The organism is Mesorhizobium sp. GbtcB19 (genome assembly GCF_019091085.1).
Classification (GTDB): Bacteria; Pseudomonadota; Alphaproteobacteria; order Rhizobiales; family Rhizobiaceae; genus Mesorhizobium.
Genome location: NZ_JAGXJY010000002.1, coordinates 370,801 through 425,549 on the forward strand (window position 1 = coordinate 370,801; position 54,749 = coordinate 425,549).

At 63.2% G+C, this 54,749-nt stretch carries 60 protein-coding genes (2 of these 60 only partly in view); 48 read left to right on the forward strand and 12 right to left on the reverse strand.

Annotated features, from left to right (window positions below; translation table 11 throughout):
- The 32 genes from rplV to KVT37_RS05990 all read left to right on the forward strand — a co-directional run.
- Positions 1 to 167 carry the end of a 50S ribosomal protein L22 gene (gene rplV, locus KVT37_RS05835; RefSeq protein WP_010909277.1) on the forward strand. 223 nt of this gene lie to the left of the window's left edge, so the window shows 167 of its 390 coding nt (coding positions 224-390); its start codon lies off the left edge, out of view; its stop codon occupies positions 165 to 167.
- Entirely contained in the window at positions 167 to 895 is a 729-nt protein-coding gene (gene rpsC, locus KVT37_RS05840) for a 30S ribosomal protein S3 (protein WP_095818137.1), read from the forward strand. The genes rplV and rpsC overlap by 1 nt, the downstream gene beginning before the upstream one ends.
- Positions 896 to 922: 27 nt before the next feature.
- Positions 923 to 1,336 carry a 50S ribosomal protein L16 gene (gene rplP / locus KVT37_RS05845; RefSeq protein WP_027170364.1) on the forward strand — a complete coding sequence of 138 codons (414 nt, stop codon included), beginning with the start codon at positions 923 to 925 and terminating at the stop codon, positions 1,334 to 1,336.
- Between the two features lie 12 nt (positions 1,337 to 1,348).
- A complete protein-coding gene (gene rpmC / locus KVT37_RS05850) occupies positions 1,349 to 1,549 on the forward strand; it encodes a 50S ribosomal protein L29 (RefSeq protein WP_137934271.1) in 201 nt (66 codons plus the stop codon).
- 11 nt (positions 1,550 to 1,560) lie between these two features.
- Positions 1,561 to 1,800: a 30S ribosomal protein S17 gene (gene rpsQ, locus KVT37_RS05855; protein ID WP_023675136.1), complete on the forward strand. Its 240-nt coding sequence runs from the start codon at positions 1,561 to 1,563 to the stop codon at positions 1,798 to 1,800.
- Positions 1,801 to 1,883: 83 nt separating this feature from the next.
- A complete protein-coding gene (rplN, locus tag KVT37_RS05860; protein WP_006205457.1) occupies positions 1,884 to 2,252 on the forward strand; it encodes a 50S ribosomal protein L14 in 369 nt (122 codons plus the stop codon).
- A 12-nt stretch (positions 2,253 to 2,264) separates the two neighbouring features.
- Positions 2,265 to 2,579: a 50S ribosomal protein L24 gene (gene rplX, locus KVT37_RS05865; protein ID WP_042642195.1), complete on the forward strand. Its 315-nt coding sequence runs from the start codon at positions 2,265 to 2,267 to the stop codon at positions 2,577 to 2,579.
- Positions 2,572 to 3,150 carry a 50S ribosomal protein L5 gene (rplE, locus tag KVT37_RS05870; RefSeq protein ID WP_112099606.1) on the forward strand — a complete coding sequence of 193 codons (579 nt, stop codon included), beginning with the start codon at positions 2,572 to 2,574 and terminating at the stop codon, positions 3,148 to 3,150. Before rplX ends, rplE begins: the two co-directional genes overlap by 8 nt.
- Before the next feature lie 26 nt (positions 3,151 to 3,176).
- Positions 3,177 to 3,482 (forward strand): 30S ribosomal protein S14, encoded by a 306-nt coding sequence (gene rpsN, locus KVT37_RS05875; protein ID WP_042642199.1) that lies wholly within the window; start codon positions 3,177 to 3,179, stop codon positions 3,480 to 3,482.
- 12 nt (positions 3,483 to 3,494) lie between these two features.
- Positions 3,495 to 3,893 carry a 30S ribosomal protein S8 gene (gene rpsH / locus KVT37_RS05880; protein ID WP_042642201.1) on the forward strand — a complete coding sequence of 133 codons (399 nt, stop codon included), beginning with the start codon at positions 3,495 to 3,497 and terminating at the stop codon, positions 3,891 to 3,893.
- A gap of 90 nt (positions 3,894 to 3,983) precedes the next feature.
- Positions 3,984 to 4,517: a 50S ribosomal protein L6 gene (rplF, locus tag KVT37_RS05885; RefSeq protein ID WP_217570551.1), complete on the forward strand. Its 534-nt coding sequence runs from the start codon at positions 3,984 to 3,986 to the stop codon at positions 4,515 to 4,517.
- A 137-nt stretch (positions 4,518 to 4,654) separates the two neighbouring features.
- Complete coding sequence (gene rplR / locus KVT37_RS05890; RefSeq protein WP_042642205.1) at positions 4,655 to 5,017, forward strand: 50S ribosomal protein L18; 363 nt, start codon at positions 4,655 to 4,657, stop codon at positions 5,015 to 5,017.
- Positions 5,018 to 5,146: 129 nt separating this feature from the next.
- Positions 5,147 to 5,716, forward strand: coding sequence for a 30S ribosomal protein S5 (gene rpsE / locus KVT37_RS05895; RefSeq protein WP_027046810.1), 570 nt, complete (start codon positions 5,147 to 5,149; stop codon positions 5,714 to 5,716).
- 25 nt (positions 5,717 to 5,741) lie between these two features.
- Complete coding sequence (gene rpmD, locus KVT37_RS05900) at positions 5,742 to 5,939, forward strand: 50S ribosomal protein L30 (protein WP_027170355.1); 198 nt, start codon at positions 5,742 to 5,744, stop codon at positions 5,937 to 5,939.
- A 22-nt stretch (positions 5,940 to 5,961) separates the two neighbouring features.
- The gene (rplO, locus tag KVT37_RS05905) at positions 5,962 to 6,435 is read left to right on the forward strand and encodes a 50S ribosomal protein L15 (RefSeq protein ID WP_217570553.1); all 474 of its coding nucleotides are present in this window, start codon (positions 5,962 to 5,964) and stop codon (positions 6,433 to 6,435) included.
- Between the two features lie 256 nt (positions 6,436 to 6,691).
- Positions 6,692 to 8,032 (forward strand): preprotein translocase subunit SecY, encoded by a 1,341-nt coding sequence (gene secY / locus KVT37_RS05910; protein WP_217570555.1) that lies wholly within the window; start codon positions 6,692 to 6,694, stop codon positions 8,030 to 8,032.
- Entirely contained in the window at positions 8,029 to 8,619 is a 591-nt protein-coding gene (locus KVT37_RS05915; RefSeq protein ID WP_217570557.1) for an adenylate kinase, read from the forward strand. Before secY ends, KVT37_RS05915 begins: the two co-directional genes overlap by 4 nt.
- Positions 8,620 to 8,851: 232 nt before the next feature.
- Positions 8,852 to 9,220 carry a 30S ribosomal protein S13 gene (gene rpsM, locus KVT37_RS05920; RefSeq protein WP_027170351.1) on the forward strand — a complete coding sequence of 123 codons (369 nt, stop codon included), beginning with the start codon at positions 8,852 to 8,854 and terminating at the stop codon, positions 9,218 to 9,220.
- A gap of 159 nt (positions 9,221 to 9,379) precedes the next feature.
- Positions 9,380 to 9,769, forward strand: a complete 390-nt coding sequence (rpsK, locus tag KVT37_RS05925; RefSeq protein ID WP_006205444.1) for a 30S ribosomal protein S11 — start codon at positions 9,380 to 9,382, stop codon at positions 9,767 to 9,769.
- A gap of 97 nt (positions 9,770 to 9,866) precedes the next feature.
- Positions 9,867 to 10,877, forward strand: a complete 1,011-nt coding sequence (locus tag KVT37_RS05930; RefSeq protein WP_040983001.1) for a DNA-directed RNA polymerase subunit alpha — start codon at positions 9,867 to 9,869, stop codon at positions 10,875 to 10,877.
- Between the two features lie 104 nt (positions 10,878 to 10,981).
- On the forward strand, positions 10,982 to 11,413 hold the full coding sequence (rplQ, locus tag KVT37_RS05935; protein WP_217570559.1) for a 50S ribosomal protein L17: 432 nt from the start codon (positions 10,982 to 10,984) through the stop codon (positions 11,411 to 11,413).
- A 192-nt stretch (positions 11,414 to 11,605) separates the two neighbouring features.
- Positions 11,606 to 13,093 carry a DegQ family serine endoprotease gene (locus KVT37_RS05940; protein WP_217570561.1) on the forward strand — a complete coding sequence of 496 codons (1,488 nt, stop codon included), beginning with the start codon at positions 11,606 to 11,608 and terminating at the stop codon, positions 13,091 to 13,093.
- Between the two features lie 87 nt (positions 13,094 to 13,180).
- Entirely contained in the window at positions 13,181 to 14,491 is a 1,311-nt protein-coding gene (locus tag KVT37_RS05945; protein WP_217570563.1) for a replication-associated recombination protein A, read from the forward strand.
- Between the two features lie 216 nt (positions 14,492 to 14,707).
- Positions 14,708 to 15,532 carry an aspartyl/asparaginyl beta-hydroxylase domain-containing protein gene (locus KVT37_RS05950; RefSeq protein ID WP_217570565.1) on the forward strand — a complete coding sequence of 275 codons (825 nt, stop codon included), beginning with the start codon at positions 14,708 to 14,710 and terminating at the stop codon, positions 15,530 to 15,532.
- Between the two features lie 180 nt (positions 15,533 to 15,712).
- Positions 15,713 to 16,681 carry a helix-turn-helix domain-containing protein gene (locus KVT37_RS05955; RefSeq protein ID WP_217570568.1) on the forward strand — a complete coding sequence of 323 codons (969 nt, stop codon included), beginning with the start codon at positions 15,713 to 15,715 and terminating at the stop codon, positions 16,679 to 16,681.
- 160 nt (positions 16,682 to 16,841) lie between these two features.
- On the forward strand, positions 16,842 to 18,359 hold the full coding sequence (gene adh, locus KVT37_RS05960; RefSeq protein WP_217570570.1) for an aldehyde dehydrogenase: 1,518 nt from the start codon (positions 16,842 to 16,844) through the stop codon (positions 18,357 to 18,359).
- Between the two features lie 65 nt (positions 18,360 to 18,424).
- Positions 18,425 to 18,787, forward strand: a complete 363-nt coding sequence (locus tag KVT37_RS05965) for a DUF779 domain-containing protein (protein ID WP_217570573.1) — start codon at positions 18,425 to 18,427, stop codon at positions 18,785 to 18,787.
- 108 nt (positions 18,788 to 18,895) lie between these two features.
- On the forward strand, positions 18,896 to 19,876 hold the full coding sequence (locus KVT37_RS05970) for an RluA family pseudouridine synthase (protein ID WP_217570575.1): 981 nt from the start codon (positions 18,896 to 18,898) through the stop codon (positions 19,874 to 19,876).
- A 14-nt stretch (positions 19,877 to 19,890) separates the two neighbouring features.
- Positions 19,891 to 20,097 carry a hypothetical protein gene (locus KVT37_RS05975; RefSeq protein ID WP_217570577.1) on the forward strand — a complete coding sequence of 69 codons (207 nt, stop codon included), beginning with the start codon at positions 19,891 to 19,893 and terminating at the stop codon, positions 20,095 to 20,097.
- Positions 20,094 to 21,011 (forward strand): DMT family transporter, encoded by a 918-nt coding sequence (locus KVT37_RS05980; protein ID WP_217570579.1) that lies wholly within the window; start codon positions 20,094 to 20,096, stop codon positions 21,009 to 21,011. Before KVT37_RS05975 ends, KVT37_RS05980 begins: the two co-directional genes overlap by 4 nt.
- Positions 21,012 to 21,022: 11 nt before the next feature.
- Positions 21,023 to 21,814 (forward strand): ATP12 family chaperone protein, encoded by a 792-nt coding sequence (locus KVT37_RS05985; RefSeq protein WP_217570581.1) that lies wholly within the window; start codon positions 21,023 to 21,025, stop codon positions 21,812 to 21,814.
- A 310-nt stretch (positions 21,815 to 22,124) separates the two neighbouring features.
- Positions 22,125 to 24,014 (forward strand): MFS transporter, encoded by a 1,890-nt coding sequence (locus KVT37_RS05990; RefSeq protein ID WP_217570583.1) that lies wholly within the window; start codon positions 22,125 to 22,127, stop codon positions 24,012 to 24,014.
- A gap of 73 nt (positions 24,015 to 24,087) precedes the next feature.
- On the opposite strand, the gene KVT37_RS05995 is transcribed toward KVT37_RS05990, so the two are convergent.
- Positions 24,088 to 24,282, reverse strand: a complete 195-nt coding sequence (locus tag KVT37_RS05995) for a DUF2735 domain-containing protein (protein WP_217570585.1) — start codon at positions 24,280 to 24,282, stop codon at positions 24,088 to 24,090.
- Between the two features lie 308 nt (positions 24,283 to 24,590).
- On the opposite strand from KVT37_RS05995, the gene KVT37_RS06000 reads away from it, so the two are divergent.
- Complete coding sequence (locus tag KVT37_RS06000) at positions 24,591 to 25,628, forward strand: glutamine synthetase beta-grasp domain-containing protein (RefSeq protein WP_217570587.1); 1,038 nt, start codon at positions 24,591 to 24,593, stop codon at positions 25,626 to 25,628.
- 118 nt (positions 25,629 to 25,746) lie between these two features.
- Here KVT37_RS06000 and KVT37_RS06005 read toward each other — a convergent pair whose 3' ends face one another.
- Together KVT37_RS06005 and KVT37_RS06010 are read right to left on the reverse strand one after the other, a co-directional pair.
- Entirely contained in the window at positions 25,747 to 26,910 is a 1,164-nt protein-coding gene (locus KVT37_RS06005; RefSeq protein ID WP_217570590.1) for a P1 family peptidase, read from the reverse strand.
- 31 nt (positions 26,911 to 26,941) lie between these two features.
- Positions 26,942 to 27,544: a TetR/AcrR family transcriptional regulator gene (locus tag KVT37_RS06010; RefSeq protein WP_217570592.1), complete on the reverse strand. Its 603-nt coding sequence runs from the start codon at positions 27,542 to 27,544 to the stop codon at positions 26,942 to 26,944.
- 145 nt (positions 27,545 to 27,689) lie between these two features.
- On the opposite strand from KVT37_RS06010, the gene KVT37_RS06015 reads away from it, so the two are divergent.
- Together KVT37_RS06015 and KVT37_RS06020 are read left to right on the forward strand one after the other, a co-directional pair.
- Positions 27,690 to 29,114: an APC family permease gene (locus KVT37_RS06015; RefSeq protein ID WP_217570593.1), complete on the forward strand. Its 1,425-nt coding sequence runs from the start codon at positions 27,690 to 27,692 to the stop codon at positions 29,112 to 29,114.
- Positions 29,115 to 29,321: 207 nt separating this feature from the next.
- On the forward strand, positions 29,322 to 30,413 hold the full coding sequence (locus tag KVT37_RS06020) for a hypothetical protein (protein ID WP_217570595.1): 1,092 nt from the start codon (positions 29,322 to 29,324) through the stop codon (positions 30,411 to 30,413).
- 75 nt (positions 30,414 to 30,488) lie between these two features.
- On the opposite strand, the gene glnA is transcribed toward KVT37_RS06020, so the two are convergent.
- Positions 30,489 to 31,898, reverse strand: coding sequence for a type I glutamate--ammonia ligase (gene glnA, locus KVT37_RS06025; RefSeq protein ID WP_217570597.1), 1,410 nt, complete (start codon positions 31,896 to 31,898; stop codon positions 30,489 to 30,491).
- Positions 31,899 to 31,958: 60 nt separating this feature from the next.
- On the reverse strand, positions 31,959 to 32,297 hold the full coding sequence (locus KVT37_RS06030; RefSeq protein WP_018428041.1) for a P-II family nitrogen regulator: 339 nt from the start codon (positions 32,295 to 32,297) through the stop codon (positions 31,959 to 31,961).
- Between the two features lie 348 nt (positions 32,298 to 32,645).
- Between KVT37_RS06030 and KVT37_RS06035 the strand changes: the two genes are divergently transcribed.
- Both KVT37_RS06035 and KVT37_RS06040 read left to right on the forward strand, forming a co-directional pair.
- The gene (locus KVT37_RS06035) at positions 32,646 to 34,184 is read left to right on the forward strand and encodes an NAD(P)H-hydrate dehydratase (RefSeq protein WP_217570927.1); all 1,539 of its coding nucleotides are present in this window, start codon (positions 32,646 to 32,648) and stop codon (positions 34,182 to 34,184) included.
- Positions 34,181 to 36,187 (forward strand): hypothetical protein, encoded by a 2,007-nt coding sequence (locus tag KVT37_RS06040; protein ID WP_217570599.1) that lies wholly within the window; start codon positions 34,181 to 34,183, stop codon positions 36,185 to 36,187. Before KVT37_RS06035 ends, KVT37_RS06040 begins: the two co-directional genes overlap by 4 nt.
- Here the strand turns inward: KVT37_RS06040 and waaF are convergent, their stop codons facing one another.
- The 3 genes from waaF to KVT37_RS06055 are packed head-to-tail and all read right to left on the reverse strand — an operon-like array spanning position 36,188 to position 39,763.
- The gene (waaF, locus tag KVT37_RS06045; protein ID WP_217570600.1) at positions 36,188 to 37,210 is read right to left on the reverse strand and encodes a lipopolysaccharide heptosyltransferase II; all 1,023 of its coding nucleotides are present in this window, start codon (positions 37,208 to 37,210) and stop codon (positions 36,188 to 36,190) included. It lies immediately after the preceding gene.
- A 59-nt stretch (positions 37,211 to 37,269) separates the two neighbouring features.
- Positions 37,270 to 38,211, reverse strand: a complete 942-nt coding sequence (locus KVT37_RS06050; RefSeq protein ID WP_217570602.1) for a glycosyltransferase — start codon at positions 38,209 to 38,211, stop codon at positions 37,270 to 37,272.
- A gap of 19 nt (positions 38,212 to 38,230) precedes the next feature.
- Positions 38,231 to 39,763, reverse strand: coding sequence for an acyl-CoA carboxylase subunit beta (locus tag KVT37_RS06055; RefSeq protein WP_217570604.1), 1,533 nt, complete (start codon positions 39,761 to 39,763; stop codon positions 38,231 to 38,233).
- A 395-nt stretch (positions 39,764 to 40,158) separates the two neighbouring features.
- Here KVT37_RS06055 and KVT37_RS06060 point away from each other — a divergent pair, with 395 nt between their 5' ends.
- Positions 40,159 to 41,616, forward strand: coding sequence for a DEAD/DEAH box helicase (locus tag KVT37_RS06060; RefSeq protein ID WP_217570607.1), 1,458 nt, complete (start codon positions 40,159 to 40,161; stop codon positions 41,614 to 41,616).
- Between the two features lie 58 nt (positions 41,617 to 41,674).
- Here the strand turns inward: KVT37_RS06060 and KVT37_RS06065 are convergent, their stop codons facing one another.
- A complete protein-coding gene (locus KVT37_RS06065) occupies positions 41,675 to 42,664 on the reverse strand; it encodes a carboxylesterase (protein WP_217570609.1) in 990 nt (329 codons plus the stop codon).
- Between the two features lie 67 nt (positions 42,665 to 42,731).
- Positions 42,732 to 43,580, reverse strand: coding sequence for an SDR family NAD(P)-dependent oxidoreductase (locus tag KVT37_RS06070; RefSeq protein ID WP_217570610.1), 849 nt, complete (start codon positions 43,578 to 43,580; stop codon positions 42,732 to 42,734).
- A 193-nt stretch (positions 43,581 to 43,773) separates the two neighbouring features.
- Here KVT37_RS06070 and KVT37_RS06075 point away from each other — a divergent pair, with 193 nt between their 5' ends.
- The 6 genes from KVT37_RS06075 (at position 43,774) to KVT37_RS06100 (ending at position 48,269) form a co-directional block, all read left to right on the forward strand.
- Positions 43,774 to 44,808 (forward strand): cysteine synthase A, encoded by a 1,035-nt coding sequence (locus KVT37_RS06075; protein ID WP_217570612.1) that lies wholly within the window; start codon positions 43,774 to 43,776, stop codon positions 44,806 to 44,808.
- Positions 44,808 to 45,551 (forward strand): alanyl-tRNA editing protein, encoded by a 744-nt coding sequence (locus KVT37_RS06080; RefSeq protein WP_217570929.1) that lies wholly within the window; start codon positions 44,808 to 44,810, stop codon positions 45,549 to 45,551. Before KVT37_RS06075 ends, KVT37_RS06080 begins: the two co-directional genes overlap by 1 nt.
- A gap of 30 nt (positions 45,552 to 45,581) precedes the next feature.
- A complete protein-coding gene (gene sseA, locus KVT37_RS06085) occupies positions 45,582 to 46,433 on the forward strand; it encodes a 3-mercaptopyruvate sulfurtransferase (RefSeq protein ID WP_217570614.1) in 852 nt (283 codons plus the stop codon).
- A complete protein-coding gene (locus KVT37_RS06090; RefSeq protein WP_217570931.1) occupies positions 46,433 to 46,996 on the forward strand; it encodes a GNAT family N-acetyltransferase in 564 nt (187 codons plus the stop codon). Before sseA ends, KVT37_RS06090 begins: the two co-directional genes overlap by 1 nt.
- A gap of 103 nt (positions 46,997 to 47,099) precedes the next feature.
- Complete coding sequence (locus tag KVT37_RS06095) at positions 47,100 to 47,657, forward strand: OmpA family protein (protein WP_217570616.1); 558 nt, start codon at positions 47,100 to 47,102, stop codon at positions 47,655 to 47,657.
- Between the two features lie 144 nt (positions 47,658 to 47,801).
- A complete protein-coding gene (locus tag KVT37_RS06100) occupies positions 47,802 to 48,269 on the forward strand; it encodes a DUF1203 domain-containing protein (protein ID WP_217570618.1) in 468 nt (155 codons plus the stop codon).
- A 445-nt stretch (positions 48,270 to 48,714) separates the two neighbouring features.
- On the opposite strand, the gene ald is transcribed toward KVT37_RS06100, so the two are convergent.
- Positions 48,715 to 49,830 carry an alanine dehydrogenase gene (gene ald, locus KVT37_RS06105; protein ID WP_217570620.1) on the reverse strand — a complete coding sequence of 372 codons (1,116 nt, stop codon included), beginning with the start codon at positions 49,828 to 49,830 and terminating at the stop codon, positions 48,715 to 48,717.
- Positions 49,831 to 50,029: 199 nt separating this feature from the next.
- Here ald and KVT37_RS06110 point away from each other — a divergent pair, with 199 nt between their 5' ends.
- Together KVT37_RS06110 and KVT37_RS06115 are read left to right on the forward strand one after the other, a co-directional pair.
- On the forward strand, positions 50,030 to 50,503 hold the full coding sequence (locus KVT37_RS06110) for an Lrp/AsnC family transcriptional regulator (RefSeq protein WP_040994689.1): 474 nt from the start codon (positions 50,030 to 50,032) through the stop codon (positions 50,501 to 50,503).
- A 31-nt stretch (positions 50,504 to 50,534) separates the two neighbouring features.
- A complete protein-coding gene (locus tag KVT37_RS06115) occupies positions 50,535 to 50,885 on the forward strand; it encodes a hypothetical protein (protein WP_217570622.1) in 351 nt (116 codons plus the stop codon).
- Here KVT37_RS06115 and KVT37_RS06120 read toward each other — a convergent pair.
- Positions 50,882 to 51,541 (reverse strand): 5-formyltetrahydrofolate cyclo-ligase, encoded by a 660-nt coding sequence (locus KVT37_RS06120; protein WP_217570624.1) that lies wholly within the window; start codon positions 51,539 to 51,541, stop codon positions 50,882 to 50,884. The two genes, KVT37_RS06115 and KVT37_RS06120, sit on opposite strands and share 4 nt — an antisense overlap.
- 175 nt (positions 51,542 to 51,716) lie before the next feature.
- Between KVT37_RS06120 and KVT37_RS06125 the strand changes: the two genes are divergently transcribed.
- Entirely contained in the window at positions 51,717 to 52,982 is a 1,266-nt protein-coding gene (locus KVT37_RS06125) for an NAD(P)/FAD-dependent oxidoreductase (protein ID WP_217570626.1), read from the forward strand.
- A 160-nt stretch (positions 52,983 to 53,142) separates the two neighbouring features.
- On the forward strand, positions 53,143 to 54,749 hold the 5' portion of the coding sequence (locus tag KVT37_RS06130) for a bifunctional 2',3'-cyclic-nucleotide 2'-phosphodiesterase/3'-nucleotidase (RefSeq protein ID WP_217570628.1). Its footprint extends 382 nt past the window's final position; 1,607 of the gene's 1,989 nt are visible here — the first part of the coding sequence; the start codon lies at positions 53,143 to 53,145; its stop codon lies off the right edge, out of view.

Here is a 54,749-nt window from a genome sequence, read left to right on the forward strand (position 1 = left end):
ACCTCGACGTCGATGCGCTGGTCGTGGCGGAAGCCTATGTCGGCAAGTCGATCGTCATGAAGCGTTTCCACGCTCGTGGCCGCGGTCGCGCCAGCCGTATCGAAAAGCCGTTCTCGCACCTCACGATCGTCGTTCGTGAAGTCGAGGAAAAAGGGGAGGCCGCATAATGGGCCAGAAAGTCAATCCGATCGGGCTGCGTCTCGGCATCAACCGTACCTGGGATTCGCGTTGGTTCGCGAACACCGGCGAGTACGGCCAGCTGCTGCACGAGGACCTCAAGATCCGCAAGTATCTCGAGAAGGAACTCAAGCAGGCCGCGATCTCCAAGGTCGTGATCGAGCGTCCGCACAAGAAGTGCCGCGTCACCATCCACGCCGCGCGCCCAGGCCTGATCATCGGCAAGAAGGGCGCCGACATCGAGAAGCTGCGCAAGAAGCTGACCGAGATGACGAAGTCCGAAACGCACCTCAACATCGTTGAAGTGCGCAAGCCGGAAATCGACGCCACGCTGATCGCCCAGTCGATCGCTCAGCAGCTCGAGCGCCGCATCGCGTTCCGCCGCGCCATGAAGCGTGCCGTTCAGTCGGCCATGCGGCTCGGCGCCGAAGGCATCCGCATCAACTGCTCCGGCCGTCTCGGCGGCGCCGAAATCGCGCGCATGGAGTGGTACCGCGAAGGCCGCGTGCCGCTGCATACGCTGCGCGCCGATGTCGACTACGGCACGGCAGAGGCGAACACGGCTTACGGCATCTGCGGCGTCAAGGTGTGGGTGTTCAAGGGCGAGATCCTCGAGCACGACCCGATGGCCTCCGAGCGTCGCGCCACCGAAGGTGATGCAGCGCATGGCGGCGGTGGTGGTGAGCGCGAACGCGGCCGTCGTCGCGAGAACGCCTGAGACATTTGAGAATTTGGAGTTAGAACGATGCTGCAGCCAAAGCGCACAAAGTTCCGTAAGCAGTTCAAGGGCCGTATCCACGGTACCGCCAAGGGCGGCACCAATCTGGATTTCGGCGGTTTCGGACTGAAGGCGCTTGAGCCGAACCGCGTCACCGCGCGTGAGATCGAGGCGGCCCGCCGCGCGATCACCCGCGAGATGAAGCGCGCCGGCCGCGTCTGGATCCGGGTGTTCCCGGATCTGCCGGTCACCTCGAAGCCGACCGAAGTCCGCATGGGTAAGGGCAAGGGCGCAGTCGACTACTGGGCGGCGCGCGTCAAGCCCGGCCGCATCATGTTCGAGATCGATGGCGTCAGCGAGGAGACCGCGCGTGAGGCGCTGCGTCTCGGCGCCGCCAAGCTCTCGGTCAAGACGCGCTTCGTGCAGCGCATCGCAGAATAAGGACAGGCGATCATGAAAGCCGAAGACATCCGGACCAAGACCCAGGATCAGCTGACCGACGACCTGGCAGCCCTCAAGAAGGAGCAGTTCAACCTGCGCTTTCAGAAGGCCACCGGCCAGCTCGAAAAGACCGCGCGCGTGAAGCAGGTCCGCAAGGACATCGCGCGCATCAAGACCATCGCCGCGGAAAAATCCGCGGCCAAGAAGGCTTAAGGACGAGAACCATGCCAAAGCGCATCCTGCAGGGCACCGTCGTCAGCGACAAGAACGAGAAGACGGTCGTGGTCAAGGTCGAGCGTCGCTTCACCCACCCGGTGATGAAGAAGACCGTGCGTATGACCAAGAAGTACAAGGCGCACGACGAGAACAACGCCCACAAGGTCGGCGACCAGGTGTTCATCCAGGAATCGAAGCCGATTTCGAAGGATAAGCGCTGGGTTGTCGTCTCTTCGGATCAGGCTTGATCCGGGCGAACGAACCGAATTTTGGACAGACCGGGGAGGGGTGAAAGCACCCGTCCCGTTAGAAAAGAAGAAGGCGGCCAGTCATGATTCAGATGCAAACAAACCTCGACGTCGCGGACAATTCCGGCGCCCGTCGTGTCATGTGCATCAAGGTGCTGGGCGGCTCGAAGCGGAAATATGCCTCCGTCGGCGACATCATCGTGGTGTCGATCAAGGAAGCCATTCCGCGCGGCCGCGTTAAGAAGGGCGATGTGATGAAGGCGGTCGTGGTTCGCACGGCCAAGGACATCCGCCGCCCGGACGGCAGCGTGATCCGTTTCGACAAGAACGCGGCCGTTCTCGTCGACAATAAGAAAGAGCCGATCGGCACCCGTATCTTCGGACCGGTTCCGCGCGAGCTGCGCGCCAAGAACCACATGAAGATCATCTCGCTCGCGCCTGAAGTGCTGTAAGGAGCCGGACCAATGCAAAAGATCAAAAAAGGCGACAAGGTCGTCGTGCTTGCCGGCAAGGACAAGGGCCGTTCGGGCGAAGTCCTGTCGGTGCAGCCGAAGGAAGACACCGCGGTCGTCCGCGGCGTGAACCTCATTCGCCGTCACCAGAAGCAGACCCAGTCCCAAGAGGGCGGGATCATCACCAAGGAAGCGCCGATCCACCTGTCGAATATCGCGCTCGCCGACCCCAAGGATGGCAAGCCGACCCGCGTCGGCTTCACCATCCAGAAGGATGGCAAGAAGGTGCGCGTCGCCAAGCGTTCGGGAGAAGTCATCAATGGCTAAGTCTGAAACCAAGCAGGCAGCTGCCAAGAACGAGCCGCGCCTCAAGAAGGTCTATAACGAGACCATCCGCAAGGCGATGCAGGAGCAGTTCGGCTACGACAACGACATGCAGGTTCCGCGCATCGACAAGATCGTGCTGAACATGGGTGTCGGCGAAGCGACGGGCGACTCCAAGAAGCCCTCGGTCGCGGCCGAGGATCTCGCGATGATCGCCGGCCAGAAGGCCGTCGTCACCCGTGCCCGCAACTCGATTGCCGGCTTCAAGGTGCGCGAGAACATGCCGATCGGCGCCAAGGTCACGCTGCGCAAGGAACGCATGTACGAGTTCCTCGACCGCCTCGTGAACATCGCACTGCCGCGCGTTCGCGACTTCCGCGGACTGAACCCGAAGAGCTTTGACGGCCGTGGCAACTATGCCATGGGCATCAAGGAACACATCGTGTTCCCGGAGATCAACTACGACAAGGTTGATCAGGTCTGGGGCATGGACGTCATCGTTTGTACGACGGCGAAGACGGACGACGAGGCCAGAGCTCTGCTCAAGGCCTTCAACTTCCCCTTCCGCCAGTAACGGCAGCGAAAAAGGAAAAATCTGAAATGGCAAAGACCAGCTCAGTCGAGAAGAACAACCGGCGCCGCAAGCTCGCCGACCAGTACGCCGCCAAGCGCACGGCGCTCAAGGCCATCATCATGGATCAGTCCAAGCCGATGGAAGAGCGTTTCCGCGCCCAGTTGAAGCTTTCGGCGCTGCCGCGCAACTCGGCCAAGATCCGCATCCGTAACCGCTGCGAAGTCACGGGCCGTCCGCGCGCCTACTACCGCAAGCTGAAGCTTTCGCGTATCGCGCTTCGCGATCTGGGCAATACCGGCCAGATCCCGGGCCTGGTCAAGTCGAGCTGGTAAGGAGACACTGAGATGTCATTGAGCGATCCTCTCGGCGATATGCTGACCCGCATCCGCAACGCCTATGGCCGCAAGAAGTCGAGCGTCTCGACGCCGGCCTCGCGTCTGCGCGCCCGCGTCCTCGAAGTGCTGAAGTCGGAAGGCTATATCCGCGACTACAGCCAGACCGACTTTGAAAACGGCAAGTCGGAAATCGAGATCGAGTTGAAGTATTTCGACGGCGCTCCGGTCGTGCGCGAAATCGAGCGCGTGTCGAAGCCTGGCCGCCGCGTCTATGTCTCGGCCAAGTCGATCCCGCAGGTCGCCAACGGCCTCGGCATCGCCATCCTCTCGACGCCGAAGGGCGTCATGGCCGACCATGAAGCGCGTGAGCAGAACGTCGGCGGCGAGATCCTCTGCCAGATCTTCTGATCGGCCAAGAGATTGATGAATGGGCTTCGGTTCTCGGGATCGCGCCCGGGAACTGGAACCTGAAACCAAAGAAGTGACGAGGACAACAAAATGTCTCGTATCGGAAAGAAACCCGTTTCGCTGCCGCAGGGCGTGACCGCTTCCGTCAACGGCCAGACCGTGACGGCGAAGGGCCCGAAGGGCGAGCTGAAGTTCGTGGTGAACGACGAAGTGCTGGTCAAGATGGAAGGCGCTGAGATCTCGGTCGAACCGCGCGACCAGACCAAGGCGGCCCGCTCCAAGTGGGGCATGTCGCGCACGCAGATCGTCAACATCCTGCAGGGCGTGAAGGACGGCTTCGAGAAGAAGCTCGAGATCACCGGCGTCGGCTATCGTGCCGCGCTGCAGGGCAAGAACCTGCAGCTGGCGCTCGGCTTCAGCCACGATGTGGTCTATGAGACGCCCCAGGGCATCACCATCACCGTGCCGAAGCCGACCGAAATCACGGTTTCGGGCATCGACAAGCAGCAGGTCGGCCAGGTCGCCGCCGAGATCCGCGAATATCGTGGTCCGGAGCCGTACAAGGGCAAGGGCGTGCGCTATGCCGACGAGCGCATCGTGCGCAAGGAAGGCAAGAAGAAGTAATAGGCTTGGCCGCGAAAAGTTCGGACTTTTCGCAAAGGGTTAAGTTTGAGAAGTGTAACGCCGCGGGGAGCGGCCGCGGGAGGCCTGGCCTACCGCACAGGGTTGCCCCCGTTTTCTGAAGGCAAGGAACTGACATTATGGCAAGCCCCAAAGAAACCATCCAGCGCCGCGCGCAGCGCGTTCGCCGCCAGTTGAAGAAGGTCGCCGGCGCGCGTCCGCGGCTTTCGGTGCACCGCACCTCGAAGAACATCTACGTCCAGGTCATCGACGATGCCAACGGCCATACGCTGGCCGCCGCCTCGACACTCGAGAAGGACCTCAAGGGTTCGCTCAAGACCGGCGCCGACACGGCCGCGGCCGCGGCCGTCGGCAAGCTGATCGCCGAGCGCGCTTCGAAGGCCGGCGTCAAGGAAGTCGTCTTCGACCGCGGCCCGTACATCTACCACGGCCGCGTCAAGGCGCTGGCCGAGGCTGCCCGCGAAGGCGGTCTCAGCTTCTAATGCATGATCCCGAAAAGTTGCAGACTTTTCGGACAAGATCATGCAAAGGAGAAATTCACCGCCGGCGACCCGAAATGCGGCGTCGGCAAATAGCAACCCGTGCTTCCGGAAAAGAACAAGGAACAGGATATGGCACAGGAACGTAGAGAAGGCGGCCGCGGCCGCGAGCGTGAACGCGAAGAGCGTGACGACGGCATGGTGGACAAGCTCGTCCACATCAACCGCGTCGCCAAGGTGGTGAAGGGCGGCCGTCGTTTCGGCTTTGCCGCTCTCGTCGTCGTCGGCGACCAGAAGGGCCGCGTCGGCTTCGGCCACGGCAAGGCGCGCGAAGTGCCGGAAGCGATCCGCAAGGCGACCGAATCGGCCAAGCGCGACATGATCTTCGTGCCGCTGCGTTCGGGCCGCACGCTGCATCACGACGTCGAGGGCCGTTGGGGCGCCGGACGTGTTCTGCTGCGCGCCGCCAAGCAGGGTACCGGCATCATCGCCGGCGGTCCGATGCGCGCCGTCTTCGAGACGCTCGGCATGCATGACGTGGTCGCCAAGTCGATGGGTTCGTCGAACCCCTACAACATGGTTCGCGCCACCTTCGACGCGCTGAAGAGCCAGATGCATCCGAAGGATGTGGCTGCCGCGCGCGGCATCAAGTACTCGACCCTTCAGGCCCGCCGCGGCACCGCCGTTGCGGCTGAAGAATAGTCGACGCTGACCAGGGATTTCGACCATGGCCAAGAAAGCTACCAAGACCATCACCGTCGAGCAGATCGGCTCCCCGATCCGCCGGCCGAAGGAGCAGCGCGCGACGCTGGTCGGCCTCGGCTTGAACAAGATGCACAAGCGGCGCACGCTGGAAGATACCCCTTCCGTGCGCGGCATGATCGCTGCCGTCCAGCACCTCGTCCGCGTCGTGGACGAGGCCTGAACGGAAGCGCAGGAGAAGCAACATGAAACTCAACGATCTGCGTGACAAGGACGGCGCCACGCATTCCAGGAAGCGCCTCGGTCGCGGCATCGGCTCCGGTTCGGGCAAGACCGCCGGTCGCGGCGTCAAGGGCCAGAAGGCCCGCTCGGGCGTTGCCATCAACGGCTTCGAGGGCGGCCAGATGCCGCTCTACCGGCGTCTGCCGAAGCGTGGCTTCAACAACATTTTCGCCAAGAGCTTCACCGTCGTGTCGCTGGCCAAGATCCAGGCCGCGATCGACGCCAAGAAGCTGGACGCCAAGGAGACCGTGACGGCCGAGGCCCTGGTGGCCGCCGGCGTCATCCGCCGCGCCAAGGACGGCGTGCGCGTTCTCTCCGACGGCGAACTCAAGGCCAAGCTCTCCTTCGATGTCGCCGGCGCCTCCAAGGCCGCGATCGAGAAGATCGAGAAGGCCGGCGGTTCGGTGAAGCTGCCGGAAGCGGCCGCCGCCGAGTAACGGCGATTTGAAGCGCGGCCGGTAGAATGATTTCGCATTTTCCGTCGAACCGCGCTTTGACCAGATGAATTGAGCGGCCGCGTCAACGCGGCCGCTTGCATGTTTACGGTCCGGAGCTTATCTCGTGAGCTTCGGTGACACGCGCCGCCTGAGCTGCGGGCGTCGAGCGTGACACGGAAATCAATGAAGTAGAGCATGATGTTGTCCGAAAACCGCTCCACATTTTTCGGCGTCCTGCTCTAGCGGAGAATCAGGCATGGCTTCGGCTGCTGAACAACTAGCCTCCAATCTCAATTTTGCGGCCTTCGCCAAGGCCGAGGATTTGAAGAAGCGCATCTGGTTCACCATCGGCGCGCTGCTCGTCTACCGCCTCGGCACCTATATCCCGCTGCCCGGCATCAATCCCGACGCTTTCGCCCAGGCCTTCTCCTCACAGAGCAAGGGCGTGCTCGGCATGTTCAACATGTTTGCCGGCGGCGCCGTGCAGCGCATGGCGATCTTCGCGCTCGGCATCATGCCCTACATCTCCGCCTCCATCATCATGCAGCTGATGACCTCGGTCATCCCGACGCTGGAAGCGCTGAAGAAGGAAGGCGAGCAGGGCCGCAAGATCATCAACCAGTACACGCGCTACGGCACCGTGCTCCTGGCGCTGATCCAGGCCTACGGCATTTCGATCGGCCTCGAAGGCGGCAACGGCATCGTCAACGATCCGGGCATGTTCTTCCGCATCTCGACCGTCGTGACGCTGGTCGGCGGCACCATGTTCCTGATGTGGCTCGGCGAGCAGATCACCGCCCGCGGCATCGGCAACGGCATCTCGCTGATCATCTTCTCGGGCATCGTTGCCGGCCTGCCGCGCGCCATCTCCGGCACGCTGGAACTCGGCCGCACCGGCGCGCTGTCGACGAGCCTCATCCTCGCGATCATCGTACTGGCCATCATCGTCATCGCGCTCATCGTCTTCTTCGAGCGCGCGCAGCGCCGCCTGCTCATCCAATATCCGAAGCGCCAGGTCGGCAATCGCATGTTCCAGGGCGACACCTCGCATTTGCCGCTGAAGCTGAACACCTCGGGCGTCATCCCGCCGATCTTCGCGTCCTCGCTGCTTCTCTTGCCGGCGACGGTCGCGGGCTTCTCGCAGGCGACCAACCTGCCGGCCTGGGCAAGCACCATCCTGGCCTCGCTCGGCCACGGCCAGCCGCTCTACATGATCTTCTATGCGAGCATGATCGTCTTCTTCGCCTTCTTCTACACGGCGATCGTCTTCAATCCGAAGGACACGGCGGACCAGCTCAAGAAGCATTCCGGCTTCATTCCGGGCTATCGTCCGGGCGAGCGCACGGCCGAATATATCGACTATGTTCTGACGCGTATCACCGTCATCGGCGCCATCTACTTGGTGCTGGTCTGTTTGCTGCCGGAGTTCCTGATTTCGGCGACTGGCGTACCTTTCTACCTCGGTGGCACATCGCTTCTGATCGTGGTCAGTGTCACGCTCGACACGGTGGCGCAGATTCAGGGTCACCTGATCGCGCACCAGTATGAGGGCCTGATCAAGAAGTCGAAGTTGCGCGGGGGGAAGAGGAGCAGATGAGGCTGATATTGCTTGGGCCGCCAGGAGCGGGCAAGGGGACGCAAGCACAAAGACTGGTAGAAAAACATGGCATACCCCAGCTCTCGACGGGTGACATGCTGCGTGCCGCTGTCCAGGCCGGAACCGAGGTCGGCAAGCGCGCCAAGGCGGTGATGGATGCCGGTGAGCTGGTCTCCGATGCGATCGTCAACGCCATCGTCGCCGAGCGCATAGATCAGCCGGATTGCGCCAGGGGTTTCATCCTCGACGGCTATCCGCGCACGCTGGTCCAGGCCGACGCGGTCGAGGCCATGCTCGCCGAGCGCGGCATCGCGTTGGACAGCGTGATCGAGCTCGTCGTCGACGATAGGGCGCTGGTCGGGCGCATAGTCAAGCGTGCCGAGGACGCCAAGGCGTCGGGCCAGCCGGTGCGCAAGGACGACAATCCCGAGGTGTTCGAGGAGCGTCTGCGCGAGTACTACAAGAAGACGGCGCCGCTGACCGGCTATTACTACGCCAAAGGCAGGCTCAAGACCGTCGACGGAATGGCCAGTATCGATGCGGTGACCGCGGAGATCGGCAAGGTGCTCGCGGCGGCGGCGAAGTGAGCCGCACCGGCAATTGAAGATTGCGCTTGGCGACAATTGAAGATTGCGCTTGACTGGAGTGGGCCGTTGGGGTATGGCGGCCCGTCTTCCTATCAGGCATGGACTTTGCTTGCCCTTGCGGGCAAGGCAGTCGCTTTGAACCAGGAAACTCCCGCAAGGGCCGGCCTCCACCGGACGCGGGGCAACTTCGACAGCGCCGGCTCGTCCGGCCCAAATGGAGAAAGAGAAGAAGATGGCTCGTATAGCCGGCGTCAACATTCCGACCAACAAGCGCGTCGTCATTGCGCTTCAGTACATTCACGGCATCGGCAAGAAGTTTGCCCAGGAGATCGTCGACAAGGTCGGCATCCCGGCGGACCGCCGCGTCAACCAGCTGACCGACGCGGAAGTGCTGCAGATCCGCGAGACGATCGACCGCGACTATCAGGTCGAAGGCGACCTGCGCCGCGAAGTCTCGATGAACATCAAGCGGCTCATGGACCTCGGCTGCTACCGCGGCCTGCGTCACCGCCGCTCGCTGCCGGTCCGCGGCCAGCGCACGCACACCAATGCGCGCACCCGTAAGGGCCCGGCCAAGGCGATCGCCGGCAAGAAGAAGTAATTAGGGGAATAAGGGAGTAGGGGAGTAAGGCAGTAGGGAATAGTCCGAGAATCGGACCGCTAATTTCCCTACTCCCTTACTTCCCTATTCCCCCACTCCCTTACCTAAGGTGGAGCCGCTGGCATTACGGCGGTGTAGAGATCAACTGAAAGGACTACCATGGCCAAGGAAGCCGCTCGTGTTCGCCGTCGCGAACGCAAGAACATCTCGTCGGGCGTTGCCCACGTCAATTCGACCTTCAACAACACCATGATCACCATCACCGACGCGCAGGGCAATTCGATCGCCTGGTCGTCGGCCGGCGCGCAAGGCTTCAAGGGTTCGCGCAAGTCGACCCCGTTCGCCGCCCAGATGGCGGCTGAAGACGTCGCCAAGAAGGCGCAGGAACACGGCATGCGCATGCTCGAGGTCGAGGTCTGCGGACCCGGCTCCGGCCGTGAATCGGCCCTTCGCGCCCTGCAGGCCGCCGGCTTCACCATCACCTCGATCCGTGACGTGACGCCGATCCCGCACAATGGCTGCCGTCCGCGCAAGAAGCGCCGCGTCTGATTTTTAAGCGCCGCGCGAACGCCAAGGCGTTCCTCCGCGGCTTTCCGTGTCGCCCGCCACGATTGGATGGTGGCGGGGCAAAGGAAGGAAGACATTTATGATCCAGAAAAACTGGCAGGAACTGATCAAGCCGAACAAGATCGAGTTCTCGTCGAAGAAGAAGACGCTGACCACGCTGGTGGCCGAGCCGCTCGAACGCGGATTCGGCCTGACGCTGGGCAACGCGCTGCGGCGCGTGCTTCTGTCTTCGCTGCGCGGCGCGGCCGTCACCGCCGTGCAGATCGACGGCGTGCTGCATGAATTCTCGTCCATCGCCGGCGTGCGCGAGGACGTGACCGACATCGTGCTCAACATCAAGGAAATCGCCATCCGCATGGAAGGCGATGGTCCCAAGCGCATGGTCGTTCGCAAGCAAGGCCCGGGTGCGGTGCTCGCCGGCGACATCCAGACCGTGGGCGACGTCGAGATCCTCAACCCCGACCACGTCATCTGCACGCTGGACGAGGGCGCCGAGATCCGCATGGAGTTCACCGTCGACACCGGCAAGGGCTATGTGCCCGCCGAGCGTAACCGCGCCGAGGACGCGCCGATCGGCCTGATCCCGGTCGACAGCCTCTACTCGCCGGTCAAGAAGGTCTCCTACAAGGTCGAGAACACCCGCGAGGGCCAGGTTCTCGACTATGACAAGCTGACCATGACGATCGAGACCAACGGCTCGATCTCGGGCGAGGACGCGGTCGCTTTCGCCGCCCGCATCCTGCAGGACCAGCTTGCGCTGTTCGTCAACTTCGACGAGCCGCAGAAGGAAGTCGCGGCCGAGGCGGTCACCGAGCTCGCCTTCAACCCGGCGCTGCTCAAGAAGGTCGACGAGCTCGAGCTTTCGGTGCGTTCGGCCAACTGCCTCAAGAACGACAACATCGTCTATATCGGCGACCTGATCCAGAAGACCGAAGCCGAGATGCTGCGCACCCCGAACTTCGGCCGCAAGTCGCTGAACGAGATCAAGGAAGTGCTGGCGGCCATGGGCCTCCATCTCGGCATGGAAGTGCCGGACTGGCCGCCGGAAAACATCGAAGACCTCGCAAAACGTTACGAAGACCAATATTGAGCATGAATTCCAAGGATCGGCGGCGTGAGCCGCCCGATCCGACGGTCATGCGGAAAACCATCAGAGGCCGTGGCCTCTTGAACAACTGAAGAAGGAAAAGAGCCATGCGCCACGGTTTCAAAGGCCGTCGTTTCGCCCGCAGCATCAGCCACCGCAAGTCGATGTTCGCCAACCTCGCCGTGTCTCTGATCGAGCACGAGCAGATCGTCACCACCCTGCCGAAGGCGAAGGACCTGCGTCCGATCGTCGAGAAGCTGGTGACGCTCGGCAAGCGTGGCGACCTGCACGCCCGCCGCCAGGTGATCGCGCAGATCGGCAATGAAGGCGTCGTCAAGCGCCTGTTCGAAACCCTCGCCCCGCGCTACGCCACCCGCAACGGCGGCTACCTGCGCATCATGAAGGCAGGCTTCCGCAAGGGCGACAACGCCGCCATGGCGGTCATCGAGTTCGTCGACCGTGACACTTCGGCCAAGGGCGCCGGCGACCGCGCCCGCCTCGAGGCGGAAGGCGCCAATGAGGAAGCCGCGGCCGCCTGAGGCCAGCGTTTTCGTCAATGACTTCAAGGGGCCTACGGGCCCCTTTTTGCATTTTGGAAGAGGTTCGAGCCGGGTGAGCGGAATTTCGCGCCCAGGCTCACGCTTTTGCGCGACAAGTGGCGCATTTGTGTGCATTAGCCTTTCATTCTGCACAATCGTCGGGACAATGGCGCCCGATCTGGAGGATTCGGAATGCACCTCAAACGACTGTTTCTTGTTGCCGCGCTGGCCGTTTTCGCCGCGGCACCGGCCGCAAGACAGGCTTTTGCCGAGGATGCCGCCAAGCCGGCCGATCCGGGCCTCTCCGACGTGCTGACCGATCTGCTGCATGGCGTCGAAGGCGAGAACGGCACATCCGGCCCGGACAAGCGCGTGCCGTTCGGCCGCGAGGAGGTGCAGCTTTCCTTCGCGCCGCTGGTCAAGCAGACGGCGCCCGCCGTGGTCAACGTCTATGCCTCGCAGACTGCCAAGGTGACGTCGCCTTTCGAGGGCGATCCTTTCTTCGAGGAGTTCTTCGGCCGTGCCCAGCCGCGCGCGCAGTCTTCGCTGGGCTCCGGCGTGCTGGTCGATCCGAGCGGCGTCATCGTCACCAACTACCACGTCATCAAGGATGCCGACGAGGTCAAGGTCGCGACTGCCGATGGCCGCGAATTCACCTCCAAGGTCATGCTCAAGGACGAGACGCTCGATCTCGCCGTGCTCAAGATTTCTGCCGACAAGCCGTTTCCGGTTATCGCCATCGGCGATTCCGACGCACTCGAGGTCGGCGACCTGGTGCTGGCGATCGGCAATCCGTTCGGCGTCGGCCAGACCACCACCAGCGGCATTGTCTCCGCACTCGCCCGCAGCCATATCGGCGTTTCGGATTCAGGCTATTTCATCCAGACCGATGCCGCCATCAATCCCGGCAATTCCGGCGGCGCGCTGATCAACATGGGCGGCCAGCTGGTCGGCATCAATACGGCCATCTACAGCCGCAGCGGCGGCTCGATCGGCATCGGCTTCGCCATTCCCTCGAACATGGTGCGCGCCTTTGCCGACGCCGCCAAGGCCGGCCTCGACTTCTTCGAGCGGCCCTATATCGGCGCGGAGTTCGAACTGGTGACGCCGCAGATCGCCGAATCTCTCGGCATGGAGAAGCCGACCGGCGCATTGGTGTCGACCGTGGACCCCGCCGGGCCCGCCGGCAAGGCAGGGCTGAAGCCGGGCGATGTCATTCTGTCGCTCAACAACACACCGGTCGAAAGCATCGAAGCGCTCGACTACCGCATGGCGACGCTGTCGATCGGCACCAAGGCGACGTTCGCGGTGCTGAGCAAAGGCCAACAGGCGACAATGGAAATCCCGCTCGAACGCGCGCCGGAAGGCGCCAAGCCCAGCGAAGTCACCTTGCGTGGCCGCAGTCCCTTTTCCGGTGCCAAGGTAGCGGAACTGTCACCGAGGCTTGCCCAGCGGCTTGGCCTGCGCACGGATATCAAGGGCGTCACCGTCATCGATATCAGCCGCGATTCGCCCGCCGCCGATTTCGGCTTCCAACCCGGCGATATCGTGCGCGAGGTGAACGGAACCACCATCGACACCGCGGCGACGCTGGCCCAGATTGCCCAGCAGGACACGCGCTGGTGGCGCTTTACCGTCGAGCGCGGCGGGCAGATATTGCGCCAGGTGTTGCGTTACTAAGGCTGTCCTCCCATTTGGAGCATGATCCCGCAAAGATAAGATCATGCTCCAAAGAGGGATGGATCGCGGTTCAACCAAAAGACTTGCATGGCCGATCTGTTCAGTTCCGATGAGCCGGAAAAGGCGCCGCCCGGGCGGCCGCTGGCCGACCGGTTGCGCCCAAAAAACCTCGGCGAGGTCGTCGGCCAGGAGCATCTGACCGGCCCCGACGGAGCGCTGACCAGACTGATCGATTCCGGCTCGTTGGGCTCCATGATCTTCTGGGGACCGCCCGGCACCGGCAAGACGACGGTGGCGCGGCTGCTGGCCGGCGAGACCAATCTGGCCTTCGAGCAGATCTCCGCCGTGTTTTCCGGCGTCGCCGATCTCAAGAAAGTGTTCGAGGCGGCCAAGCTAAGACGCGCCAACGGTCGCCAGACGCTGCTCTTCGTCGACGAGATCCATCGCTTCAACCGCGCCCAGCAGGACGGTTTTCTCCCCGTGATGGAGGACGGCACGGTGGTGCTGGTCGGCGCCACGACGGAGAATCCGTCCTTCGAGCTGAATGCCGCGCTTCTGTCCCGCGCCCGCGTGCTGGTGTTCCGTTCGCTGGGCGAAGAAAGCATCGCCAAGCTTCTGGCGCGGGCGGAAGAAACCGAGGGCAGGGCGCTGCCGCTCGACGACGAGGCCCGCGCGATGCTGATCCGCATGGCAGACGGCGACGGCCGCGCCTCGCTGACGCTGGCCGAGGAAGTCTGGCGCGCCGCCAAAAAAGGCGAAGTGTTCGGTCCGGAAGGCCTGCAGCGCGTCATCCAGCGCCGCGCGCCGATCTATGACAAGGGCCAGGACGGCCACTACAACCTGATCTCGGCGCTGCACAAGTCGGTGCGCGGCTCCGATCCGGATGCCGCGCTTTACTACCTCGCCCGCATGTTCGATGCCGGCGAGGATCCGCTCTATCTCGGACGCAGGCTCGTGCGCATGGCGGTCGAGGATATCGGGCTCGCCGATCCTCAGGCCCTTGTCATCGCCAATGCCGCCAAGGACGCCTATGACTATCTGGGTTCCCCCGAGGGTGAGCTCGCCTTTGCTCAGGCCGCCGTCTATCTCGCTACGGCACCGAAATCGAATGCCGTCTATAACGCCTTCAAGGCCGCGACCGCGGCCGCCAAGGAGTTCGGCTCGCTACTGCCGCCCAAGCACATCCTCAATGCGCCGACCAAGCTGATGAAGCAGGAGGACTACGGGGCCGGCTACCGCTACGACCATGACGAGCCGGACGCGTTTTCAGGCCAGGATTACTTTCCGGAAAAGATGGGCCGGCACACTTTCTACGACCCGCCGGAACGCGGTTTCGAGCGCGATATCCGCAAGCGGCTGGAATACTGGGCAAAGCTGCGCAGCGAACGGAACAGCTGAGTTGCGCGACCTGGCGGTCGCGCTCCATCGCTCGGCCTGCCGGCTGGACATGGAGCTGAAGTGGAGTGGCGCACTCCAAATATTGCGCTGACAGGCCGCTCGGGCCCACGCACGGCATTGTGCCGGGAAACAAAAAATCTTATCAAGACGCACGGCTGGCGGGGGTCGCCGTGATTTTGGCTCATGGAACAGGATCGCGCTCCCGCGCGAAAGACAATGACAAAACAAACTGTCAAGACGCTCCGCAAGGCTGCTATCGCGGTCGTGGTGCTCGCGCTCGCCTTCTATTTCATCCCGATCCTGACCACGATCTGGGTCGTCTGCGGCCTGATCGACGTCATTCGCAACGACCAGAAGGACCGCAACCTGTTCGAGCGCTATTTCCTCGGCAACGGCCTCTTCACCTGGCTGCTGTCGCCGTTCAACCTGATCGTCGACCTTCTTTGCTACCGCAACCCTGGCGTCTGGAAGCCCGAGCAGTTTCCCGAGGACTATCAGCGCGAAATCAACGAAGTGCTGGGCGTGTTCAAGGCGCGCAAGGATGAGATCATCGCCGACATCGACGCCAATTTCGGCGCCGGCCGGCGCGGCATGTATGTCTACCAGTGGTATGGCAAGCACAAGATCGACAACGTTCCCGAATTCAACAAGGACTACAAATACATCAAGACGATCGCCGTCTCGGTTTTCAGCAAGCGCGAATCGACGTCCTGGCATTTCGGTCCGCTGCGGCTCAGCCTGCGCATTCTCTACAATCTGATCCCGGTGAAAGCGGAGATCTTCGTCCAGTGCGGCAGCAAGAAGAACTACTGGTTCGACAATCCGCTGTTCATCTTCGACGACACGCTGTTCCACCGCTCGGTCAACGAGTATGACGGCCGCCGCTATTGCGTCTTCGTCGACATCATTCGCCCGTCTCCTTTCCCGGGGGTGATCGCGGGGCTTCTCGCCATCGTCTCGGTCAGCGTCGAGCGCATCAATTCCGTCTTCTACAAGAACTGGAAGATGATCGGCTCGTCCAAGCCGAAAGCCGCCAACTGAATTCGCATTCGGTTGTTATCTGGTTCGGCCGACATCATTCGGCCGAACCATCGAAACCCGCTCTTCAACCAACGTCCTATAGCGCCGATCGGCTTTGGCTGTTAAAAGCTTTCCATCGGATATATCCATACGGATATAACGACGAGCGGGGGGAGGAACCCGCTCGCTGGGAGGATCGGGTTGAGCGGACGGCAAGCAGCCGGGCATGCGGATTTCGTCCAGGCCTCGATCGCCAGGAGCGATGCGGCCCATTCGGCGCTGGTCGCCTCGTGGCGGCGTTCCCTGCAACTGCATCATCTCGACCCGGCCGAGCGCAAGGCGCCCAGGCGCCTGACCGAAACCGAGTTGCGGCAGGCTCGTCAGCGCATGGAGCGGATGATCCGCGCCGCGGAGACAAGCCTCAACCGGCTCTATCAGGCGGTCGGCGGCGTCGGCTGCTGTGTCATGCTTGCCGATCGAGACGGCATCCCTGTCGAGCGCCGGGGTGCGGCCTCCGATGACGAAACCTTCGACGAATGGGGCCTCTGGACCGGCACGGTCTGGAGCGAGGACAGCGAGGGCACCAATGGCATCGGCACCTGTCTTGCCGATCAGCGGGCATTGACCGTTCATTGCGACCAGCATTTCTTCTCACGCAACACGCTGATGAGTTGCACCACGGCGCCGGTCTATGACCACGAAGGCAATCTGGCCGCCGCGCTCGACGTATCGTCCTGCCGCTCGGACCTGACGGAAGGCTTCGTCCAGCTCATCTCCGTCGCGGTGGGAGACGCGGCGCGGCGGATCGAGGCCGAGAATTTCCGCATGGTCTATTCCAATGCCCGCATCCTTTTGGCGTCTGTCGCGGAGCGCGGCGCCGGCGCGCTGATCGCGGTCGATCAGGACGACATGGTGATCGGCGCAACGCGTAACGCGCGGCTGGCTTTGGGCATAACGGGCGAGGTGTTGGCCAAGGGATTGCTGGCTGCCGACGTTCTTGGCGATCCCGCGAAGGGCGCCGAAGATTTCGACGACGCCGAACGCGGCGTGTTGCAGCGGGCGATGGCGCGCGCCGGCGGCAATGTCTCGGCGGCGGCCCAGAGCCTCGGCATCTCGCGCGCTACCCTGCATCGCAAGCTCGCCCGTTTTGGCATTCGCCGCGCGCACTGATTTTCCGGAAATGACCAGTCATTTTTCCAAAATGACCTGTCGCAGTTCTGCGACACTCGGTTCCTGCGATCGATCGGCCCTGGGCTGACAAGCCGGCGCCGATCCGCAACCCTTCCTCCCGACGCGCCGCATCCCGTGGCGTGGTTTTAGGGAGGATGCGATGAACAAGGTGGAATTCTCACGCACGGCCAAGGTTCCCTTCGCCAAGCGCTACGACAACTTTATCGGCGGCAAGTGGGTGGCGCCACTTTCCGGCAAATATTTCGAAAATATCTCGCCGGTCACCGGCCGCCCGCTGGGAGAGATCGCCCGCTCGGACGCCAAGGACATAGAGGCAGCGCTCGATGCCGCTCACAAAGCTAAGGATGCCTGGGGCAAGACCAGCCCGGCGGCTCGCGCGCTGATCCTCAACCGCATCGCCGACCGGATGGAAGACAATCTCGATCTGCTGGCGCTTGCCGAAACCTGGGACAACGGCAAGCCGATCCGCGAGACGACCGCGGCCGACCTGCCTCTGGCCATCGACCATTTCCGCTATTTCGCCGGGGTGCTGCGCAGCCAGGAAGGGTCCATCTCCGAGATCGACCATGACACCGTCGCCTATCATTTCCATGAGCCGCTCGGCGTCGTCGGCCAGATCATCCCGTGGAATTTCCCGCTGCTGATGGCGGTGTGGAAGTTGGCGCCCGCGCTTGCCGCCGGCAATTGCGTGGTGCTGAAGCCCGCGGAGCAGACCCCGGCCACGATCATGCTCTGGGCCGATCTCATCGGCGACCTGTTGCCCGAAGGCGTGCTCAACATCGTCAACGGCTTCGGCCTCGAGGCCGGCAAGCCGCTCGCTTCGTCGAACCGTATCGCCAAGATCGCCTTCACCGGGGAGACGACGACGGGTCGCTTGATCTCGCAATATGCCAGCCAGAACCTGATCCCGGTGACGCTCGAGCTCGGTGGCAAATCGCCCAACATCTTCTTCCAGGATGTCACCGCCGAAGACGACGATTTCTTCGACAAGGCGATCGAGGGCTTCGTCATGTTCGCGCTCAACCAGGGCGAGGTCTGCACCTGTCCCAGCCGTGCGCTGGTGCATGAGAAGATCTACGACAAGTTCATCGAACGCGCGCTGAAGCGCGTCGAGGCGATCGTCCAGGGCGATCCGCTCGACCCGGCCACCATGATCGGCGCGCAGGCGTCGAGCGAGCAGTTGCAGAAGATCCTGTCCTACTTCGACATCGGCCGCCAGGAAGGGGCGCAGGTGCTGACCGGCGGCGAGCAGAACCATCTGCCGGGTGATCTCGCCGGCGGCTACTACGTCAAGCCGACAGTGTTCAAGGGCAACAACAAGATGCGCATCTTCCAGGAGGAGATCTTTGGGCCGGTCGTGTCGGTCACGACCTTCAAGGACGATGATGAAGCTTTGTCGATCGCCAATGACACGCTCTACGGCCTCGGCGCCGGCATCTGGAGCAGGGATGCCAACCGCTGCTACCGCTTCGGCCGCGCCATCCAGGCCGGGCGTGTCTGGACCAACTGCTATCACGCCTATCCGGCGCATGCCGCCTTTGGCGGTTACAAGCAGTCCGGCATCGGCCGCGAGACGCACAAGATGATGCTCGACCACTATCAGCAGACGAAGAACATGCTGGTCAGCTACAGCCCGAAGAAGCTCGGCTTCTTCTGATCCTCCCAGGGCAGGGCGGCAGGGCGCGGTCAGCCGCGCCCTCCCGTGAGTTTCAGGAGGAGGCTATGGACAAGGCTTCATTGGGCAAAGTCTCCGCAACGCCGGAGGCAGAGGCGCTGCTGGCGGAGATCATCGCTGATCACGGGCCTGTGCTTTTCCATCAGTCCGGCGGCTGCTGCGACGGTTCCTCGCCGATGTGCTATCCGCGTGCCGAGTTCATGATCGGCGACAATGACGTCAGGCTCGGCGAGATCGGCGAGACGCCGGTCTATATCAGCGCCTCGCAATATGAGGCGTGGAAGCATACCGATCTGATCATCGACGTGGTGCCGGGCAGAGGCGGCATGTTCTCGCTCGACAATGGTCGCGAGAAGCGATTTCTGACGCGCTCGACGGTCTGCGCGGTGCCGACGTCTTCTGGCGGTTGATCGGAATGGCGCGACGATTGGGGTAATCGTCGCGCTTTATTGGGTCTTTGGCTCGCACAATGCCTGCCTTAGTGCTATGGCGCCGCTTTCAAACGGAAAAGCATATCCATGGCAGGTGTAGAACAGATCACGGTGGAGGCCGGCGAGGCGGGCATGCGGCTCGACCGCTGGTTCAAGGTCCATTTCCCGGGCCTCGGCTTCGGCCACCTGCAAAAGCTGCTGCGCTCCGGCCAGATCCGCGTCGACGGTGGACGCGTGAAGGCCGACACGCGCGTCGAGCCGGGCCAGACCGTTCGCATTCCGCCGCTCGACGTCGACAAGAAGGGCGATACGCCGCTTACCGGCCACTCGATCCGCAACCAGGGCGATGCCGATGTGCTCGCCAAGATGCTCCTGCACGAAGACCCGAAAGTCTTCGTCTTCAACAAGCCGGCGGGCCTGGCGGTGCAAGGCGGCTCGGGCGTCACCCGCAATGTCGACGACATGCTGGAGGCTTGGCGCAACCAGAAGGGCGAGAAGCCGCGCCTCGTCCATCGCCTCGACCGCGACACCTCCGGTGTGCTGGTCGTTGCCCGCACGCGCCTTGCCGCGATGAAGCTCTCGGAAGCGTTCCGGGCGCGCGAGACCAAGAAGACCTACTGGGCGCTGGTCAAGGGTGTGCCGGCGAAGCGCGAGGACAAGATCTCGACCTGGCTGATCAAGGAGCCGACCGAGGACGGCGACCGCGTGCGCGTGGCCAAGCATGGCGAGAAAGGCGCCGACCATGCGGTTTCCTACTATCGCGTGGTCGAGCAGGCGGCGCAGTCGCTGTCCTGGCTGGAGATGGAGCCCTATACCGGCCGCACGCATCAGCTGCGCGTCCACGCCGCCCATATCGGCTGTCCGATCATCGGCGACCCCAAATATTTCGAGGCCGACACCAATTGGGAGTTCCCGGGCGGCATCCAGAACCGTCTGCACCTCCACGCCCGCCGCATCGTCATCCCGCACCCCGACCAGGGCGTCATCGATGTGACGGCGCCGATGCCGCCGCACATGCGCCAGAGCTGGAACCTCATCGGTTTCGACGAACAGAGCGCGGAGGACTGAAGGGGCGCGCAACAATGGAAGGATCCACCGTCACCAGCCAGTTGATCGGATGGTTGCCGTTCATCCTGGTTTTCGCTGTGTGGTTCGCCTACACGCGGCGGATCGCGACGAAGCAGGGATCGATGGCCGAGATTGGACGTGAGAACACCGAGGCGGTCAGACAGAACACCGAGGCGTTGAAGGCGCTGCTCGCAAAACTGGAAGGCCAATCGAAGCAATGACCACCGCTGTCGAAACGGATCGCCGCAACGCGGTCGACATGGCGGCGGCGGCCATCATGATCGGGCTGACCTTTTCCTGGGGCCTGAACTACGTCGCGGCCAAGGTCTCCTACGCCGGCTTCGATCCTGTCTTCGTCTCGGTCGCGCGCTCGGTTCTCGGCGGGCTCTGCGTGCTCGCCTGGTGCCGGCTGCGCGGCATCAAACTGTTCGAAGCGGACGGTACGCTCGGTGCCGGAATCGCCGTCGGCGTGCTCTTCGGCGTCGAGTTCCTGTGCCTCTATATCGGGCTCGAATACACGACCGTCGCCCGCAACACGTTGCTGGTCAACACCGTGCCGTTCTGGGTCCTGATCGGCGGCCATTTCCTGCTCGGCGAGCGCATCAACACACGCAAGTTCGGCGGGCTCGTTCTTGCCTTCTGCGGCCTGGCGGCCGTCTTCTCCGACGGCATCGTCGCCGGCAAGGACGCAACGCTGACCGGTGACCTGCTCAGCCTCGGTTCCGGCATCCTCTGGGCAACGACCAGCATCGTCATCAAGCGGTCGAAACTGGTGGAGATCAGCGCCGAGAAGCTGTTGCTCTATCAACTGGCAGGCGCCGCAATTGTCGGCATGCTTGTCATGCCTTTCGCCGGCCCGCCGATCCGGGCGATGGCCGCCTTGCCGACACTGGCGCTGCTGTTCCAGTCTTTCTATATCGTCGCCTTCACCTATGTGTTGTGGTTCTGGCTGCTCACGCGCTATCCGGCGGCCGGCCTGTCGAGCTTCGCCTTCCTGTCGCCGGTGTTCGGCGTTCTGTGCGGCGCGATCGTTCTGGGCGAGGCGCCGACGTTCAGGATCTTCCTGGCGCTGGCGCTGATCGCCGCCGGCCTGATCATCGTCAACCGGCCGGCGCGCAGGCAGCCTACTGTTTAAGGAGTCCCCAGATGCGCGATATCCTCGAAGACCTCGAAGCGGGAAAACTGCTCTCCGATCCCGATCCGGTGCGGCGCGCGCAGATCCAGATGAAGACGCCGCTGCCGAAGCGTTTCTATAAGGCTGTCTCGGTAGTGCCGGTGGAAAACGGTTTTGCGGTGCATCTCGACGGCAGACCGGTGCGCACGCCGGGCAAGGCCGTGATGGTGCTGCCGACCGAAAAGGCCGCCACGCTCGTGGCCGATGAATTCGACGCGCAAAGCGAGATCATCGATCCGGTGACGATGCCGGTCATGCGCCTCGTCAACACCGCCATCGACGGCGTCGCGTCCGATCCGCAGGCAGTGCTGGAGGATGTCCTGCGTTTTGCTTCCTCCGATCTGCTCTGCTATCGCGCCGACGCCCCCCAAGCGCTTGTCGACCGTCAGAACCAGCTTTGGGACCCGGTGCTGGACTGGGCGCGTGGTCATCTTGGCGCGCGCTTCAACCTTGCCGAAGGCGTCATTCATGTCGAGCAGCCGCGTGAAGCCATCGCCGTGCTCGGCGCGCATCTCGGCCAGCGTTCCGAGCCGATGCGACTGGCCGCCATCCACGTCATGACGGCGTTGACCGGTTCGGCGCTGCTCGCCCTTGCCGTCGATTTCGGCGAGCTCGACGGCGAGGAAGCCTGGGCCGCCGGCCATGTCGACGAGGACTGGCAGATTGAGCATTGGGGCCAGGATGCCGAGGCTGTGGCGCGCCGCTCGGCCCGCAAGCGCGACATGATGGCGGCGGTCAGCCTGCTCGAGGTGCTGCAGGGCTAAAGCAATTCCAGGAAAAGTGCACGGCGGTCAGGCTCGGCGTCTTCGCCGTAGTTTTCCGTCCGGAATTGCGTCCGGCAAAGAGATGGAGGGTCTCGCCGTTTCCGTGAAATGGTGAAACGCTCCAAGCGCTCGCTTTTCGCAGCGCACCTAATACCAAAGTCATAATCCCATCGTCGCGGTGCCTTTCGCCACGCCTTTCTGTCATTTTTTGTCTCGTTGGCTGCGTTGTTTGAGTCCGCGTTCGGAGGAGCTCGGACGGTGGTGCGCGCGGCCATCGAGGACAGACGGGATCTCACGGGAGGACTTTTCAATGGCAATGGCTTCGACCGCCGGCGGAACCAGCCGCGGCATGACGCGAGAGGAGAAGAAGGTCATCTTCGCCTCTTCGCTCGGCACCGTTTTCGAATGGTACGATTTCTATCTCTACGGCTCGCTGGCGGCCTTCATCGGCTCGACCTTCTTCAGTCCGGCGATCCCGGAGGCGACGCGCAACATCTTCGCGTTGCTCGCCTTCGCCGCGGGTTTCCTTGTCCGCCCGTTCGGCGCGCTGCTTTTCGGCCGCATCGGCGATCTCGTCGGCCGCAAATACACCTTCCTCGTCACCATGACGATCATGGGCCTGTCGACCTTCCTGGTCGGCTTGCTGCCCGGCTACGCGACCTTGGGCATCCTGGCTCCCATAATCCTGATCGGACTGCGCATGCTGCAGGGCCTGGCGCTCGGCGGCGAATATGGCGGCGCCGCGACCTATGTCGCCGAGCACGCGCCTGACGACCGCCGCGGCTTCTACACCTCCTGGATCCAGACGACGGCGACGCTCGGCCTGTTCCTGTCGCTGATCGTCATCCTGATCGTGCAGGGCTCGCTCAGCAAGGAAACCTATGCCAACTGGGGCTGGCGCATTCCCTTCATCGTTTCCTTCCTGCTGCTTGCCATTTCGATCTGGATCCGGCTGTCGCTATCGGAATCGCCGACCTTCCAGCGCATGAAGGAAGAGGGCAAGGGCTCCAAGGCGCCGCTGTCGGAAGCCTTCGGCCAGTGGAAGAACGCCAAGATCGCGCTTTTGGCGCTACTCGGCCTCACCGCCGGCCAGGCCGTGATCTGGTACAATGGCCAATTCTACGCGCTGTTCTTCCTGACGAATGTGCTCAAGGTCGACGCCCAGTCGGTCAACATCATGATCGCGATCGCGCTTGCCGTCGGCTCGATCTTCTTCGTCGTATTCGGCTGGCTCTCCGACAAGATCGGCCGCAAGCCGATCATCATGGCCGGCCTCGCATTGGGAATCGTGTGCACCTTCCCGCTGTTCAAGGCGCTGACCTGGGCCGCCAATCCGGCGCTGGCCACCGCCCAGCAGAACACCCGCGCGACAGTGACGGCTGCGCCCGGCGACTGCAGGTTCCAGTTCAACCCGGTCGGCACGGCGAAGTTCACGACTTCCTGCGATATCGCGACTTCGTTCCTGACCAAGAACTCGGTGCCTTACGATGTCGTTTCGACGGCGGCACCCGGCACTGCGGCCACGGTCAAGATCGGCAACGAGACGCTGAATTCCTATGACGCCGTCGCAGCCGGCGACCAGGCCAAGGCCAAGGACGCTGCCTTCGTCAAAGCGGTGAACATGTCGCTGCAGGATGGCGGCTATCCGCTGAAGCGCGCCGCGGCCAAGGTTCCGGACCAGAAGCTCGACGCCTTTGTCGCGGCCAACCCGGAGCTGAAGCTCGACGCCGCGGCCATCCGCGCCGGCGAGAAAGCGGCTGTTCCGACGGATAAGGCGATCGCCGACAAGCTTTTGACCAAGGAAGAGGCAGCCGGCGCGCCTGAAGTCACCGTCTATACCATCCCTGGCGGCGGGGCCTTCGCGATGACAGCCGATCCGGCGGCCATCAACTGGCCGATGACGATCGGCATCCTGTTCATCCTGGTGCTGTTCGTGACCATGGTCTACGGACCGATCGCCGCGATCCTGGTCGAAATGTTTCCGACCCGCATCCGTTACACCGGCATGTCGCTGCCTTACCACATCGGCAATGGCTGGTTCGGCGGCCTGCTGCCGGCAACGGTGTTCGCGCTCAGCGCCTACAAGGGCGATATCTACTATGGCCTCTGGTATCCGGTGGTGATCGCCGCGATGTCACTGATCATCGGCATGATCTTCGTCAGGGACACGCTCGGCACCGATCTGCACGCCAAGGACTGACCTGCGTTCGAACAAAAGCCCGGCGCGAGCAATCGCGCCGGGCTTTTTCATTCCCGAATTCCAAGGAAACAGGTCAGCTCTTGCGCTGCCGATCTTCATCCTCGAGGGCCGCTTCGTGATACCAGCCGTCGAAGTCGGCATGCTCGCCGTGCAACGAAGCCAATTCTGCCGCGAATTTCGCCTTGGCGCCTAAATTTGAGGCAGTCCTGCGTCCTGCCAGTGGGAACATCAGAATTTTCGCCGTGGGACGGGCGGAGACGATCTCCATTGCCGGTCTCCTTTCTTCTTTATGGGCTTTTCGATTCACCTTTCCAACAATGTAGGTTCTGCGATTCATTTAGGCAATATGCCTACCAAAAGATCAGTATTTGCATATTATTTGTGCATACCGTGGTTCTGACTGATCTCAGCGCAGCGTTGAGGCGGCTCAGCAAATTCAACACGATCTCGTGACCATTTTGCCGCACCCGATCGCGCGGGTGTGGCATACGATTTGCATTTTAACGACCGGCAGGCCGGCTAGCCCGGCCATGCATCGACACCGCATGCGGTGATCAAGCAACGAGAGGCTCTAGAATGACCAAATACAAGCTCGAGTATATCTGGCTCGACGGATACGTCCCGACCCCAAGCCTGCGCGGCAAGACCCAGATCAAGGAGTTCGCCGAGTTCCCGACGCTCGAGCAACTGCCGCTGTGGGGCTTCGATGGCTCGTCGACGAACCAGGCCGAGGGCCACAGCTCGGACTGCGTGCTGAAGCCCGTCGCCGTCTATCCGGATCCGGCCCGCACCAATGGCGTGCTGGTCATGTGCGAAGTCATGATGCCCGACGGCGTGACGCCGCATGTCTCCAACAAGCGCGCCACCATCCTCGACGACGAGGGCGCGTGGTTCGGTTTCGAGCAGGAGTATTTCTTCTACAAGGACGGCCGTCCGCTCGGCTTCCCAGAGAGCGGCTATCCGGCTCCGCAGGGCCCTTATTACACCGGCGTCGGCTACAAGAATGTCGGCGACGTCGCCCGCACGATCGTCGAGGAGCATCTCGACCTCTGCCTGGCAGCCGGCATCAACCATGAAGGCATCAACGCCGAAGTGGCGAAGGGCCAGTGGGAATTCCAGATCTTCGGCAAGGGCTCCAAGAAGGCCGCCGACCAGATGTGGATGGCCCGCTACCTGCTGCTGCGCCTGACCGAGAAATACGGCATCGACATCGAGTTCCACTGCAAGCCGCTCGGCGACACCGACTGGAACGGCTCGGGCATGCACGCCAACTTCTCGACCGCCTATATGCGCGAAGTCGGCGGCAAGGCTTATTTCGAGGCGCTGATGGCGCAGTTCGACAAGAACCTGATGGACCACATCGCCGTTTATGGCCCGGACAACGACAAGCGCCTGACCGGCAAGCACGAGACCGCGCCGTGGAACAAGTTCTCCTACGGCGTCGCCGACCGCGGCGCCTCGATCCGCGTGCCGCACTCCTTCGTCAAGAACGACTATAAGGGCTATCTGGAAGACCGTCGCCCGAACTCGCAGGGCGACCCCTACCAGATCGCTTCGCAGATCCTGAAGACGATCTCGGAGGTTTCGACCGCCGCCGTTTCGGCTGCCGCCTGATTCTCACCGCGCAGGCCGCGCCTGCGCTGGACGAGCTTCAATAATGGAAGGCCCCGGCGTTCTCCGCCGGGGCCTTTTTGCATGGTGACTGCCGGTGAGGGAGCTCCGCCCGTCGCCCTCAGCCGGCAATGACGCCACGCGATTTGAGCGCGGCCGTCACTTTGTCTCGCGGTAGCGCAGGCGTGCGATTACCGTCGCGGCCGACCATCTCCGTGTTGGCGACCAATGCGTTGAGCACGGCCTCCTCGGTCGCCTGCACGACGGCCGTGTAGAAATCGTCCATGCGGCCCCAGGGGACGAAGTCCATGCGGCTGTAGCTTTCTTCGCTTGGAGCACCTTTCGGAAAGCGGCCGTTGAGCGCATCCGGGTTAGCGGTCGACAATGCGAGAAAAATATCGCCGGAAAAATGCGAGCCCGCCGTTCCGGTGCGCGCCAGCCCGAGCGGAACACGGCGTGCCAGCGCCTTGCACTGTCCAGGCAGCAGCGGCGCATCGGTGGCGACGATGCCTATGCAGGAGCCGGCGCCGGTCGGGCCGCGAAAATAGGCTTCCATCGGATTGTCGGCGGCAAGCTCGCGCCCAAGCGGCACGCCGGCAATGCTGAGCTCCTCGCGCGAGCCGAAATTGGCCTGCAGGAAGACACCGACCGTATAGGAGCGATGGCCGTAGTCGACGACGCGCGACGCCGAGCCGGAGCCGCCCTTGAAGGCGTAGCAGTTCATGCCGGTGCCGCCGCCGACCGATCCTTCCTCGATGGCGCCGCCAGCCGCATTGTCGATCGCCTCGATCGCGTGGTCGACGGTGACATGCGAGCCGTTGATGTCGTTGAGATAGCCGTCCCAGGTTTCGGCCACTACCGGCAGCAGCCACTGGTTCGCCACCTCGGGCTTGTTGCGCGCCACCCAGTCGATCACGCCGCGATGGCAGGGGCCGACGGCATGCGTGTTGGTGATCAGGATCGGCATCGAGAGGCTGCCAGCCTCCTCCAGCCAAGAAGCGCCGGTCATCTCGCCATTGCCGTTGAACGAATGATAGCCGGCGGCCAAAGCCACCCCGACGCCATCGCGGCCAAGCGGCAGGATCGCGGTGACGCCGGTGCGGACCGGCCCATGCCCGAGGCTGAGCTTGCCGTCGCCCTTGATCAGCGTCGAATAGCCGACGAGCACGCCATCGACGTCGGTGATGGCGTTGGCCGGTCCCGGCGTGCCAGGCAGCGGAATGCCGAGGCCGCGGGCGCGCGTTTTGCCGGCCGGCGTTGTGGTCGCGACTGTTCGTTGGTCCATGCTGGGAAATGCTCCGTTGATGAAAGCCGGCTCAGCCAAGGCTGCAGCCGGTGGCAAGTTCGGCGTAGCCGGTGAGGATCGCCATTGCCGAGGCGTGGTCGACGGCAGGCACGACATTGACGAGATGGAGGCCGAGACCGTCTTCCAGGACGACCAGGCTGCGGGCGATGACTTCGCTCGCCGCATTGAGCTTGAAGGTGCCTGTGGCGGCGCCCGCTTCGAGGATGCCGATATAGATCGCCACCTGGCGCTCGAACAGAGTGATGTGGCGGGCCGCGTAGCTGGCATCCGAACGCGAATAGGCGCCGAGCTCCAGAAGCAGCCGGCAAAGCTGGTCGTCCGGATCGGTCGGCAGCCCGCTTTCCAGCATCGTCCTCAGCCGCGCCCTTGGATCGGCGATCGCTGCGACGGATGCCGCGCGTTGCGTGCAGAAGCGCTCGACTGCCTTGGTCTGCACATCGTCCAGAAGCTCCTTGAGGCCGGGATAATAATAGAGCAGGGCGCTCGAGCTCATGCCTGCCTCGTTGGCCACGTCGCGCAAGGTGACGCCGGCGAGGCCGCGTTTGGCGATCATCGATTCTGCTGCCGCGACCAGCGTCAGGCGGCGATCGGTCTGTGTCTTGGGTCTGCCCATTTCGTTTCCTGAATTTAATTCAATAAAAACTGGCCTGTGGGTTTTTGCAAGCCGGCATATCGCAAATTTGTTGACGCTATGTGTCAACGTGGATAGCTTCCGCTTCGGATAGTAATTTTTATCCAATTAAAAAAAGGGGAGGAAAATGTCTACAAACGAAGCCACTACCGCGGCCGTCGACAAGACCGCGACCGGCGCCAAGGGCCTGGACCGGGCACTGAACGCGCTGGGCACGCTGATGATCGTGCTCTCGGCGGTGACGCCGGCATCATCCGTTTTCATCATCGTGCCGGGCGTCATCGCGCTGGCCGGCACCGGCTCGTTCCTGAGCTTCGTGATCGCGGCCGTCATCGGCCTGTTCATGGCCTTCGTCTATGCCGAGCTTTCCTCGGCCTATCCGATGGCCGGCGGCGAATACACCATGATCGGCCGCACGCTCGGCCGCTTCTGGGGTTTTGTGACGCTGGTGCTGGTCTTCGTGTCGATCGTGCTGATCGTCGCCGTCATCGCGCTCGGCGTCGGCACCTATCTCGGCGTGCTGATCCCCAACCTCAGCCCGCAATGGGTCGGCGTGGTGACGATCATCCTGGCCGGCGCGGTCGCCGCCATGCGCATCAAGCTCAACGCCTTCGTCACCGGCATCTTCCTCGGCATCGAGATGCTGGCGCTGCTGATCCTCACCGGCCTCGGCTTCGCCCATGTCGAGCGGCCGCTCTCCAGCCTGTTCACCGCGCCGCAACTGCTCGACGCCACGACCAACGCGCTGGTTCCGGCTTCGGCCGCCATTATCCTGGCATCCACCGCCGTTTCGCTCTTTGCCTATAACGGCTATGGCGCTGCCGCTTATTTCGGCGAGGAGACGCACGACGCCAAGCGCAACATCGGCAAGGTGGTGCTGTGGGCGCTGGTGATCACGGTCGCGGCCGAGCTCATCCCGCTGACCGCAGTTCTGCTCGGCGCGCCCGATCTCGTCGGCCTGCTCGCCGCACCCCAGAAGATCGAATATTTCCTCGAGGCGCGCGGCGGCCATTGGCTGACGGTGGCGATCAGCCTGGCGATCGCGGTTGCCATCTTCAACGCCGTCATCGCCATCATCCTGCAGGCGGCGCGGCTCCTGTTCAGTTCCGGCCGCGACAAGACCTGGTTCGGCCCGATCAACAGCGCCGTCGCATCCGTCCACGGCACTTACGCATCGCCATGGGTTGCCACCATCGTCGTGGTGGTGCTGGCCGCACTCGCCTGCTTCATCGACCTCAACCTCCTGCTGGTGGTCAGCGGCACCTCGCTCGTGGTGATCTATGCGCTGCTCTGCGTCGCCGTCTTCGCCGGCCGCCGCAACGGCACGACCTCGGGCGGCCACTATCGCATGCCGCTGTTCCCGGTGCCGGCGATCCTTGCGTTCGTGGCGCTCATTTACGTCGCTTATCAGAACCTGCTCGACGCCGCCTTCGGCCGCCCGAGCCTGATCGCGACGCTGGCAATCATGGCCGTCGCGGCGATCTACTTCCTGCTGTTCCTGGCGCGCCGCGCCGACTGGAACCTGCATGGCCCCGACGAGCTTGCGGGATAGGCGTCAGCCCTCCGACGTCCCGTCCCTGCGAGAACCCCGGTGAAAGCCGGGGTTCTTTTTATTGAAAATGCAATCAATGGTGGCGTCGCGCCGCCTATCTGACCCACTTAGCGGCCACGTTGATATATGCAACACCCAGCATTTCACTTAGGCGCTTCGTGCAATCTTAAGATGCATCCTGTAGGTCGACACTATGGGAGACTGCACATGAACCGGATTGGCACGAATTATCTGAAATTATTTGTGACGGGGCTTGCCTTCGGATTCTACCTGGTCGCGGCAAGCATACGCGGTTGGGGCACGGAGCCGCTCAGCGACTTCAGCAATGACGCCGTTATCTTGACGATACTGAAAGGCGGCACTGTCTTCGCCCTGATGTTCACCGCGGGACACCTGGTGCTGCGCCAGTTAGGTGTCATCAAGGCCTGGGCTTATGCCCTGCTCGGGATGGTCTGCGCCTTGCCGTTGTTCATATTGCATCTCGCCTCCGGCACATTCGGCCAGCTGGCTGCGACAGGAAACCTGTCGACGGGTTTGTTCATGCCCGCATGTATCGGCGCGGTTATCGGCCTGGCATACCGCAAGTCGGCCGGAATAGAGGGTCAAGCCGAAGACCTCGACGGCATGAACGCAGCCTACCGACGCATCGCCTCCGCCGCCGGCGGCGAAACAGGCAGCGGATCCCATGGTCAGCCTGGCCGCGGCCAAGCCACGTTCGGCAAGGCATCGGCTGGCGCCGAAACGGTCGGCGCGTTCGTGCACGAGGGAACGGAGTACTTCGCCGGCCCGTTGCGCGTGCGCACCTCGCTGGTTTCACTGCTCGGCGCATCCTTGCTGGGCGGCCTGCTGAGCACTTTAATTCAGGGGATCCTGGATCTCGCAGCCTACATGCGTGGTCTGCAAGGCATCGGTAAATCAATACGCCCGGAAAACCTGATCGACGTGCTGGCGAGCGACTTGGTGATAAAGGGAGCCATGGCGCTGTTCACCGGAATGCCGGTCCTTATCCTCATCGCCATCGCGCATTTCGGCCTGCGGTCGATCGGCAAGACCGGATATCTGGCGTATGGCCTAGGGGGACTGGCAGCGGCACCGTTGATGGCTCTCGTGACATTCGGCGCAGCTGGACCGCTGGTCATTCTCGCCACGCTGCCGACGCTTGTCGGCGCGGTCATCTATCGCAAGCTCGCCGGTCTCGAACCTGTCCCGGTCGCGGAGGACGTCATCGCGAAGAACCGCCGCGACCTTGTTGCGGCCGACCATGCGCGGCGAAAGGCCGGGCGGGTCATTGTCTCCTGACGATAAGCCGGCCAAATGAAAAGCCCTTGGAGGCAGTTACCTCCAAGGGCTTGATTTCAACATCCGATCAGAAGCTTAGACCGAGTAATACATGTCGTACTCGACCGGGTGCGGGGTCATCTCGAAGCGCATCACCTCGGCCATCTTCAGCTCGATGTAGGAGTCGATCTGGTCGTCGTCGAAGACGCCGCCGGCCTTGAGGAAGCCGCGATCCTTGTCGAGGCTCTGCAGCGCTTCACGCAGCGAGCCGCAGACGGTCGGGATCTTCTTCAGCTCCTTCGGCGGCAGGTCGTAGAGGTCCTTGTCCATCGGCTGCCCGGGATGGATCTTGTTCTTGATGCCGTCGAGGCCGGCCATCAGCATGGCGGCGAAGCCGAGATAGGGGTTCGCACCCGGATCGGGGAAGCGGACCTCGACACGCTTCGACTTCGGCGACGAGCCGAACGGAATGCGGCACGAGGCCGAGCGGTTGCGCGCCGAATAGGCGAGCAGCACCGGCGCCTCATAGCCCGGCACCAGACGCTTGTAGGAGTTGGTGAGCGGGTTGGTGAAGGCGTTGATCGCCTTGGCGTGCTTGATGATGCCGCCGATGTAGAACAGGCAGCTTTCCGACAGGCCGGCATATTCGTTGCCGGCGAAGGTCGGCTTGCCGCCCTTCCAGATCGACTGGTGGACATGCATGCCCGAGCCGTTGTCGCCGAACACCGGCTTCGGCATGAAGGTGGCCGTCTTGCCGTAGGCGTTGGCGACCTGGTGCACGACATACTTGTAGATCAGCATCTTGTCGGCGTTGCGCACCAGCGTGTCGAACTTGATGCCGAGCTCGTGCTGGGCGGCGGCGACCTCATGGTGATGCTTTTCGACGCGCACGCCCATCTCGGCCAGAACGGTCAGCATCTCGGAGCGCATGTCCTGGCAGGAATCGATCGGCGGCACAGGGAAATAGCCGCCCTTGATGCGCGGACGGTGGCCGAGATTGCCGGTCTCGTAATCGGTGTCGTCGTTGGACGGCAGCTCGGTCGAATCGAGACGGAAGCCGGTGTTGTAGGGATCGGCCTTGTACTTGACGTCGTCGAACACGAAGAACTCGGCTTCCGGGCCGACATAGATGGTGTCGCCGATGCCTTCCGACTTCATATAGGCCTCGGCCTTCTTGGCGGTGCCGCGCGGATCGCGGTTGTAGGCCTCGCCCGAGACCGGATCGAGGATGTCGCACAGGATGACCATGGTCGACTGGGCGAAGAACGGATCCATATGCACGGTGTCCGTATCCGGCATCAGCACCATGTCGGACTCGTTGATCGCCTTCCAGCCGGCGATGGAGGAGCCGTCGAACATGACGCCGTCGGCGAACATGTCTTCTTCGACCTCGACGACATCCATCGTCACATGCTGCAGCTTGCCCCGCGGATCGGTGAAGCGCAGGTCGACGAATTTCACGTCGTTGTCCTTGATCTGCTTCATGATGTCTTTGGCTGTCGTCATGTCATGTATCCCTGTGTGATGACGTGTTTTGATGATGACGTTGCAGAAGATGGGGGGGCGTCAGATGGCGTCGATGCCGGTCTCGCCGGTGCGGATGCGCACCACTTCCTCTATGTTGGAGACGAAGATTTTTCCATCGCCGATGCGGCCTGTCTGCGCCGCCTTGCGGATGGCCTCGATGGCGCCCTCGACGGCCTCGTCGCCGAGCACCACTTCGATCTTCACCTTGGGCAGGAAATCGACGACATATTCGGCGCCCCGGTAGAGCTCGGTGTGGCCCTTCTGCCGGCCGAAGCCCTTGGCTTCGGTGACGGTGATGCCTTGCAGTCCGGCCTCCTGAAGCGCTTCCTTCACTTCGTCCAGCTTGAATGGCTTGATGATCGCTTCGATCTTTTTCATGTAAAAAGTGGCCTCCACTGCCAAGAAGACGGGTTATGTGCCCCGCTTGCGCCTCCATCAAGCACGAAGCGTGCCAATCCAGCGGAGCGGCGACGCCGCAGGGCGTTTTCGATCGCGTGCCGCCTTCGGATGCAAATTCGCGTCATCCGCTGCATCGGATGCGTCATGGACGCCCAAACCCTATACATCGCTCCTCCTCGCGTCTGCGCAAAAAATGGGCAGACAGCGCAATTTGCAGGCAGAACCCCTCTCGGATGCGACCGCATTTGCGAAAAGATGCGCGATCGTGGTTGTTTGCTTCGAACCGAAAACTGGACAATGCTCGATCGCATGAAGATCGGCAATCCCATGCGCAACGAACTTCTGTCGCCGGCCGAAATGGCCGAGGCCGACAGGCTGGCAATCGCTGCCGGACCGCTCGACGGCTACGGGCTGATGCTGCGCGCCGGCGAGGCGGTAGCGGCCGTCGTGCTGGCGCGCTACCCGGCGGCGAAAAAGGTGCATGTGCTGTGCGGCCCCGGCAACAATGGCGGCGACGGATATGTCGTGGCGCGGCTGCTGGCCGAGGCGGGCGTCGATGTTGCGTTGTGGGCCGAAGGTAAGCAGAAAGCTGGAAGTGATGCCGCACGGGCTTCCGAAGCTTGCAACCTGCCCGTCAATCATCTGAATGATTTTCATCCTGAAGCAGGCGAGGTTGTCGTCGACGCCCTTTACGGCGCTGGACTCTCAAAGAACCTTTCTCCCTATGCTCAGGCCGCCTCGGGCATCAGTGGGGCGGAGAACGTGCCAGTAGTGTCAATCGATTTGCCGTCCGGCGTTTCGGGCGAGACCGGATGGACCAGAGCCTATTTCAAGGCCGACCTGACGATAACCTTCGTGCGCAAAAAACATGGGCATTTGTTGATGCCAGGGCGCAGCCTATGCGGCGAGATTATCGTTGCGGATATCGGCATCCCGGATTCGATCATTGATCAGCTGAAAATCAAGACATTTGAGAATACGCCGGATCTCTGGCTGCGATGGTACTTCCCGAGAACGGCGATCGACGTGCACAAATACCAGCGGGGCCATGTCGCTGTTTTTTCCGGCGGGCCGAACTCTACCGGGGCGGCACGGCTTTCGGCTTTGGCTGCGGCCCGAAGTGGCGCGGGCGCAACCACTATCCTGTCACCCGGGGACGCCATGCAGGTGAACGCCGCCCATTTAACGTCGATTATGTTGCGAAAGACCGATTCAGTTGCGGACGTCGATGAGTTCGTTAATGAGCGCCGGCCATTTGCATATGTGCTCGGGCCTGGATTTGGCGCTGGCGACAAGGCTCGCGATTTTACCTTGTGGTTGCTTGCGAGAAACAGGCTCGACGAGACGCAAGGCAGGCTCGACCGGGGAGGCGTTGTCCTTGACGCCGATGGCATCTCCGCGTTTCGCGACGAACCCGCGGCATTGTTCAATGCAGCGCGCCGAGTTGGGGCATACCCACTGATTTTAACACCGCACGAGGGTGAGTTTGGCCGCCTGTTCCCTGATATCGCCGCAGACAAGAAAAGCTCCAAGCTGAGCAAAGCGCGAGCGGCAGCCAAACTTGCGAATGCAATTGTGGTCTACAAGGGCGCCGATACGGAGATTGCCGCGCCCGATGGCCGCGCGGCGATCAATGCCAACGGTGCACCCTGGCTCGCCACGGCGGGGTCGGGCGACGTTCTGTCGGGGATCATTGCCGGACTGCTGGCGCAAGACATGGCACCTTTCGAAGCCGCCTGCGCCGCCGTCTGGATTCATGCCGAAGCCGGCCGCCGGTTCGGGCCCGGGTTGATTGCCGAGGACCTGCCCTCGGCGATTGTGTCTATTCTGCGCGAACTGATCGAAACCCAACCGGACCTTCGATGAGTCGTCTTGCTCTCCTTTTCATCTCGCTCGTCATGGCCGCGTTCACGCTCCAGCCGGCGCGCGCTGCCGATCGTCCTGTCACCATCGTCGACGACCCTCACGTCCTCGCCACGCTCGATGCCAGGGGATACAGCTTCGCCGCTGTCTTGGGCGTCGATGGCAAGGACGACCTGAAAACCCTCTACGATGAGGCACCCGCCTACCACGCCATCGTCGAAACGGTGGCCGCCGATGTGGCGGCACTGCGCGCCGACATGAAGGCCGGCGGCCGAACCCTTTACGAAGTGACCGACGGCAATGTCGGCCGCATCATCGACATGCGCTGGCTGAAGACGAGCGCCGCGCGCTTCCGTCTGGTCGGCGTCGTCAACCGGCTCGACCGGCGCGACTTCGCCAAGCTGAACGATGACAAGAGCTGCGGCGAGGTGCGGTTCATCTATCGCCTTGCCTACGCCTTCAAGAAGAACGGCAAGCAGCTGGCCTCGCGCCTGCCGTTCAATTTCAACGCCATATACCGCGTCGCTCCGGACCCCGATGGCGGCTGCGCCGGCGTTGCCGGTCGTTGGACGCCACAGCTCGACGAAACGGTTGATGCCGGCTGGCTGACTGGCGGGCCGCTCGAAAGGGCCTCATTGTCCTTCAAGCAACTCGAACTCAACGCGCAGGTGGTGCGCTTTCCGTCCGGCCAGGAAACCGAGTTCGGCGGGCAGGCCGCATACCTGATGCGCATCTTCAGCATCGACGGCGCGGCGGTCGGCGAGAAGCCGCTGGAAAATACGCCGGACACGGCCCGCCTTGCAGAAGATGCGGTACTGAAAGCACGGCTTGCCGACTATGTCCGTGCCAATGCCGCCGCGGTCGATCTCGGCGTCTATGAAATCCCGGATGAATTCCTCGCCCGAAAAGTCGTCTCCTGGTCGACCTTCGGCAGCGCCAGGCAAGCCAACCATCCGTTCACGCCGCTGTTCGATCCAAAGGAATTCGCCGGGCTCGACTATTCGAAGTTTTCCCTGGCGCGCACGCCGGAAGCCCTCGTCGAGCGTCTCGACAACGGCGCCTGCCAGGGCTGCCATCAGGCAGGTTCGACCGCCGGCTTCCATTTCATCGGTCTCGACGATGCCACGACCTCGCCGCTCAACCGCATCGAGGTCGGTATCTCGCCGCATCTCCATGCCGAGATCCCGCGCCGCGAGGCGTGGCTCGAAGCCACGGCCGAAGGCAAGGATCCCAATCGTTTTCGTCCGCTCTCCTTCGCGCCGCCCGCCGCGTGGAAGGACACCGGTGAGGTCGCCTACGCGCCGGCCGAAACAACGATGCCATGCCTGATACCGGAAGACGCGAGCCGCTTCGGCAGCACCTGGCAATGCGGCGCCGGCACCGTCTGCACGCCGATCGCGGCCGCTTCTGGCGTTAGGACCAAACTGGCGCAATGCCTGCTGCCGAAAGACAGCACCGCGATGTTTTCCGGCCATCCCTGCCTTACCGGCTCGATCGCCAGCAACGCGGCGCAGCCTTTCAACGACCGCTACAAGATCACCGGCCAGTTCGCCGCCCCTGCCGAGGCGATTTCGCGCACCGCCTATACATGCCGGCCGCCGAAGATCGGCGTTCCGGGCGGCTTCGCCTACCGCGCCTGCGACGACAAGGATCGCGCCTTCTCCGCCTTCAAGCCAGGCAAGCCGATGCCGAACGAAATCTGCGGCCTGGTCGGCGGCAAGAAGTTCGACATCTGCGTGGCGACCAACAATTTCGACCAATGCCTCGGCGGCGCCGTCAACCGCGGCAACCGCCCGGCCTGCTCGGCCGAGCATTTCTGCCGCGAGGACTATATGTGCCAGTCGCTGCCGCGGGACACGCCGAGCGCCGCCAAGGTCGAGGGCATCGGCTTCTGCTCGCCGACCTATTTCATTTTCCAGATGCGCATCGACAACCACGCCACGCCATGGGCGACCGCGGCGCGCGCGAGCATGAGCGCAGGCTTTGGCGCGGCGGCCGAGGAATAGTCAGGCTTCCTGTCTGGGGCCCGATTGCGCCACGGCGTCGGCCAGAGCCGCAAGGACGCGTTCCTCGCTGATCCCTCGCGTGTCTTGAACCCAGCTCGGCGTAGAGATCGGCGGTTCGAGATAACGCACCTGGTCGTTCACCGGCCCGGTCTCGTAGGAGCGGTTCGATCCGAAGATGAGCACGCATGGTCCGCCCAAGGCCGCAGCCGCATGGCAGAGCCCGCCGTCGACGCCGAGGAAGGCAGTCGAGGCGGCGATCTGGCACATGGCATCGGTCAGCGCCGGTGTCGAGGTGAAATCCACCGCCTCCGGAAGTGCCGCCCGGATCTGCGCGGCGGCCTCGCGTTCCCGCGGGCCGCCGATGAGCCAGACCGACCAGCCGCGCCGGACGTGATCCTTCGCTATCGAGATAAACCGCTCCGCCGGCCATGAGCGGAAATTGGTGAAAGCCGAGGTGTAGAGCGCCAGCGCCGGCCGCGCCGGATCGATCCCGTGCCGTGCACGCCAATCGGAAAGCTCCTCAGCCGAAACCGCCATCTGCGGCGCAGGCAGCCGCATGTCATCGCCTGGCTTCTCGCCCAGCATCGCGATCGCGCAGACTTGCTCGAACAATCGCGTCTTGCGCGGGCCGAACGCCACGAAGCTCTTCGGCCAGCCCGCCGGCAGACGGTTGATGATGCCGAACTGGAATTCGCGCGGATAGCCGATGCGTTCTGGTATGCCGGCCAGCCATGGCACAAGCGCGGCCTTGGTGCTGCTGGTGAGCATATAGGCCGCCTGGTAGTTCTCCTTGCGGATTTCGCGCGCCAGGCCAGCCCGCTCTTTCAGCCCAGGCTTCCAGTGCTTCTCGACGATCCACGTCTTGCGGATATGAGGCATCAGGCGCGCCAGCGGCGCGGCAAGCCGCGAGGTGGCGACGTCGATCGGATGCCCGGGAAACTTCTCCGCGAGGACCTGGATTGCCGAATGACAACGGATGAAGTCACCGATCGCCGGCAAGCAGAAGACGAAGATGGGACGCAACAGGCGCTACCTTTAGATCCGGAACAATCGCCATCAATGGCTGATATGACGGTGATTTGTCACGGAAGCGCTTCGCCATCAAGGATGCGCGCATAGAGTTCCAGATAGGCTTTCGCCGTCCTCTCGATCGGGAACCGGTCGGCGGCCGACTGGCGGCACCGTTGCGCCGGCAGGTCTCCGATCTCGGCAAAGCCGCGCCTGAACTCCTCGTCGGTCTCGAAGAAGCGGCCGGTATCGGCATCCACGGTCTCCACAAGCGCGCCGCGCGGCGTGGTGAGCACGGGCGTGCCGCACAGCATGGCTTCGACCTGCGCCATGCCGAACGGTTCTTCCCACGAGATCGGATTGAGGAATGCCTTCGATTGACCCAACAGGCGCAACTTGTCCTGGCCATCGACCATGCCGTGAAACCGGTAGCGGGTGGAAAGGCTCTTGAAGAACACGCCCTCGCGGCGCGTCTTGCTGCGGCCGAGCAGCTTCCAGCGCGAACCGCCGGCGATATCGAGGGTGAAGTCGAATTTCTTGGCGAGATCCACCGCCCGGTTCAGCCCCTTTCCCGCGCGCGCAATGGCCGCCATGAAGAACAGGTGGTCGTTCTTCGACGGCGCCAGCCGGTAAGCGTCCACGGGAAACCCGTTATAGACGAAGGTCTTGCGGCCATGCAGTTCGGCATGGCGGGCGCTGAGGAAGTTCCAGTTGGGTTGCGGCCGCGGATAGTCCGGAAGATGGCCGTGCTCGGTGTTGAGCGTCGGGAAGGGGACCTCGACCTTCCAGGCGTGCAGGTTGACGATCTGCGTATCGCGCGGGATCGCGGCCCGGCATTCGGCATCGCTGACCGCATGCCTGACTTCGCATAGCGGATGCGACGATCCCGGCGCGGCGATCAGGACGACATGGTGCCCGAGCTTGACCAGCTCGGTGACCAGCCACTCGACCTGGCGCTGCGTGCCGCCATACCCCTTGGCTGGAATAAGGCTCTGGGCTGCAAGGGTTATGCGCATTTCGGATCGGTGCAGCTTCTCACAGCGGAATGTTGTCGTGCTTCTTCCAGGGGTTCTGCATGTCCTTGTTGCGCAGCATGCGCAGCGCTCGCGCCACGCGGCGCCGGGTCGAATGCGGCATGATCACCTCGTCGATATAGCCGCGCTCGGCGGCGACGAAAGGCGACAGGAAGCGATCCTCGTAAACCTTTGTATGGGCTGCAATTTTCTCCGGATCGCCGATATCCTTGCGGTAGATGATCTCGACCGCACCCCTGGCGCCCATCACCGCGATCTGGGCCGTCGGCCAGGCATAATTCATGTCGCCGCGCAGATGCTTCGAGGCCATCACGTCATAGGCGCCGCCATAAGCCTTGCGGGTGATGACGGTGATCTTCGGCACGGTCGCCTCGGCATAGGCGAAGAGCAGCTTGGCGCCGTGCTTGATCAGCCCGCCATATTCCTGCGCGGTGCCCGGCAGGAAGCCCGGCACGTCGACGAAGGTGACGATGGGAATCGAAAAACAGTCGCAGAATCGCACAAAGCGCGCCGCCTTGCGGCTGGCGTCGGAATCGAGCACGCCGGCCAGCACCATCGGCTGGTTGGCGACGAAGCCGACCGTGCGGCCCTCGACGCGGCCAAAGCCGGTGACGATGTTCTTGGCAAAGCTCTGCTGGATCTCGAAGAAATCGCCTTCGTCGACGACCTTTAGGATCAGCTCCTTGATGTCATAGGGCTTGTTGGCATTGTCGGGGATCAGCCGGTCGAGCGACAGGTCGTGGTCCGTGACCGACTGGTAGCATTCGATCTCGGGGATATCGGAGGTGTTGGACGCCGGCAGGAGATCGACCAGCCGGCGCATCTGCAGCAGCGCCTCGACATCGTTGTCATAGGCGCCGTCGGCGATGGAGGATTTGGTGGTGTGGACGGAAGCGCCGCCGAGGCTTTCGGCGGTCACCGTCTCGTTGGTCACGGTCTTCACCACGTCCGGCCCGGTGACGAACATGTAGGAAGTGTCGCGCACCATGAAGATGAAATCGGTCATGGCGGGCGAGTAGACGTCGCCGCCGGCGCAGGGACCCATGATCAGCGAAATCTGCGGGATGACACCGGAGGCGAGCACGTTGCGCTGGAAAATCTCGGCATAGCCGCCGAGCGCCGCCACGCCTTCCTGGATGCGCGCGCCGCCGGCATCGTAGAGACCGATGATCGGCGCGCGATTGCGCAACGCCATCTCCTGGACCTTGATGACCTTTTCGGCATGCGCCTCCGACAGCGAGCCGCCGAACACGGTAAAATCCTTGGCGAAGATATAGATAGGCCTTCCGTTGACCGTGCCCCAGCCGGTGACGACGCCGTCGCCGGCGATCTTGGTCTTCTCCATGCCGAAATCGGTCGAGCGGTGCTCGACATACATGTCGAACTCTTCGAACGAGCCTTCGTCGAGGAAGATCTCGATACGCTCGCGGGCAGTCAGCTTGCCCTTCTTGTGCTGCGCCTCGATGCGGTCCTTGCCGCCGCCCATGCGGGCAATTTCGCGGCGGCGCTCGAGTTCCTTCAGCACGTCTTTCATGGACGATCCCCAAAACGGATGAGTGATTTGTGGTAATCGCGAGGGCGGGGGAGCGCAAGCGCTGTCGTTTTGCTGCATTGCAACATGACACCCCTTGCATTCCAGGGCGAACTCGGCCATATGCAGCCCATAGGCGCTTGGGCCGGGAGATTCCGGCCTTCTCGACGAATGAGACTGGTTGCGTCTGTTTTCCCTCTTTCCGCCAAATCGACTCCGGTCGATCGGCAAGACGGTGAAAAAGCCCCGGGGCATGAAGCCGGCGGGCACGACAGCGCAGCCGAGTGGACGTTACCGTCCGCCCGCCTTGTCGTTTCATGACAATGTTATCCGACGGCAGGTTGCGCCCTGCCGCCATTGATGTTTGCGGCCAAGAGGCCGCGTGAAAGAAGAATATTTTGACCAACGAAAACACTTTGCCCAGCACGGACACCGCGGAACTCTCCGGTTTCGCCGCGCTCGGCATCACCGGTGCGCTGCTCAAGGCCACCCATACTGCCGGCTTCTCTGAGCCGAAGCCGATCCAGGTGCAGGCGATCCCGCTGCAGCTGGAAGGCCGCGACATTTTCGGTATCGCTCAGACCGGTTCAGGCAAGACGGCAGCTTTCGCACTGCCAATCCTGTCGAAGATCATCGGCCTCGGCACCAAGCGCCGGCCCAAGACGGCGCGCGCGCTGATCCTGGCGCCGACGCGCGAGCTCGCCGTGCAGATCGAGGAGACCATCAAGATCCTTGCCAAGGGCGCGCACATCTCGACCGCGCTGGTGCTCGGCGGCGTCTCGCGCTTCAGCCAGGTGAAGAAGATCGGTCCCGGCGTCGACGTCCTGATTGCCACGCCCGGCCGCCTCACCGATCTGGTGCGTGAAGGCGACCTCATCCTTGCCGACACCAAATGGCTCGTCCTCGACGAGGGCGACCGGATGCTCGACATGGGCTTCATCAACGACGTCAAGCGCATCGCCAAGGCGACGGCACCTGACCGCCAGACGGCGCTGTTCTCGGCCACCATGCCGGATGAGATCGCCGAGCTCGCCAAGGGCTTGCTGAAGAACCCGGTCCGCATCGAGGTCGCGCCGCAAAGCACCGCGGCGGCCGAGATCGTGCAGAGCGTTGTGCTCGCCCGCACCAAGCAGAAACGCCAGGTGCTGTCGAAAATGCTGGCCGACGAGGCGATGCGATCGGTCATTGTGTTCTCGCGCACCAAGCACGGCGCCGATCGCGTCACCAAGGACCTTGCCCGCGATGGCTTCGAAGCCGCGGTCATCCATGGCAACAAGTCGCAGAATGCCCGCCAGAAGGCGCTCAACGATTTCCGCGACGGCTCGGTTCGCATCCTGGTCGCGACCGATATCGCGGCGCGTGGCATCGACGTGCCCGGCATCAGCCATGTCGTGAATTTCGACCTGCCGGACGAGGCGGAAAGCTATGTTCACCGCATCGGCCGCACCGGCCGCAACGGCAGGGACGGCATCGCGATCACGCTGTGCGATCCTTCGGAGAACGCCAAGCTGCGTCAGGTCGAGCGCATCATCCGCATGAAGCTGCCGGTCGTCGCCGATCATCTCGCCAGCCCTGATCCGCAGCGCGACCCCAGGGAAAAGGCCGTGCGTCATTTCGAGCCGGCCAACGACCGCGAGCATCATGGTGGTCGTCGCGACGGCCGCCGCCCCGGCAATGGTGACGACAAGCAGCGTTTCGGCGCCAAGCCGCATGGCGAGCGCGGGCCGAAGCCGCAGGGCGAACGCCCGGCCGCCGCCAAGCCGAATGGCGAGCGCAAGCCAGACGGCTTCAAGCGCTTCAAGGGTAACAACAAGCGCCGCTTCGGCGGCAAGCGCCCAGCGAACCGGGCAGCCTGAGCCCTCGAGGCTGATCGAAGAAGAAACGGCCGGAGCGATGCTCCGGCCGTTTTTCGTTTCACTGGCCTGATTGCTGCTGCATCAGCGCCTTCACCCAGACCACGATACGCTCGGTGAGAAACGGCGTGGTCTGCGGCGACAGGACGTCGCCCACGATCACATGGTCGTCCGGATCGCCATTGTCGTCGACCGGCACCAGCTCGTGCGCGCCGCCCCAGCGCCCGGCGATCTCGCGCGTTCGGTCCGGCCGCACCACCTTGTCGGAATCCGAGAAGATGAACAGGGCGGGGATTTTGGCCTTCTCGACCGGCGCGGCATAGGCAAGTTCAGTGAGGGCGGCCATCGGCAGCACCGCCTTCATCGGATATCTGGTGGTCCAGAATTTTTCGTGGAGCGCGTTGCGCGCGGGAAAACTGCGCTCCTTGCCGCCGATAAGCTCGGCAAGCTGCCCGCCCCAGGGCATGGTCAGCAGCTCGGCGCCAGAGGCCTTGACGCCGAAATTCGGGGATATGAACGCGATTGCCGCGACGCCGTCGGAAGCGCCAGGCTCAGTCGCAGCCCATGCCGCAAGCGAGCCGCCGGTCGAGGTTCCGATGACGATGACCTTGTCGCCGATGGCGCGCCCGATGGCCAAGGCCTCCTCATAGTCGTTGATCCAGGCATTGACACTGCCTTCTGCCATCGCCGCGCCGTCCTGGCCGTGACCGGTCAGGCGCGTGTAGAAGAGATTGGCGTTGAGCTCATCCGCGACGTCGTCCGGCAAGGGGCGAACCTCGCCCTTCGAGGCTGAAAAGCCGTGGATGTAGACAATGGCCAGCGGCGTCTTGGCGTGGACCATCGGGTTCGCCCAGATGATCTCCTTGTCGAGCCCGTCGCGGATGTTGGGCACTGCGGCCTCTTCGCGCGCCAGATAGGCTTGCGGGTCGTCGCCGATCACCGACGGATCGAAACGGATTGTCGTGTCGGCGCGCACGCGCGGCCCGAGGAAAAACCCGGCGGCGAGGATGACGGCAAGGCCAAGCACCGCAAGCACGATCCGTCGCCCCATTACAGTCTCCAGGCAATGATTCTCAACCTATGGCCGTCCCCGCCGGCAGGCAATCGCGTTCGCCGGCTTACCTTGCCTTGTCGCGGGACGGCTTCTTTTCGCCAGGCAGCTTGCGATCGAAATGCAGCGGCCGCCCCCACCATTTCGTGGTGTGCCCGATGACGAAGCGGCCGATCGGCCGCGGCAGCAGGCCAAGCAATTTCAACGGCCAGCTTATGTGGTACGGGAAGGTGACTTCGAAGCCGCCTTTCCGGATGCCGCGTGCCATGCGGCGCGACGCGCGGTGCACCGGCATGAGGCCCGGCATCGGCAGCTTGTTTTTTTCCGTCAGTGGCGTGTCGACGAAGCCCGGATTGATGACCTGAACGCGGATGTTGAGCTTGTCGAAGTCGTATTTCAGCGACTCCGCCAGGATGTTGATCGCAGCCTTGGTGCCGCCATAGGCCGCTGTGGTCGGCCAGCCGGAATAGGCGGTGACCGATCCGACCAGGACCACATGGCCGCGTCCGCGCACGCGCATATGGTCGACGACAGGCACCACGCCGTTGACGATGCCGAAATAGTTGACGGCGAAGGAGCGGTGGAAGTCTCGCACCACCAGATTCTCGCCTGGGGTGGCGATATAGTTGCCGGCGTTGAAGACGGCGAGCACGATCGGCCCCATCTGCTCTTCGATCGCCGCGGCCGTGCGCGCCATGCCGTGCTCGTCGGTCACGTCGCAGGGAAAGGACTTCACATGCCCCGACATTTGCGCCGTTTCGACGATCAGCGTGTCGGCCGGGTCTTCCGGCAGCGAGGTCACCGCGACGGCATAGCCTTGGTTGGCGAGATCCTTGGCCAGCGCGCGGCCAAGGCCGCTGCTGCCGCCCGTGATCCAGGCGACACCGTCCTTCGGATTGGCCCGGTAGAGTGTCATGCGATGCCCTGCGAATGTTCCGGGCCTGCTCTAGCGGTGAAGAAATCGAATGAAAAGAGCGGTTCTTGCGCCCGGTGTTGAAATGATCGCGAGCATTGCAACGTCCGGAATGCGACTGGACCAGGCAAAATCTTGCCTTGAAACCGCGCCGTCCGGTTTTTAGGGTCTCGCCGCACACACAAAGGAATCCTGCATGCCCCGTTCTGTGATCGAAGCGATCGGCAACACGCCCCTGATCCGGCTCAACAAGGCTTCGGAAGCGACCGGCTGTGAGATCCTCGGCAAGGCCGAGTTCATGAATCCAGGGCAATCGGTGAAGGATCGAGCCGGCCTGTTCATCATCCGCGATGCCGAGCAGCGTGGCCTGCTGAGGCCCGGCGGGCTCATCGTCGAGGGCACCGCCGGCAACACCGGCATCGGTTTGACGCTGGTCGCCAAGGCGCTCGGCTACCGCACCGTCATCGTCATTCCCGACACGCAGAGCCAGGAAAAGAAGGACACGATCAAGATCCTGGGCGCAGAGCTGATCGAAGTGCCGGCCGTGCCCTACAAGAACCCCAACAATTACATAAAACTGTCGGGCCGCCTTGCCGAGCAACTGGCGCGCTCGGAGCCGAACGGCGCGATCTGGGCCAACCAGTTCGACAATGTTGCCAATCGCGACGGTCATATCCGAACGACCGCGCAGGAGATCTGGGCGCAGACCGGCGGCAAGGTCGATGGCTTCGTCTCGGCGGTCGGTTCCGGCGGCACGCTCGCCGGCGTCGCGCTCGGACTCAAGGGTAAGAGCAAGGACGTCAAGATCGCGCTCGCCGATCCGCTGGGCGCCGCGCTCTACAGTTTCTACACCAGCGGCGAGTTGAAATCCGACGGCAACTCGATCACCGAAGGCATCGGCCAGGGCCGCATCACCGCCAATCTCGAAGGCTTCACGCCGGACTTCTCCTACCAGATCCCTGATGAGGAAGCGTTGCCCATCATCTTCGACCTGATCCAGGAAGAGGGGCTCTGCGTCGGTGGTTCGACCGGCATCAACATCGCCGGCGCCATCCGGCTGGCGCGCGAGCTCGGACCTGGCCACACCATCGTGACGATCCTTGCCGACTACGGCACGCGCTACCAGTCCAAGCTCTTCAATCCGGAGTTTTTACGAGGCAAGAACCTTCCGGTGCCGGGCTGGATGGAAGAGAAGGCCGACATTTCCCTGCCGTTCGAGAAGGTGGCATGATGACGCGCAAGACCGAGGCGCTGTTTCGCGACGACGCCTATCAGAAGACGGCGGAGGCCGAGGTCGTCGCGATCAACGATCGCGGCGGCATCCTGCTCGACCGCACGATCTTTTATGCAACCTCTGGCGGACAGCCGGGCGATACGGGGATGTTCGAACGGGCCGACGGCGGCCGCATCGCCATCGCCGCCACCATTACCGGCGAGACCAAGGACGAGATCATCCATGTCCCGGCGCCGGAACAGGCGCTGCCCGTGGTCGGCGAAAAGCTGAAGCTTCTGATCGACTGGGAGCGGCGGCATCTTTTGATGCGCATGCATTCCGCCTGCCACCTGCTGACCGTGGTTTGCCCCTTTCCGATAACCGGAGCAGCGGTCGCCGAGGACGACAGCCGGGTCGACTTCGACATTCCCGATGCCGGCTTCAGCAAGGAGGATGTGACGGCTCGGCTCATGGAACTGGTGCGCGCCGACCATCCGATCTTCACCCGGCTGATCACCGACGAGGAACTTTCCGCCAATCCCGGGCTTGTGAAATCCAAGAACGTCCGTCCGCCCGTCGGCACTGGCAAGATCCGCCTGGTCTGTATCGGCGACAACGGCTCGATCGACAGCCAGCCCTGCGGTGGCACGCATGTGAAGTCGACCGGCGAGGTCGGCGAGATCCATGTCGGCAAGATCGAGAAGAAAGGCCGTGAGAACCGCCGCTTCCGCATCCGCTTCGGCCCGATGCCGGCGAATTGACGTTAAGCGAGGCGGGGCAGGGAGAGAAGAATGGCGCAGGACAGTCCTTTCATCGTCGACGCCGACTGGCTGCAGAAGCGGCTGGGCGAGCCCGGCCTCACCATTGTCGACGCCTCCTGGTATCTGTCGGCGCAAAAGCGCGACGCCCGCGCCGAGTACGATGCTGCCCACATCCCCGGCGCGCGTTTCCTCGATCAGGATGCGGTTTCCGATCCGGACTCCAAGCTGCCGCACACTTTGGCGACGCCGCAGTATTTCGCGCAGTATGTCGGGTCGATGGGCGTCTCGGCCGATGACACCATCGTCGTGTATGACGGGCCGGGCCTGTTCTCGGCGCCCCGCGCCTGGTGGATGTTCCGCGTGATGGGCGTCTTCCAGGTTTACATTCTGAATGGCGGCATTGACCGCTGGAAGGCCGAAGGGCGCCCGGTTACAGCCGAGCAAACCAGGATCGCGCCTGGCATATTCCATGCCGATTTCGATGCAGGCAGGGTCGTCAGTTTGGACGAAATGCGCAGGATCGTCGGCAGCCAAGAGAGTCAGATCGCCGATGCGCGCTCGGCCGGCCGCTTTGCGGGAACCGACCCGGAGCCGCGCCCGGGCGTCCGTTCGGGTCATATGCCGGGCGCGCATAACGTCCCGATCGCGGCGCTTGCCGAAAATGGCGAGCTGCTGCCCAAGGACCGCTTGCGCAAGCTGATCGAGGATGCCGGCATCGACCTTTCGAAGCCGGTCGTGACCTCCTGCGGCTCGGGCATCACGGCGGCGGCGATCACGCTGGCGCTGGAGACGCTTGGCCATACCGACAACCGGCTTTACGACGGCTCCTGGACAGAATGGGGCGGTCTCAGCGACACGCCGGTGGTAGCGGGGAAAGAATGATGGAAAACGGCACGCTGCAAGACATCGACGTAACGGTCACGTTCCTGGAGATGCATGCCGCGCCGGCGGTGTCTCCGCCAATCCCGTACAACCGCCAGATCGCGCTGTTGAAGACCAAGGATATCCCGCTCCACTTCTACCGCTATCTGATGGATCGCGTCGGCCGCAAATGGCACTGGGTCAATGTGCTGAGACTGAGCGACGAGGAGCTTGCCGCCGGGCTGCACCGCGAGGACCGCGACATCAGGGTGCTCTATCTCGACGGCGCGCCGGCGGGCTTCTTCGACCTCAAGCCGCATCTGCCGGACGAGGTGGAGCTCGCCTATTTCGGGATGATGGAGCATGCGTTTGGCCAGGGCATCGGCCGCTGGTTCCTCGGCGCGGCGATCTCGGCCGCCTGGGCGCATGGGCCAAGGCGCGTCACCGTGCAGACCTGCACGCTCGACCATCCGGCGGCACTCCCGCTCTACCAGAAGCTCGGCTTCACGCCGGTGGCGCAGAAGAAGGAAGTGGTGCATCCGCTGACCTTCGCCGAGCGTTCGGCCAGCGTCATGCGCGCCTAGGGCCCTGGAATTGCCCTGGGCTTGAACATCCCGTTCATCGCCGCTTCAGACTGTCTTTGCCATTGTCCGGCCGCATAACGAGGCCGAGCTTTAGGAGAAAGACATGTTGAACCGACGTACATTTGCCATGGCCGTGATTGCGGCAATCGCCATGCCGAGCCTGGCGTCCGCGCAGGCGACCACGCCTTCGGCCGCGACCATCGAGCGCCAACTCGACGCTGCTCCCCGCAAAAGGCTGCGCCCCAATGAGCGGGTCACCATTCGCGAGTTCAAGCGCCGGCCGGATCTGCGGCGCATGGCGCGTTCGATCGACATCCAGTCGATCAATTTCGAATTCGGTTCGGCCGCCATTGCCCCCTCGCAATATGGCAAGGTCGAAATCATCGCCGACGCCCTCCATCGCATCCTGCGGCACGACCGTGGCGCGCGGATCCTGATCGAGGGCCACACCGATGCGGTCGGCTCGTTCGAATCGAACCAGGTCCTGTCCGAACGCCGCGCCGCCTCGCTGAAGCGGACGCTGGTGGGTGAGTTCGGCGTGCCCGCCTACGCATTGGACACTGTTGGCTATGGCGAGGAATTCCTGCTTGTGCCGACACAGCAGGAAAACTGGCGCAACCGCTGCGTGACGCTGCGCCGCTTCGACGATTTCGTGCGCTAACGCAAGCCGACAGTGCCGATGATAGAGGCCCGGTTGTTCATGGCAGCCGGGCTCTTTCGTATGCGGATGCCGTCTGTCAGGAATCGGGTGGGCGGCGCCGCTGTCGAGGCATAATTTCCGGACACCGCCACCGGAGATTTTGCCATGAGCATCCAGTTCAAAGCCCTGCCGACCGAAGCCGTGCGCGCCTTGCAGCGCGGAGGGCCCGATGCCTATGGCCACACTCCCGAGCACCGGATTTCCGACGGCGACGGCGTGCCGTGCAGACACTGCATGAAGAACGTCGCCGCGGGCGAGGGCTATCTGATCGTCGCCTACCGGCCGTTCCCGGAATTGCAGCCCTATGCCGAAACCGGTCCGCTGTTCCTGCATGCCGAGGAATGCGAGCGCGCCTCCGAGGGAGACGCGCTGCCGGAGATGCTCGAAAGCAGCGACTATATCGTGCGTGGTTACGGCAAGGACGACCGCATCGTCTATGGCAGCGGCGCCGTCACGCCGACGAGCGACATCGCCGCCCGTGCCGAGACGCTGTTCGGGCGCGACGACATCGCCTACATCCACGTCCGCTCGGCCCGGAACAATTGCTATCAATGCCGCATCGAGCGGGCCTGATCCCAAACCGGCATGACCCAAAAAGAAGCCCGCCGATGGTCAGGCGGGCCGTTGGAGGGTCTGACAGAAGCTGTCGGCCAGTGCTGCCAGGCCGGAATTGTCCGAAACCGGCAAGCAGCACAGACCGCCAGTAGCGTTGCGTGTCTAGGCATCTTTCCCGTCGGGCGAATGTGAAGCATTTCACACATGGGCGCATAACGGCCGAAAGACGGGATCGAGACCAGTCAAGACTGTCGTATTCTCGTCGTACTACTGCGCTAAAAAGTAATGGTTGATGATTTGTCGACCGCGGATGGACCGGCGGCAGATCGCAACACCGAGGAGCGGGGCTTTTGCTCCGCTTTTTTGTTGCCCGGATTTCCCGACCGTAGCACGCTCTTCCGCCCAAGAAAAAACCCGCCGGAATGACCCGGCGGGCATGACAGGAGGAATTTCTTGCCGGCTATCAGGCGGCAAGTACCGCCTTCGGCTCGACCATCTCGTAGCCGAGCGCCTCGGCGACGGCGCGATTGGTGATCTTGCCCTTGTGGACATTGAGGCCGTTGCGCAAATGGTGGTCGTCGACCAGCGCCTTGAGCCCTTTGTCGGCAAGCTGCAGGCCGTAATGCAGCGTCGCGTTGTTGAGCGCGTGCGCCGAGGTCACCGGCACGGCGCCGGGCATGTTGGCGACGCAATAGTGGATGACGCCGTCGACCTCATAGGTCGGCTCGGCATGGGTCGTGGCATGCGAGGTCTCGAAGCAGCCGCCCTGGTCGATCGCGACGTCGACCAGCACCGAGCCCTTCTTCATGCCGGACAGCATTTCGCGCGTGACGAGCTTGGGCGCCGCGGCGCCCGGGATCAGCACCGCGCCGACGACGATGTCGGCCGAGAAGCATTCGTCTTCCAGCGCCTCGACGGTCGAATAGCGGGTATGGACGCGGCCGCCAAAAATGTCGTCGAGCTGGCGCAGGCGCGGGATCGAGCGGTCGATGATGGTCACGTCGGCGCCGAGGCCGACCGCCATCTTGGCCGCATGCAGGCCGACGACGCCGCCGCCAAGCACGGTGACCTTGCCGGGCAGCACGCCGGGCACGCCGCCAAGCAGCACGCCGCGGCCGCCATTGGCCTTCTGCAGCGCGGTTGCGCCGGCCTGGATCGACAGGCGGCCTGCAACCTCAGACATCGGCGCCAGCAGCGGCAGGCCGCCACGGTCGTCGGTCACGGTCTCGTAGGCGACCGCGGTGACGCCCGAACCGAGAAGACCCTTGGTCTGCTCCGGATCCGGAGCCAGGTGGAGATAGGTGTAGAGGATCTGGCCGTCGCGCAGCTGCACCCATTCATTGGGCTGCGGCTCCTTGACCTTGACGATCATGTCCGACTTGGCGAACACGTCGGCGGCGGTCTTGGCGATCGTCGCGCCGGCGGCGCGATAGGCGTTGTCGTCGGCGCCGATGCCGGCGCCGGCGCCGGTCTCGACCAGAACTTCGTGGCCATGCGCGACATATTCGCGGACCGAGCCGGGCGTCAGGCCGACGCGATATTCATGGTTCTTGATTTCCTTGGGGCAGCCGACACGCATTTTCTTCTCCTGTGCGCGCCCTTGAGGGCGCTCTCCCTGTCACTCGTGCGTGCCACCGACTCCAGATGCGGAGGCGACACGCAATAACCACAGTCAACCATGAATCGTTCCGTATGTGTTTGCGAATGCACTTGCAGCGACGGCCGCTCTTCGATAATCGTTGCGCAAAACACCAAAAAATTCGCAGGAACAACGAAAAATGCCGCTCGACAGGATTGATATCGCCATTCTGGAGACTTTGCAGAAGGATGGCCGGATACCCAACGCGGCGCTTGCCGAGAAGGTCGGCCTTTCGCAATCGGCCTGTTCGCGCCGGCTCGACAATCTCGAAAAGTCCGGAACCATCCGCGGCTATCACGCGCGGCTTTCCAACAGCGCGCTCGGCCATCAGATGACGGCGATCGTGCACATATCGCTGTCGGGACAATTCGAAAAGACGCTGTCGGATTTCGAAGCAGCAATCAAGCGCTGCCCGAACGTGCTCTCGTGCCATCTGATGTCGGGCGAATACGACTACATCCTGCGCATCGCGGCGAAAGATCTCGTCGACTATGAGCGCATCCACAAGGAATGGCTGTCGGCCATGCCGCATGTGACGAAGATCAACTCATCCTTCGCGCTGCGCGAGATCGTCGACCGCACGGCGGTCGGCTTGCGACCAGAAATGGCCTAGGGACTCATAACCAGCAGGAGGCAGCGGCGCTATGACAGAAAGAATCACCTTGCCCGAGTCGTTGCCGGCAACCGCCGTCGTCCGCGTCTCGCGCGCCAGCTATGACCCAGGCCGGTTCGCGGAGGTCGACGCTGCGAGCAAGAAGACCTCGGAGTACATAATCCCGGCCATTAGACGGCTGCCGGGGCTCCTTCGCTTTTATGCGGGCGTCTCGCCGAAGGGTTCGATCGTGCAGGTCAGCGTCTGGGACACCGAAGAGCATGCGGCGCAACTCGACACGCTGAAGGAGATGGTCGTCGACGGCCGCAGGGACATGGAAGCGGTCGGCGTGACGTTCACCCCGATTTTCAACTATCCGATCGACTGGACCTGGACCGTTTAGGCAGTCGCGGCCTCCGTCATCACCTCGCTCATCGGAATGTCGTGCGGTTGCGGGTAGATGGTCGCAATCCGCTGCAACTCATAGCCGACGCCGATGACGAGCGGCCGGAACGGCATCGCCGCCAGCGTGCGGTCGAAGAAGCCGCCGCCATAGCCCAGCCGGTACTTGCCGGGATCGATGCCGACGATCGGCGAGATCACGATATCGGGCAGCACCGGATCGCCTTCGGCCGGGATCGGAATGTTCCAGACGCCTTTTTCCAGCCGGTCGCCTGGCCTATAGGCGCGAAACACCAGCGGGTGGGCCTTCTCGATGACGACGGGCAGCGCGGTACGGCCGCCGCGTTCATTGATCGAGGCCATCCAGCCGCGCAAATCCGGCTCGCCGCGGAACGGCCAGTAGAGGCTGACCATTCGGCCGGCTATGTCGCCGATCAGCGCATCGAGACCATTCGCGATGCGCGCCGACATTGCGCTGCGAGCATCGGCCGAAACGGCAAGGCGGGCGTTGATGAGCCGCTCGCGCTCGACCTTGCGCCATCGCTTCACATCCGCCCAGTCGATGAGAGGTTCCCGGTACTCCGGCTCGAGTTCATGCATGAAGCAAGGCGGCGAGGCGTATTGCGCCGGTCCTTCATCGTCGCGGTCGTCAGCCATGCTAGGCTCCTGTCGTGGTGCCTCACGCTATACCTGCGGTAGTGCGCGTTACATGTGCATTCACGACGTCGCGCGACGACTCTGGGGCATGTTTGCTACCCGGCAAGGCGTTGTTGCAGCGCACAAAAATACCTACATGTGTGGTGCGGTTTTCTACGTCGCGAGGTGGGAAGAAATGAGCGAAAGCAGGCATCACGTTGTTGTCGTCGGCGCCGGATTCGGCGGCCTCGAACTCACCCGCGCGCTGGCCGGTGCTGCGGTGCGCATCACCATGATCGACAAGCGCAACCACCATCTTTTCCAGCCGCTGCTCTACCAGGTGGCGACCACGTCGCTGGCAACCTCGGAGGTGGCCTGGCCGATCCGTCATCTGCTGCGCAGGCGCAAGGACGTGACGACGCTTCTGGGCAATGTCACCGGCGTCGACCGTGCCGGCAAGCGGGTGCTGCTCGAAGACGGCAGCTCTATTTCCTACGACACGCTGGTGCTCGCCACCGGCGCGCGCCACGCCTATTTCGGCCATGACGAATGGGAGCCTTTCGCGCCGGGCCTGAAGACGCTCGAGGACGCCACCACCATCCGGCGCCGCATCCTGCTCGCCTTCGAGCAGGCGGAGCGCGAAACCGACCCGGCGAAGCGCCAGGCGCTGCTTACCTTGGTTATCGTCGGCGGCGGACCGACCGGCGTCGAGCTCGCCGGCACCATCGTCGAACTGGCGCATGACACTTTGCGCGGCGAATTCCGCAACATCGACACGCGACAGGCGCGCGTCGTGCTGATCGAGGCCGGCGACCGGATCCTGGCTAATTTCGCGCCGCAGCTTTCCGACTATGCCCGCAAGGCGCTGGAGCGGCTGGGCGTCACCGTCGAACTCGCCCGCCCGGTCACCAAGCTCGATGCCGAAGGCGTCGTCTTCGGCGACAAGCGCCTGCCGGCAAGGACGATCATCTGGGCGGCCGGCGTTGCCGCGTCGCCCGCGGCCGAGTGGCTGGGCGCTTCCGCCGACCGGGCGGGGAGGGTGCTGGTCGAGCCCGACCTCACGGTGCCGGGCAGTCCCGACATTTTTGTCATCGGCGATACCGCACTTGTCTTGCGGCCGGATGGCAAGCCGGTGCCGGGTGTGGCACCCTCGGCCAAGCAGGAGGGCAAGCATGTTGCCGCGACGATCAAGGCGCGGCTTGCCGGCGACACCGCGACGCGTCCCTTCCAATACCGCCATGCCGGCGATCTGGCGACGATCGGCAAGCGCGCCGCGGCGATCGATTTCGGCTGGATCAAGCTTACCGGCTGGCTCGCCTGGTGGCTCTGGGGCATAGCCCACATCTATTTCCTGATCGATTTCCGCAACCGCCTGGCGGTTTCGCTTAGCTGGCTATGGATTTATCTCACGGGCCAGCGCAGCGCCCGGCTGATCACCCAGGGCGACGACGACAAGAGCTGACCTCGCCGCGGCCTGTTCATCGACCCGTCATCCTGTGGTGCATCGCGACGCGTCACCTTGTCGTGATCGAAACGCCTCCAGCACACATGGACTCAAGGCGCCTTCAACGCCATGCTCCGGCTTGGGCAGGGGTTGCAGCGTTGTCGAACAGGAGCGCACGATGTCACGACTGCCGGCCCCTCGTAGTGAATTCTCCCGCCGCGAATTCCTGGCCGGCGTTGCTGCCGGCGGCGCGCTGATCATGCTGCACCCGTTCTCCGCCCGTGCCGCGACCAATCAGGCGCATCTGAGGATCATGGAAACGACCGACATCCATGTGAACCTGCTGCCTTACGATTACTACGCCGACAAAGCGAATGACACGATGGGCCTGTCGCGGACGGCCTCGCTGATCGACGCGGTGCGCAAGGAAGCCGTGAATTCGATGCTGATCGACAATGGCGACCTCCTGCAGGGCAGCCCGATGGGCGACTATGTCGCCTATGAGAAGGGCATGAAGGACGGCGACCTGCATCCGGTCATGAAGGGCATGAACCTGCTCGGCTATGAATGCTCGACGCTCGGCAATCACGAATTCAACTATGGCCTGTCCTTTCTCGACAAGGTCCTGGCCGGCGCCAATTTCCCATTCGTCTGCGCGAACCTGATCCGCGGCACCACGCTGGCCACGAACCCGCGCAACGACAAGCTCTACCTCAAGCCCTATGTGATCCTCGACAGGAAGATCAAGGACGGCTCGGGTGCCGAGCAGCCGATCAGGATCGGCGTCATCGGCTTCGTGCCGCCGCAGATCATGGTCTGGGACCTGAAAAACCTCGAAGGTAACGTCCAGACGCGCGACATCGTCGAGGCGGCCAAGGCCTGGGTGCCGCAGATCAGGGAAGAAGGTGCCGACATCGTCATCGCGCTCTCGCATTCCGGCATTGACATCAAGCAGGGCGACAAGATGGAAAACGCCTCCTTCTTCGTCGCCGGCGTCGAGGGCATCGACGCCGTCTTCACCGGCCACCAGCACCTGGTCTTCCCCGGCAAGAAGGACTTTCAGGCGCTTCAAGGCGTCGACACCGAAAAGGGCACGCTGCAGGGCAAGCCGGCGGTCATGGGCGGCTTCTGGGGCTCGCATATGGGTCTGATCGACCTGCTTCTGGAACGCGACGGCTCGAAATGGCGGGTCGTCTCGGCCACCTCCGAGGCGCGGCCGATCTATGAGCGTGTCGACAACAAGAACAAGGCGAAGGTCGGCGACGACAAGCGCATCATCGCCGCGCTCGAGCAGGACCATCAGGCGACCCTTGCCTATGTCCGCGGCCCGGTCGGCAAGACATCGGCGCCGCTCTATTCCTATTTCGCCCTGGTCGCCGACGATCCGTCCGTGCAGATCGTCAACCAGGCGCAGAGCTGGTACCTCAAGGACATATTGAAGAGCACTCAGTGGAAGGACGTGCCGTTGCTGTCGGCTGCAGCACCTTTCAAGGCCGGTGGCCGCAACGGTGCCGACTACTACACCGACGTGCCCGTCGGCGACATCGCCATCAAGAACGTCGCCGACCTCTATCTTTATCCGAACACGGTGCGAGCGGTCGAAATCACCGGCGCCGAGGTGAAGGAATGGCTGGAGATGTCGGCCGGCATCTTCAACCACATCGAGCCGGGCAAGCCGGACCAGCCGCTCATCAACACCGACTTCCCGTCCTACAATTTCGACGTCATCGACGGCGTCACCTACAGGATCGATCTCTCGCAGCCGCCGAAATACGATGCCAAGGG

Excerpts from the sequence above, each read along its gene's own strand:
- rpsC (WP_095818137.1), top strand. The coding sequence starts at position 167 with ATGGGCCAGAAAGTCAATCCGATCGGGCTGCGTCTCGGCATCAACCGT.
- rplP (WP_027170364.1), top strand. The coding sequence starts at position 923 with ATGCTGCAGCCAAAGCGCACAAAGTTCCGTAAGCAGTTCAAGGGCCGT.
- rpmC (WP_137934271.1), top strand. The coding sequence starts at position 1,349 with ATGAAAGCCGAAGACATCCGGACCAAGACCCAGGATCAGCTGACCGAC.
- rpsQ (WP_023675136.1), top strand. The coding sequence starts at position 1,561 with ATGCCAAAGCGCATCCTGCAGGGCACCGTCGTCAGCGACAAGAACGAG.
- rplN (WP_006205457.1), top strand. The coding sequence starts at position 1,884 with ATGATTCAGATGCAAACAAACCTCGACGTCGCGGACAATTCCGGCGCC.
- rplX (WP_042642195.1), top strand. The coding sequence starts at position 2,265 with ATGCAAAAGATCAAAAAAGGCGACAAGGTCGTCGTGCTTGCCGGCAAG.
- rplE (WP_112099606.1), top strand. The coding sequence starts at position 2,572 with ATGGCTAAGTCTGAAACCAAGCAGGCAGCTGCCAAGAACGAGCCGCGC.
- rpsN (WP_042642199.1), top strand. The coding sequence starts at position 3,177 with ATGGCAAAGACCAGCTCAGTCGAGAAGAACAACCGGCGCCGCAAGCTC.
- rpsH (WP_042642201.1), top strand. The coding sequence starts at position 3,495 with ATGTCATTGAGCGATCCTCTCGGCGATATGCTGACCCGCATCCGCAAC.
- rplF (WP_217570551.1), top strand. The coding sequence starts at position 3,984 with ATGTCTCGTATCGGAAAGAAACCCGTTTCGCTGCCGCAGGGCGTGACC.
- rplR (WP_042642205.1), top strand. The coding sequence starts at position 4,655 with ATGGCAAGCCCCAAAGAAACCATCCAGCGCCGCGCGCAGCGCGTTCGC.
- rpsE (WP_027046810.1), top strand. The coding sequence starts at position 5,147 with ATGGCACAGGAACGTAGAGAAGGCGGCCGCGGCCGCGAGCGTGAACGC.
- rpmD (WP_027170355.1), top strand. The coding sequence starts at position 5,742 with ATGGCCAAGAAAGCTACCAAGACCATCACCGTCGAGCAGATCGGCTCC.
- rplO (WP_217570553.1), top strand. The coding sequence starts at position 5,962 with ATGAAACTCAACGATCTGCGTGACAAGGACGGCGCCACGCATTCCAGG.
- secY (WP_217570555.1), top strand. The coding sequence starts at position 6,692 with ATGGCTTCGGCTGCTGAACAACTAGCCTCCAATCTCAATTTTGCGGCC.
- KVT37_RS05915 (WP_217570557.1), top strand. The coding sequence starts at position 8,029 with ATGAGGCTGATATTGCTTGGGCCGCCAGGAGCGGGCAAGGGGACGCAA.
- rpsM (WP_027170351.1), top strand. The coding sequence starts at position 8,852 with ATGGCTCGTATAGCCGGCGTCAACATTCCGACCAACAAGCGCGTCGTC.
- rpsK (WP_006205444.1), top strand. The coding sequence starts at position 9,380 with ATGGCCAAGGAAGCCGCTCGTGTTCGCCGTCGCGAACGCAAGAACATC.
- KVT37_RS05930 (WP_040983001.1), top strand. The coding sequence starts at position 9,867 with ATGATCCAGAAAAACTGGCAGGAACTGATCAAGCCGAACAAGATCGAG.
- rplQ (WP_217570559.1), top strand. The coding sequence starts at position 10,982 with ATGCGCCACGGTTTCAAAGGCCGTCGTTTCGCCCGCAGCATCAGCCAC.
- KVT37_RS05940 (WP_217570561.1), top strand. The coding sequence starts at position 11,606 with ATGCACCTCAAACGACTGTTTCTTGTTGCCGCGCTGGCCGTTTTCGCC.
- KVT37_RS05945 (WP_217570563.1), top strand. The coding sequence starts at position 13,181 with ATGGCCGATCTGTTCAGTTCCGATGAGCCGGAAAAGGCGCCGCCCGGG.
- KVT37_RS05950 (WP_217570565.1), top strand. The coding sequence starts at position 14,708 with ATGACAAAACAAACTGTCAAGACGCTCCGCAAGGCTGCTATCGCGGTC.
- adh (WP_217570570.1), top strand. The coding sequence starts at position 16,842 with ATGAACAAGGTGGAATTCTCACGCACGGCCAAGGTTCCCTTCGCCAAG.
- KVT37_RS05965 (WP_217570573.1), top strand. The coding sequence starts at position 18,425 with ATGGACAAGGCTTCATTGGGCAAAGTCTCCGCAACGCCGGAGGCAGAG.
- KVT37_RS05970 (WP_217570575.1), top strand. The coding sequence starts at position 18,896 with ATGGCAGGTGTAGAACAGATCACGGTGGAGGCCGGCGAGGCGGGCATG.
- KVT37_RS05975 (WP_217570577.1), top strand. The coding sequence starts at position 19,891 with ATGGAAGGATCCACCGTCACCAGCCAGTTGATCGGATGGTTGCCGTTC.
- KVT37_RS05980 (WP_217570579.1), top strand. The coding sequence starts at position 20,094 with ATGACCACCGCTGTCGAAACGGATCGCCGCAACGCGGTCGACATGGCG.
- KVT37_RS05985 (WP_217570581.1), top strand. The coding sequence starts at position 21,023 with ATGCGCGATATCCTCGAAGACCTCGAAGCGGGAAAACTGCTCTCCGAT.
- KVT37_RS05990 (WP_217570583.1), top strand. The coding sequence starts at position 22,125 with ATGGCAATGGCTTCGACCGCCGGCGGAACCAGCCGCGGCATGACGCGA.
- KVT37_RS05995 (WP_217570585.1), bottom strand. The coding sequence starts at position 24,282 with ATGGAGATCGTCTCCGCCCGTCCCACGGCGAAAATTCTGATGTTCCCA.
- KVT37_RS06000 (WP_217570587.1), top strand. The coding sequence starts at position 24,591 with ATGACCAAATACAAGCTCGAGTATATCTGGCTCGACGGATACGTCCCG.
- KVT37_RS06005 (WP_217570590.1), bottom strand. The coding sequence starts at position 26,910 with ATGGACCAACGAACAGTCGCGACCACAACGCCGGCCGGCAAAACGCGC.
- KVT37_RS06010 (WP_217570592.1), bottom strand. The coding sequence starts at position 27,544 with ATGGGCAGACCCAAGACACAGACCGATCGCCGCCTGACGCTGGTCGCG.
- KVT37_RS06015 (WP_217570593.1), top strand. The coding sequence starts at position 27,690 with ATGTCTACAAACGAAGCCACTACCGCGGCCGTCGACAAGACCGCGACC.
- KVT37_RS06020 (WP_217570595.1), top strand. The coding sequence starts at position 29,322 with ATGAACCGGATTGGCACGAATTATCTGAAATTATTTGTGACGGGGCTT.
- glnA (WP_217570597.1), bottom strand. The coding sequence starts at position 31,898 with ATGACGACAGCCAAAGACATCATGAAGCAGATCAAGGACAACGACGTG.
- KVT37_RS06030 (WP_018428041.1), bottom strand. The coding sequence starts at position 32,297 with ATGAAAAAGATCGAAGCGATCATCAAGCCATTCAAGCTGGACGAAGTG.
- KVT37_RS06035 (WP_217570927.1), top strand. The coding sequence starts at position 32,646 with ATGCGCAACGAACTTCTGTCGCCGGCCGAAATGGCCGAGGCCGACAGG.
- KVT37_RS06040 (WP_217570599.1), top strand. The coding sequence starts at position 34,181 with ATGAGTCGTCTTGCTCTCCTTTTCATCTCGCTCGTCATGGCCGCGTTC.
- KVT37_RS06050 (WP_217570602.1), bottom strand. The coding sequence starts at position 38,211 with ATGCGCATAACCCTTGCAGCCCAGAGCCTTATTCCAGCCAAGGGGTAT.
- KVT37_RS06055 (WP_217570604.1), bottom strand. The coding sequence starts at position 39,763 with ATGAAAGACGTGCTGAAGGAACTCGAGCGCCGCCGCGAAATTGCCCGC.
- KVT37_RS06065 (WP_217570609.1), bottom strand. The coding sequence starts at position 42,664 with ATGGGGCGACGGATCGTGCTTGCGGTGCTTGGCCTTGCCGTCATCCTC.
- KVT37_RS06070 (WP_217570610.1), bottom strand. The coding sequence starts at position 43,580 with ATGACACTCTACCGGGCCAATCCGAAGGACGGTGTCGCCTGGATCACG.
- KVT37_RS06075 (WP_217570612.1), top strand. The coding sequence starts at position 43,774 with ATGCCCCGTTCTGTGATCGAAGCGATCGGCAACACGCCCCTGATCCGG.
- KVT37_RS06080 (WP_217570929.1), top strand. The coding sequence starts at position 44,808 with ATGACGCGCAAGACCGAGGCGCTGTTTCGCGACGACGCCTATCAGAAG.
- sseA (WP_217570614.1), top strand. The coding sequence starts at position 45,582 with ATGGCGCAGGACAGTCCTTTCATCGTCGACGCCGACTGGCTGCAGAAG.
- KVT37_RS06090 (WP_217570931.1), top strand. The coding sequence starts at position 46,433 with ATGGAAAACGGCACGCTGCAAGACATCGACGTAACGGTCACGTTCCTG.
- KVT37_RS06095 (WP_217570616.1), top strand. The coding sequence starts at position 47,100 with ATGTTGAACCGACGTACATTTGCCATGGCCGTGATTGCGGCAATCGCC.
- KVT37_RS06100 (WP_217570618.1), top strand. The coding sequence starts at position 47,802 with ATGAGCATCCAGTTCAAAGCCCTGCCGACCGAAGCCGTGCGCGCCTTG.
- ald (WP_217570620.1), bottom strand. The coding sequence starts at position 49,830 with ATGCGTGTCGGCTGCCCCAAGGAAATCAAGAACCATGAATATCGCGTC.
- KVT37_RS06110 (WP_040994689.1), top strand. The coding sequence starts at position 50,030 with ATGCCGCTCGACAGGATTGATATCGCCATTCTGGAGACTTTGCAGAAG.
- KVT37_RS06115 (WP_217570622.1), top strand. The coding sequence starts at position 50,535 with ATGACAGAAAGAATCACCTTGCCCGAGTCGTTGCCGGCAACCGCCGTC.
- KVT37_RS06120 (WP_217570624.1), bottom strand. The coding sequence starts at position 51,541 with ATGGCTGACGACCGCGACGATGAAGGACCGGCGCAATACGCCTCGCCG.
- KVT37_RS06125 (WP_217570626.1), top strand. The coding sequence starts at position 51,717 with ATGAGCGAAAGCAGGCATCACGTTGTTGTCGTCGGCGCCGGATTCGGC.